This window comes from Paenibacillus sp. OAS669, from assembly GCF_014873645.1.
GTDB lineage: Bacteria > Bacillota > Bacilli > Paenibacillales > NBRC-103111 > Paenibacillus_S > Paenibacillus_S vulneris.
Genome location: NZ_JADBDR010000004.1, coordinates 230,686 through 288,356, shown reverse-complemented (window position 1 = coordinate 288,356; position 57,671 = coordinate 230,686). Strand labels below are relative to the sequence as shown.

The following is a 57,671-nucleotide window of genomic DNA, read 5'->3' as shown; positions in this document are numbered from 1 at the left end:
AGGGATGCCATCACCAAAATCGACGCCAACGATCCATGAGGTAGGAGTGCCATAAGTATGGTCATCCAGCCCTGTCATAAAGCAGCCGATGCGTCCAATCGCCATTCCCAATATAATCGGCAGTGCCATATCATCCCCCGTTGACCGAGTAATACCGACACGCTTCTTGACCCACTCCACACCAATCAATCCGCCTAACAGTCCTCCGACAATCGTCTTTCCTTCCATTAAATAGGTGTAGCTGTTCCAATTTTCTATAGTTTTAATAGGATCCTCCAGCCAATACAGTATCTTGGAGCCGATAGCTGCTCCTAAGATCGCTCCTACGATGACCCATATGCCCTGTTCAGCCGGAATTTTGTCCTTGCTGCGAGTAAATAGGTACACTCGAAAGCCAATAAAATAAGCCAATGCTTCAAAGACGATATGGGGATGAAGCTTTATAAATCCAAGGTTGATCCAAATAGGGAAAGTCATAGCGTTCTCCAATCATGTTGCTATTTATTGATGGGGGGATTCCAAATAAACTATATTTTGGATATAGGTTCTCTATACATTCTCTTAATCTTTGCAATTATCCTTGTACCTTGGGGAAAAATCTGCTTAAACTTCAGAAATTCTTAAGAAACTCCTTCGCTTGTTCTGCAGATTTATCCGTTACTCTTAGGATAAATTCGAAGGGAGTGGCGATTATAACATGATGAAATCCGTTCAAGAAAAGCTGTTATTTTTATATAAATTCACCCGGTACCCGGGGCAAATCGGGAGTGTAACTCCGAGCTCCGTCTACTTGGCCCAAACGATGCTTCAACACGTTCCTTGGGATGAGGTTAAGCATTTGGCTGAACTGGGGTCGGGGACAGGCGCCATAACAAAACATCTGAGCTCGAAAATACACGAAGATGCGAAAATACTTTTATTCGAAAAAGACCCGCAGCTGCATTCCGGTTTACGGCGGCAATATCCCGATTATCCTTGCTACAGCGATGCGAGCAGGCTTCAATCCGCTATGAAGAACGAAGGGATAGATGAACTGGATTGTATTCTTAGCGGCCTTCCTTTTTTCAACTTTCCACAGCAGGTTCGGGACCAGCTCATGGATCAGATCATCGCCTCGCTTAGAACGGGCGGGCTGTTCATCGCCTTTCAATATTCCCAGCAGATGAAACGGCAATTAAGCGAACGGCTGGAGATCGAGCATATTCAATTTGTACCGATGAATCTGCCTCCCGCATTCGTCTATGTATGCCGAAAAAAATAAGTTTCTAAACTGTGAGAACACCTATATTTTGAGCATGGGGTGTAAGAATATGGTAATGTAAACATAATACCATACCGGGGAGAGGCATATTGCAAGGAGGCGGATGAATTGGTCAAAACGATTCTGGTCACGGACGATGATTTGGAAATAAGAGATATTATTCGTATCTATTTGCGCAATGAGGGCTACAGAATATTGGAAGCGGAGGACGGGGCTCAAGCTTTGAAAATCATGCTTAAGGAGCCTGTTGATTTGATCATTTTGGATGTCATGATGCCTACCATGGATGGGATTCAGGCGTGCATGAAAATGCGGGAGAAGACCAATGCCCCTATCATCATGCTTTCTGCAAAAGGGGAGGATATGGACAAAATTACCGGGCTTACAACAGGAGCGGATGATTATATCAGCAAGCCGTTCAATCCCTTGGAGCTGATCGCCAGGGTGAAGGCGCAATTCCGGCGGCAGACATTGGCCAAGGCAGGAGGAAGCGGACGACTCGATACGGATGAGCAGATCACGGAAATTGACGAGCTCGTAATAAATCGAAAACGCCACGTAGTCACCGTTAACGGAAAGGAAGTGTCCTTGACGCCTATCGAGTTCTCGATCCTGGAGCTGATGGCAAGTCATCGCGGCCATGTGTTCAGTATAGAGAAAATCTACCAGAACGTGTGGAAGGAGGATAAATTTTTATCCGATAATACGGTCATGGTGCATATCCGGAATATCCGCGAGAAGATCGAAGATAATCCTCGGGAGCCCCGATATATCAAAACCGTGTGGGGGGTAGGATATAAAGTTGATTAAATACTTCTTTTCCCTGCTGAACTGGAATAAGAGCATTCGCGTACGTATCGTGGGCGGGTCGTTCCTCAGCTTCTTTCTCACAACCGTGATCTCGTTTGTCTACGGGAATTATATTTCATTCGAGCCGGGCTATCTGGACCAAGTGATCTCGCTGCTGCTGTTCTTTGGGCTCTTCATGTTCCTTTTCTTTTTGGTTATGCGCCGTGACGTTCGATATTTGAGATCCATGGGCGAATGCTTAATGTCTATCGCACAAGGCAATCTGAGCCATCGGGTGCCTATAAGAAAACAGGATGAACTGGGCATTGTGGCAAGCAATATTAATTATATGGCGGATCAGCTGCAGTCCATGATGGAGAATGAACGGCGGATCGAGAAGTCGAAGATGGAGCTGATCACGAATGTTTCCCATGATTTGCGAACACCGTTAACAAGCATCGCAGGCTATCTAAACCTGCTGAAGCATGATGATTATCAAAATATCGAAGAGCATAAACGATATATTACGAATGCCTTCAATAAAACCCAGCAGCTGAAAAAGCTTATCGATGATTTGTTCGAGTATACCCGCTTGACCAGCGGAAGTGTTCAATTAATCAAGTCGACGGTAGACTTGAGCAGCTTGCTCGAGCAAATGCTGAATGAATTTGAACCGATCGCCCAGGAGCAGGGGTTGTCCATCAACGTTGTTCGTGAGCCTATGCCGATCTATGGTGACGTAGATGCTGAAATGCTAGTAAGAGCAATCGATAATCTGCTGATCAACGCACTCAAATTCTCATATAAGCCCGGGGAAATTACAGTAAGGCTCTCGGTCTGGGAGGATCAAATCTATCTCGCGGTCGAAAACGTAGGGCAGCCGCTAACTGAGGAGCAGGAGCGCAGGTTATTTGAACGGTTTTATAAAGTAGAGTCATCCCGTCACGATAACGATACAGCCCAGGGGGCGGGTCTCGGTCTATCGATCGCCCAAAATATTATTGAGCTGCATGACGGCCGGTTAGGTCTTGGTCATCAAAACGGACATTTTACTTTCTATATTGAGCTGCCGCGGAACTAGACATCCTTACAGGATGGAAGCATACTACAGGCAATCGATTAAGTCTTCGGTTGCCTCTTCAGCCTGTACAAATAGGGCGTAAGAACAACAGGGATAAGATTCCGTCTTGCCAAAAAAGAACGGTTGTGATATTTTATATGTGTAACCGGTTCCACATTAAGGAGAGAAGCTGAGATGGCAACCATTAAAGAAGTGGCTAAGCATGCGGGCGTTTCGGTGGCAACCGTATCGCGGGTGCTTAACGAGATTGGCTACGTGCATGAAGATACCCGCAAAAAGGTAGAAGCTGCTATCCGTGAGCTGAATTACACGCCTAATGAGGTCGCTCGTTCTTTATATAAACGCAAATCCAGGCTAATCGGCCTGCTGCTGCCGGATATTACCAACCCTTTCTTTCCCGAGCTTGCCCGCGGAGTGGAGGATGAGATGCACAAGCATGATTTTCGCATTATCATTGGCAACAGCGACGAGAACACGAACAAGGAAAAAGAATATATCCAAACGTTTATCCAAAATAACGTAGTCGGGGTTATCGCCTCTACCAACTATCCGGACACTGATACATACCGGAAGCTTGATATTCCCGTCGTGTTTCTCGACCGGACGGCAGATAACCGGCCTTCCGTATATTCGGATGGACGAGAGGGCGGAAGAATGGCAGCCCATGAGATCGTGACCCGCGGCAGCCGTCAGATCACGATTATTCAAGGACCTAAGCATATCCGACCGGCACAGGATCGTTATCAAGGCGCCATTGACGTGCTACGTGATCAAGGGATTGCCTATAACGTAGTTCAAACCTCTTCCTATTCTTTTACCGAAGCGGGCAGCTGGGCTCAAGAGCTGTTCGAGCAATTCCCCGATACCGATGGGGTCATCGCAAGTAATGATATTGTCGCTACAGCGGTTCTGCACGAAGCTCTCCGGTTGGGCAAGAAGGTTCCGGACGACGTACAGATCATAGGATTTGACGATATTCCGCTCAGCAGTCTGCTGACGCCGTCGCTTACGACGATTCGCCAGCCGGCTTATGATATGGGAAGTACAGCTGCCGGGTTACTTATTCGATTGATCGACAATCAAAATCCAGACCAAAAAACGATACAGATGCCCGTTACATTCACAGAGCGGGATACGACAAGAAAGGTGTGAAGCTGCATGGTTAAAATTATCGTGGTAGGAAGCGCATCCATGGATCTTGTTGTAACATCGGCGAAGCGCCCGGGAGCCGGAGAGACGGTTCTTGGGGACAGTTTCAGCACCGTTCCCGGTGGGAAAGGCGCCAATCAGGCAGTGGCCGCAGCGCGTCTTGGTGCCGATGTTACTATGATTGGAAGAGTGGGGGACGACCCATTCGGCGTAGAGATTGTAAACAATTTGAAACGAAATCATGTTTCTGTCGACTATGTGGAACCGGTTACACATTGTGGGAGCGGTACCGCTCATATCATTCTGGCGGAAGGCGATAATAGTATTGTTGTCATAAAAGCTGCGAATAATGAGGTTACACCACACTACATTGATCGTTCCCTGGATGCTTTTAATAAGGCGGATATGGTGATGATTCAGCAGGAGATGCCGGAGGAAACCGTCACTCATGTCAGCAGAATTTGCCGAAAGCTGGGCATTCCGCTTTTGCTGAATCCGGCTCCCGCTCGGCCTTTGGAGAAAGAAGTGATCGAGAACGCGGCTTATCTAACGCCTAATGAGCATGAAGCGAAAATGATCTTCGCAGATATGACCGTTTCCGAAGCGCTCCGCAAATATCCGAACAAGCTGTTTATAACTGAGGGCAGCCGAGGAGTCCGTTATTTTGACGGTACTCAGGAAGTGCTGGTTCCTTCTTATAAGGTGGAAGCGGTGGACACAACGGGTGCGGGGGATACGTTTAATGCAGCATTTGCGGTTGCATTGGCGGAAGGGAAACCCGTCTATGAGAGCGTTCGGTTCGCCAATCGTGCCGCTTCCTTATCCGTGACCAAGTTCGGGGCACAAGGCGGCATGCCGAGCCGTCAGGAAGTGGAGGTGCAGATCTGAGATGAAAAAGCATGGGATATTGAATAGTCATATCTCCAAGGTTCTGGCCGATCTGGGTCATACCGATACGATAGTGATAGCGGATGTCGGGCTTCCTATACCCGAAGGGGTCAAGAAAATCGATTTGGCCTTAACTCACGGCTCTCCAGGCTTTGAGGAAACCGTTAACGCCATAGCCGCCGACATGGAAGTGGAGAAGGCGGTCATTGCGGAGGAGATGGGCTCGGACAACCCGGCAGCCTTTCATTATATACAAAATAAATTCAACGGGATTTCGATTCAGCAATGCTCTCATGAAGAGTTCAAGCAGCTGACGAAGAAGGCTAAAGCGGTCATTCGTACAGGCGAAGCCAAGCCGTATGCGAACATCATTTTACAAGCAGGCGTCTATTTTGGTTCATAAGGAGGAGCCTTTATGCACATTCGAATGAATGGGATCCACAAAGCCTTTGGAAGCAATCAGGTGCTGTCCGGTGTCGATTTTGAACTGCGCGAGGGCGAGGTTCATGCGCTAATGGGCGAGAACGGTGCCGGTAAGTCCACATTGATGAACATTCTTACCGGGGTCCACGCCAGAGATGAAGGAACGATTGTCATCGACGGCAAGGAAACCTATTATGCCAATCCTAAAGAAGCGGAACGCAATGGTATTGCATTTATTCATCAGGAGCTTAACGTATGGCCGGATATGACGGTTCTCGAGAACCTGTTCATCGGCCGTGAAGTATCGTCCCGCTGGGGCTTTCTTAAGGGGAACGAGATGAAGGCGCTCGCAAACGAGCAGTTCCGCAAGCTCTCCGTAGACATTCCGTTGAATATTGAAGCCGGACAATGCTCTGTCGGACAGCAGCAAATGATCGAAATTGCCAAAGCGCTGCTTACAGACACCAAAGTCATCATTATGGATGAACCGACCTCAGCCTTGACGGAAAGAGAGATTCAGAAGCTGTTCGAGGTGATTGAGTCGTTGAAGAAAGACGGCGTCTCCATCGTGTATATTTCGCATCGAATGGAAGAAATATTCGCCATCTGCGACCGGATTACCGTCATGAGGGACGGACGAACCGTAGACACGAAGAGCATTCCGGATACGAATTTTGACGAAGTCGTTAAGAAAATGGTTGGCCGTGAATTGACCGAGCGTTATCCTGCAAGAACACCAAATCCGGGCGAGGTTGTCCTTGAAGTGAAGCATGCCACCCGGAAGGGATGGTTTGAGGATGTAAACTTCCAGATCCGTGCCGGTGAAATTGTAGGCTTCTCCGGGCTTATGGGCTCCGGACGCACCGAGATTATGAGGGCAATATTTGGTCTGGATCGTCTCGACAGCGGAGAGCTTTACTTGTTCGGCAAAAAAGCGGTTATCCGTAAGCCGGTTGACGCCGTTAATCTGGGGATTGGGTTCATTACCGAGGACCGTAAGGATGAAGGGCTGATTCTGGATTTCTCGGTACGGGACAATATGGTGCTGCCAAGTCTGAGCAGCTATACTTCCAAAGGGCTGATCTCGGCGCAGAAGGAAAAAACGTTCGTGGATGCCCTGATCAAGCGTCTGCAAATCAAGACCCATTCGTCCGAAACGTCGGCAGGCAATCTGTCCGGCGGTAACCAGCAGAAGGTGGTCATCGCCAAGTGGATCGGGATCGGACCTAAGCTCCTGATTCTGGACGAGCCGACCCGAGGCGTGGACGTTGGCGCCAAGCGCGAAATTTATCAGCTGATGAACGAGCTGACAGGGCATGGTGTTGCGATCATTATGGTCTCCTCCGAGCTCCCGGAAGTGCTGGGCATGAGTGACCGCATTGTTGTTGTCCACGAAGGGCGCATCACAGGGGAATTGAGTAAAGAAGAAGCAACACAGGAAAAAATAATGATGTTCGCGACAGGGGGACAGTAATATGACAACGAAGAATGAAGCATCGTCCAAAGGCTTGCAAGTATCGCAAATTACACAAAAATTAGGTCCTCTGCTCGGCTTAATCATCTTGATTATCATTGTATCCGTGCTTAATCCAAGCTTTTTGGAACCGCTCAACATATTAAATTTGCTGCGGCAGGTGTCCATTAATGCTCTGATCGCGTTCGGCATGACGTTTGTTATCTTGACCGGGGGCATCGACTTGTCCGTCGGTTCTATATTGGCGCTATCGAGCGCATTTGTCGCTAACATGATGGTTGCCGGCTTTGATCCGGTTCTGGCCATTATTATCGGCTGTTTGCTAGGCGGCGTGATGGGTATGGTTAACGGATTTATGATTACCAAGGGGAAGATGGCTCCGTTTATCGCTACTCTGGCAACGATGACGATATTTAGAGGCTTGACGCTGGTATACACGAACGGGAATCCGATTACCGGATTAGGCGACAGCTTAACGTTCCAGATGTTTGGCCGTGGGTATATGCTGGGCATCCCGGTACCGGCCGTTACGATGATCATTGCTTTTGTTATTCTGTGGGTTGTTCTGAACAAAACCTCTTTCGGGCGGAAAACTTATGCTATCGGCGGTAATGAAAAAGCATCTATCGTCTCCGGTATTAAAGTGCCCCGCGTGAAAATTATGATTTATTCTTTAGCTGGAATGCTGTCCGCATTGGCGGGGGCTATCCTGACATCCCGTCTGAACTCGGCGCAGCCAACGGCAGGTACCTCTTATGAGCTGGATGCAATCGCAGCGGTCGTCCTCGGGGGGACTAGTCTTTCCGGCGGTCGCGGTCGTATCGTAGGTACGCTGATTGGTGCCCTGATTATCGGTACGCTGAACAATGGTCTTAACCTGCTCGGCGTATCCTCCTTCTACCAGATGGTTGTCAAAGGGATTGTTATTCTTATCGCCGTCCTCATCGACCGCAAGAAATCCGCATAAGGGGAGATTGATTTATGAAAAAGCTAACGATTGTCATCACCATGCTTCTGCTTATTTTAACCACGGGCTGCTCCTTGGAACCACCGAGCTGGGCTAAGCCGCAAACGGGCGGGGATTTGAAGCATATCAAGATCGGTCTTTCCATATCGACCTTGAATAACCCGTTCTTCGTATCCCTAAAGGACGGCGTCGTGGCTGAAGCCAACAAGCACGGCATCGAAACGATTGTCGTCGACGCGCAAAACGATTCGGCCAAGCAAAGCAACGACGTGGACGATTTGATGCAAAAGGGTGTTAATGTCCTGTTGATTAACCCGACAGACTCGGCTGCCATCTCGACCGTCGTTCAATCTGCGAACAGTCTGGGCATCCCAGTCATCACACTGGACCGTTCCTCGGATAAAGGCGATGTAAAGGCTTTGGTTGCTTCGGATAACGTTAAAGGCGGTAAAATGGCGGCGGAATATATCGAAAAGCTGCTAGGTAAAGGAGCTAAGGTGATTGAGCTGGAAGGTGTTGCCGGTGCTTCGGCTACCCGTGAGCGCGGTAAGGGATTCCACGAGATCGCGGATCAGGACTTGAAGGTTATCGCTAAGCAAACGGCGGATTTTGACCGTACTAAAGGCCTGAATGTAATGGAAAACCTGCTCCAAGCGAATCCGGATGTGCAAGCCGTATTTGCCCACAATGACGAAATGGCGTTAGGGGCCATTGAAGCGATTCAAAGCTCCGGCAAATCCATTCCGGTCATCGGGTTCGACGGCAATGAGGATGCTTTGAAGTCGATCCAGGCAGGCAAGCTTACTGCTACCGTTGCTCAACAGCCCGAATTGATCGGTCAAATGTCGGTACAAGCCGCATTCGATGTGCTGCAAGGCAAAACGGTAGAGAAGACGATTCCAGCACCGCTGAAGCTGGTCACTAAGGAATAAGCGGCTGGTTTTGATGCAGAATAGTAAAGAATTGAATCCGGTTGAATACGAAGTCGCGCCATTGGCGCGGCTTTTTTTTGCCTAAAGTGCCTGAATTAAGGGAAAAGTATCGGGAAATGCTACACTTTGACCATATTATTTACAGGGAGGCCGATTCCGCTTGGATCAACCCGTATTAGCTCCTCATGAAGCATTGGAGCTGCACGAAGCGCTTAATTTTAAAACGCTATGTCTGGCCAAATCGAAACTGATGCAGGGGCTGGTTTTTGATCAGGAATTAAAAGCACTCATGCAGAAGGACGTTGAACAAACGAAGCTTGCCATCGCCGAGCTCATGGCGGTATATGAAAGAGCGCCTTTTCAGGCACCCGTCCCCGAGAATAGACCTACTCCAATCCTGAATTGAGGGTGAACCCAATGAATCATGATTATCTTGACCCGATCAACTCGCTTCATATGCCGGAAATGGCGGATATGACATTTGCAATGGATTTTCTTATGCGTGCCAAAGAAGGAGTCCGGAATACGGCCATCGCCTTGACGGAAACGGTATCTCCGGATGTCAGAGCCCTTTTGCGGAAGCAGCTGAGGCAGGGGATATCCCTTCATCAGGAAATCACGGAGCTTATGCTTCGTAAGAAATGGTTCCATCCGTATGAGCTGAAGGAGCAATATCAATTGGATCAGCTGGCCGCCAAAAACACGGAAATGATTTCTCAAATGAACTTATTCCCGGAGGATACGTCCCGCAAGGGGATGTTCGACCGTACTCCGGATGAGCATATGGGAGGTGGTCACGCATGAAGGCGGTAACGTATCAAGGTATCAAAAACGTCGCCGTTAAAGAGGTCCCGGATCCGAAGATTGAAAAGCCGGACGATATGATCGTCAGATTGACCACTACCGCGATATGCGGCTCCGACCTGCATCTTCTTCATGGAATGATTCCCAATTTACAGGAAAATTATATCATTGGTCATGAGCCTATGGGCATTGTGGAAGAAGTCGGTCCTGAGGTTACGAAGCTGAAGAAGGGCGACAGAGTCATCATCCCGTTTACGATTGCATGCGGCGAGTGTTTTTATTGTAAAAACCAGCTGGAAAGCCAATGCGATAATGCCAATGAACACGGGGACATGGGGGCATACTTCGGGTATTCTGGAACTACAGGCGGTTATCCGGGCGGTCAAGCGGAATATTTAAGGGTTCCTTTTGCCAATTTCACACATTTTAAAATTCCGGACAATAATGAACAGCCGGATGAGAACTTGTGCCTGGTTGCCGATGCCATGTCAACAGCGTATTGGAGCGTTGACAATGCCGGAGTCAAGGACGGGGATACCGTCATTGTGCTGGGCTGCGGACCGATAGGGCTGCTGGCTCAAAAGTTTTGCTGGTTTAAAGGGGCCAAGCGGGTCATTGCGGTCGATTATGTCGATTACCGCTTGCAGCATGCAAAACGTACGAATCATGTGGAAACCGTCAACTTCGAGCAGCAGCAAAACGTGGGCAGCTATCTCAAGGAGATCACCAAAGGCGGTGCGGATGTCGTTATTGACGCCGTAGGGATGGACGGAAAAATGAGCGACCTCGAATTTTTGGCCAGCGGCCTTAAGCTTCAGGGCGGTACGATGAGTGCGCTCGTGATTGCTTCCCAGGCGGTACGCAAAGGAGGTACCATCCAAATCACCGGCGTCTATGGCGGGAGATACAATGGCTTTCCTCTCGGAGATATTATGCAGCGTAACGTGAACATCCGCTCCGGGCAAGCACCGGTCATTCACTACATGCCCTATATGTATGAGCTGATTACGACAGGCAAAATCAATGCGGGCGACATTATTACCCATGTAATTCCGTTAAGTGACGCCAAGCGAGGATATGAGCTGTTCGATACCAAAACCGACAACTGCATTAAGGTCATATTGAAGCCATGAGATCCTGAAATTGGGAGTGAATCAAGCATGAAGCCCTATGCATTACATGAAACCTTGGAGGTTCACGAAATAGCTGCATTCAAAGCCGTCTGCCTGACCAAATCGAAAACGATGCAAGCCCTGGTCTCAGACCCGCAGCTGGGTGCCATTCTGCAGCAAGATGTCGCCACGACCACGAGGCATCTTCAGGAGCTTGAAGCTATATTAAACAGCAGCAAGGAGGCGCTGCAATGAATCCTGTGCTGGAATATTTAACAGGCATGACTCATTTGACGGATGAAGTGGTCGCCATGGACTTTCTGAATACCGCCAAAAGCGGTGTCCGTAACTATGCGATGGCCGTAACCGAATGTGTCTCGCCCGAAATCAAGACAATCTTAACCCGGCAATTAGAGGACGCTATCGACACCCATGAGAAAATTTCGGATTATTTGATCGGGAAAGGGCTGTATCACCCTCATCTCCTTAATGAACAAGTTCGTCTAGATCTGCAAAACATTCAGACAGCCTTGAAGGTTCCATCATTGGGATAAGACGAATGGAATATAGATCTACAAAAGCCGATGCGGCCTTCGGGTGCACGGCTTTTTTGTAATAGTGTGATCGTATTTCCCTATGAAAATGAAAGACTCAGCCTACTATGGAATGAAAGTTTTGGATTATGATCATCATGAAACGGCTGTTTTTTTAGGAGCTAATGAAAGGAGGCCTTGTTTATCCCTATTATGTAATCGTTTACATAAAAGAAGTATTTTAAGATTTTGGAGGTGTACCCATTTTGCGGGCATGGATATCAAAGCTGTTATGCTGCGCTTTACTTCTTCAGCCGTTAGCGGCAGGAGTGTTTGCGCCGGAGCAGACTGCCGCAGCCGCAGTCAATGATGGAGAGGTTACTCTCCTGGAAGAAGATTTCTCGACCGCTTTGGAAGGGCTCCCTGCCAACCAGCTGGGATTCGATTATTCTGCGCTTCCTGCAGGCGCATCGAGCGATGCCGTGATTGAAGAGGAGCCTACGACGAAGCAAAAAGCGCTTCATCTGTCCGTCAATCATGCCGGAGAAAGCCCCTTTCTGATCAGCAAGACGTTCGGTGAGAGCAAGACCGGAACTATCAGGGCTGAAATCACCTTTATGCAGCCTGGTACTTCCAAGAAGCAGGATCAGCTGCTGCAGCTGTATAACTCCGGAGTCGGTACAAGCAGCAAGTATTTGGTCATCGGGGGACTGGACCCGGGGAAGGGAGCCGTCTATTGGACGGATACCGCTCCGGCTGATTTGAAAGCCTCGTACCAGCTGAACCAATGGCATACGATGAAACTGGAGGTCAATACTCAGAACAAACGGTTTAGTCTGTGGCTGGACGGCGTACCGATTCGAGCGAGGGAAAAGGCAAACCTATTTTCGGCGAACGATGAGAAAAATGCGAACGCATTTAATTTTAAAAAGCTGGTGATCGGAACTCCTGCTGGCGATGGCGAGGTCTATATTCGAAGCGTCATGGTCACTCATACTCCGATCAAAGCGCCGGACGCCCCGCAAATCGCTTATTGGGTAGGACGCAACAATCAATCCATTGCCATGTGGATCTATCCTGACACGGCCGCAACCAAATATTCCATCAAAATTAAAGCCAGAGAAGAAGATCCGTGGTATACAACCTCCACGTATACCGGCACTCCGACGAGCTATCCGTTCCTGGCATCGCCTTCCGCATCGAACGAATGGGATTATACTTTGAACAAAGCCGTCAAGATCACGCTTGGCAAACCCTATATTATCGGTGTCTCAGCCATAACGAGGGATGAGGTTGCCAAGGTGGATATTGAAGGAGAGATCACGCAATTTGAGGCGATAGCCTATGAGGTCACTCCCGTAGCAACTCCTGAAGACAGCATTTTTGACAAGGTTCTTGCTTATGAAAATTATAATGCTCACCGATGGTCTGTCCAATCAGGCTTACATCCGGGAGATGAACCGTTTGCCGACAGGGCCTCCCCACTCAAAATCGTCTCGATACCCGATAAATACCGTGAAGCGGATTGGATCAAAACCCACGTCGACACGATGAAATACAGCGGCCCCTATCCGCAAATAGCGACGTTTTCCGTTCGGGACCAAACGGCCGTTTATGTAGCTATGGATCAGCGGGAAACATTGCCTAATTGGTTGAAGGCAGGCGAGGGATGGACCGATACGGGGGAGGTTATCCAGTTAGCAGATCCGGCTCTTTCGTACACGTTTAAAGTCTATAAAAAGCTATACGGGGTCAAAGATGAGGTTAAAATGCCGTGGAACAATTATACCGAATACAACAGCGGCAAAAACGCGGGCTACTTTGTGTTCGCAGAACGGGTACCGACGGATCTGAAGCTGGACCCGGTAAAGGCCTATACGAATGTTCCAAGCTATACCATCTCCGGAACCGTTGCATCCAACGTGTATTCCGGAACGGTAGCTTCCTCTGTTTATAACAGCGTCTACAGCGGTTCCGTCACTTTATCGGTATATCAGAACAAATTGCCTGTATACAGCAGCCTTTTGACCCAAGATCAGTACAAGGTTGATTTAAAGCTGGTGCCAGGCGCGAATCTGATCGAGGTGTATGCGCAGCGGCCGAATGCCACGTTATTCGATAGGGTTTCTGCGGTTGTCCATTATGACCAGGTTTCACCGGAATTCCGAATCGATGCACCGCCGCCATGGGTTAGAGATGCAGAGTATGCGCTGCGCGGATCTATAAATAAAGATGCACTTGTGACTATAAAATTAAACGGTGCCGTTGTGGCGGACTCCACTGCCAAGGCAGGGAATGTGCCGTTTACATACCCGCTTAAGCTAATTGAAGGCGCTAACACCATTGAAGTGTCCGCAGCAGATATTGCAGGCAACCTAAGCACGGTTAACTTTGTCATTAACTACGAGTATTGGATCGGGGAGCCGGAAACGGTCACTTTCGACGGCAAATTCATCGATACCGTTAATCCGGCCGAGGATGTGCTGGCTTGGAAGCAGATCTCGAACCCTACCGCGACCCTGAAGCATGTCACGTTATGGTTTGTGCTTTACGATAGCCATAATGCGATGGTCGATTACTCCAGCGTAGATGCCGACATTGAACCGGGACAAACGAAAACATTGCAGGCCGGCTTCCGACTGCCTTCCCAAACGAGCGGCTATAAGGTCAAAGCATTCGTATGGGATAGCCTGACGGGTATGAAGCCTTATTCGGGCGTTATGGAGCTGGATTAACAGCATGGGTGAAGTGATGTTCTTCTATGTAAAATTCAGGGAGGTTACGATATGAAGCATGCCCTGCGAGTAGGGCTGTGCCTTTTGCTCAGCTTGAATCTTATGCCGATAAGCTTTTTTACCGGTCCTTCGGAAGCGCTGGCTGCCGTACAAGCTGTTCCGCCCTTGGAACAGCCGAAGGCGCTTCAAGCAATACCCGGCAATAACCAGGTTGCATTATCATGGGATGCCGTTACGGATGCCGCAGCTTATCAAATCAAGCGCAGTACGGTGAACGGGGGGCCCTATGACATCATCCAAAGCAACCACACAGCAACAAGCTTCACGGATCTGACCGTAAAGAACGGCCTTGTCTATTTTTATGTGGTCACGGCAACTAACGGTTCCGCGGAAAGTATGAATTCCAATCAGGTGAAGGCATCGCCTTATGCGCCGATTGCCGGTGCTCCGGAGCCGCCAGGGGATTTTGCAGCAACGGCATATAACGGCAGTGTAGAATTGTCTTGGTCCAAAGTGACCGGAGCGGTCGGCTACAGCCTCAAAAGAAGCAGCACCAGCGGTGGACCTTATACGACGATAGCTGCCAACCTGACTTCTCCAACCTTTAAGGATAAGGTTATTGATGGAGAGGCCTCCTCCATTCGCAATGGAGCAATCTACTATTATATTGTAACGGCCTCCAATGATAAGGGGGAAAGCCAGCCGGCGAAAGAGATTGCTGTGTCTCCGGCCAAAGTGATTTCGGTAGCGCAGGATGGCAGCGGCGATTTTACCAATGTTAAGGATGCGATTGCTTCTATCGACCCTAAGAACACGAAGCGTACCGTCGTCTTTATTAAGAAGGGAACATACACCGAAAATGTCGTCATTACACCGCCTTATGTCAGCCTGGTAGGGGAAGGAACCGGACAATCCAAGATTACAAGCAACAAATCGAATGCGACGAACCCGAATCAGGCAATCTCCGCAGCGACCGTCATAGTCCAAGGGGATCATTTCTCGGCCACGAATCTGACGATTGAAAATAGCGCCAAGCCTTCCGACGGTCAAGCCGTTGCGCTGGCTGTCCAAGCTGATCAAGCAGTGCTGGAAAATGTTCAGCTCCTTGGTTACCAGGATACGCTGTATGCGGGCATTCGGGCTGAAAGCCCCCGGATCGGCAGACAATATTACCGCAACAGCACGATTGTCGGACGCACTGACTTTATTTATGGCCCGGCAAGCGCTGCCGTATTCGATCATGTAGACGCTGTCAGTATTAACAAGTCGGACAGCGGCGGAGTCATGACGGCAGCGGCGACTAAGAATGAAACCGATCCGGGGCTTGTGTTTATAAACTCCCGGTTGTTGAAGGACAGCAGCACACAAGGGAAGCATTTTCTGGGCAGACCATGGCAGGATAAGCCGATTGTGCGGTTTATCAATACCTATATGGATGATCATATTGATCCAGCCGGCTGGACCACGATGCAAGTCGATCCGTATTCGTTCACGGAATACAACAGCAGCGGTCCGGGAGCAAGTCCTGCCACCAGGGTCATGGGAACCCAAATGTCGGCGCAGGAAGCGAGTGAGCTGACGATTCCCCGGATGTTTGATGGCTGGGACCCGACCCAATCCGTTATTATTCCGGGCATGTTTCCTGATATAAAGGCATTTGCAGCCCCTGCCATGCCGGACGGGCAGAACGGAGCCTATACCAAGCCTGTGCTCATCTATTTGGAGCAAAATGGGGAGCTCCCGGAAGAAGGCAGGGTCCAATACCGGGTGAATGAAGGAGAATGGAAAGCATATGCCGCTGAATTTGAAGTCGGTGGGCAAGGCGATAACGTCATTCAGTACCGCTATATCGATAAAGCGGGCAATGCGAGCGCCGTCCAGTCCATTCGTGTAACTGTAGATCCGAATGCCGTAGCTCGGGTTCCGGCCTTCCCTGGTGCCGAAGGGGCAGCGATGTATGCCAAAGGCGGCCGGGGCGGACAAGTATACGAAGTTACGACTCTGGAGGATTATGACACCAAAGCGGGAGAAGCTCCGATTCCCGGTTCTCTTCGCGATGCGGTTAGCGCAGGCAATAGAACGGTTGTATTCCGCGTCTCGGGAACCATTCATCTGAAGCGGGAGCTGGATATTACCGTAGGCAATATCACAATAGCAGGGCAGACAGCTCCTGGAGACGGCATCGCGGTTAGCGGGTACATGGTCAAATTTGGCAACAATAATGTGGGGACCGATCAGATTATCCGCTATATCCGATTCCGCAACGGAATTAACGTGCTGAGCGATACCGCAGATATTACGGGCAACAATATTATCATTGATCATTGCTCATTCAGCTGGAGCTCCGATGAAACGTTCTCGGTCAAAAACCGCAAAAATTTCACGGTGCAGTGGAGTATTATCAGCGACAGCTTGAACCTTTCCATTCATGGCAAAGGCGCGCACGGATATGGTGGGATTTGGGGCGGAACGAACGCCACATACCATCATAATCTTCTGGCCAGTCACAACAGCAGAAATCCGCGGTTTGACCGGCAAACCGATCCGGATAATTATCCGACCAAGATTGATTACCGGAACAATGTCGTCTATAACTGGGGCAACAATTCTGCTTATGGCGGAGAGCAGGCCGTAGGCATCAATATGATCAACAATTATTATAAGCCGGGTCCCAGCACCTTTGACGGGGTAAAAAGCCGAATAGTCGCTCCTTCCGGCGAAGCGAACAGCGGTACCTGGTACATTGACGGCAATGTTGTGGAAGGGGCGCCGGATGTCTCCGCCAATAACTGGGTGACCAATTCGCAAGGCCAATGGAAGGCCATCAATCCACAAGGGCCTATCGTTCGCAAGTTTAAGCCTATCCTGATTCCGGATGCGACCGATCCCATAGGAGGTCCTGTCACTACGGATACGGCTGAAGCGGCGTATGAGAAAGTACTGCAAAGCGCAGGGGCGTCTCTGCCGAAACGGGATTCGTTGGATGCGAGGATTGTGGCCGATGTGAGAAACGGCACAGGCCGGATCATTAATACGATCCAGAGCGATGGAGGATTGCCTGAGCTTCTGCCGGCGGCACCTCCGTTGGACAGTGACCATGACGGGATACCGGATGATTGGGAGGTTGCCCATGGGCTTAACCCCGCTAATGGTTCGGATGGGGCGGGACTAGATGCGAACGGATATACTTACTTGGAGAACTATATCAATTCCCTGGTCGTTCCTGTTACGCCGAATCCGATTGTTCAAACGACAGGGATTCGTATGCACCAAGCCTTCAAAGAGGGGGACATCATCACCCTTGGTGCGGAAGCATCAGCTGAGAGCGGCATTGCCCAGGTTATCTTCTATTCCGGCAGTCAGGAAATCGGCCGGGTTCAGAACGCTCCGTTCACGCTGGAGTGGAAGCAAGCCCCCAAGGGAGAGCACTATATTTATTCCAAGGCAATTGATAATACGGGAAGAATGACCCTTTCGTCCGTTACCATTATTTACGTCAATGGTGCGGGAGATATCACACCTTGGGTTTCCAGCGACATAGGCTCCGTCACTATTGAGGGGAGCGCCAGTCAGGTAGGGAATGATTTCTCGGTCAAAGGGGCAGGAGTCATCGGCGGCAGCACGGATTCCTTCCATTATACTTATCAGCCGGTTGAAGGCAATTTCGAGATGATCGCTTATGTTGACTTTGACTCGGAAATCGATGATTTGACCAAAGCGGGACTCATGGTAAGAGCCAGTCTTGCCGATAATGCGCCGGCTGCGGCGATTTTCCTGACCCCGGATACGGATGAAAACGCACCGACCGGAAGGAAAGCTCTCTTTATGAACCGATTGGCCGCAGGGGCGAAATACAGCTCGAAAGCGGCAGCCTCCAGCAGCCTGAAGGCACCTTTCTGGTTGAAGCTTGTCAGAACGGACAATACCATTACCGGTTATGTGTCTACCGATCGGGTCAACTGGGGGATCGTTAATTCTGCCGTCCTGGAGCTTGAGGACCAAGCCTACATCGGAATGGCGGTGGATGCGCCGAAATCTACGAGCAACTCCGATTACTTGGCCGCAGCCAAATTCAAAGACGTACAGCTGTATCGTTCCGCAAAGTTCCTCCTTAATAACCCGAGTACGGCTGCCGTTGAGATTCCTTCCTATACCGTCGAGGGAACTATGGTAGACGGAGCCAATTTGGAGATCAGCCTTAACGGTACAACGGTCATCCAATCGGTATACCACGAAGCAGGAAGCCTGTTCTCGCATGACCTGCAGCTGACGGAAGGCTTGAATACCATTACCATCTCGGTGCATAGCGAAGCCTCCGGCGACGTGATCAACTCAAAAACGATTTCCGTCACCTATAACAAATCGGCCATTGTATTCCAGCCGACTTCAACCGTTCCGGCAGTCGTCCATGTCCCAGCCTATGAGCTGTCCGTTACGTCGAATCGGGGAGCTGCAGCTGTTGTGTCTCTGAACGGCTCGGTGCTAATGGAGAATGTAACCGTAACGCCGGGCATTCCTCTGCACATTCCTTTGACGCTGCAAGAAGGAGCCAATGAGATTGTGATTACCGGCAAAGACGAGTATGGGAACACGGGCATTAGCACTTTCCGGATGACTTATAACCCTAATTGGGGGTCCGGGATGTTCACCATACAAAAGACAGAGCTGCATGATCTAGGAGGTAATTTGATTTACAGTCTTAATGGCGTCAGGGATGTTATGGTCAAAGCTACGCTGGCCAGCAACTCCAAGGTCAGCCAGAATGGAGTGGTAGTCATTGCGCTGTTCGATTCACAGGATCGGATGACCCGATATGCATTGACCGAACAAACCATTTCCGGAGGCGCAACAACTCAAGCAAGTGCGCTGCTCAGGCTGCCAGAGAATGTATCGGAAGGCTACAAGCTGAAGGTATTCGTGTGGGATCAAACATCGAGCAGGAATGTGATCTCCAATGTAGTCTCGATTCCATAGTCGAACATGGGGATAGGGGAATAAGCGGGCTTAAGCTGCAGCATTCCCCTGCATCCCAAAGGAGGAGTAAGTTTGAAACAATCCACGGTGCTATTGCTCGTGCTGTTATTATGCTTTAGTATGGTGTCTCCAGCTGCAGCGGCACCTTCCTCTGCGGTCAACGCTTCATATGATAGCTCTAGCGGCCAGGTCCAAATAACAGGAAGCATGGGGACGGCTCCGGGCAGCCTGGTAACGGTACAAGTTCGGAATCCGAACGACGTACTCGATTATTTGGATCAAGGAACGGTTGGCCCGGACGGCCGTTATTCATTTGTCTATACACTGAAACAAAGAGTCAACGGAAACTATCTTGTCAAGGTAAGCGGCGAGAACGTGACGAGCATTGCAACGGAAGCGTTTTATGTAAGTCCGCTGGAAGCTCCAAGTGTATCAGCTGTGTTTGACTACGGAACACGCAGTGTCATCATTTCTGGTACGTCGGGGACTATAGAGGGCAATCCTGTACATGTCGAGCTTCGAAACCCGAACCAGGTCGTGGAATATTCCGATCAAAGCGCGACCGGAGCTAAAGGTGCTTATTACTTCAAGTACACCTTGAGCCAATTGTTGAATGGCATCTATACCGTCAAGGTATGGGGACAGGACAGCAGCCTGTCTCAATCCGCTACGTTTGCCGTTCAGCTGGGAGACAGCTCCAGACGGCCATCGTCATCCGGCCCGGCTTCCGCTCCGGTGATTCCGCAGCTGCCTCCGAATCCGGAAATCTCTACGGAGAAGGGGCTGACCTTGCCGCTGAAGGTCCAATTGGATCCACTCTCCGGCGCGGCACTGGCGCAGTTAACGGATGAATTGTATAACGATGCTCTAAAGAAAGCCCAGTCTGGTGAGCAGCGCAGTATCACCCTTGAGCTGGAAAAAGCGGAAGGAGCCCAGAGCTATGAGCTGTCTATTCCGGTTGCCTATTTTATAAGCAAGCCGAATATGGACTTCATTATCGTTACCGAGCTGGGTACGATCCGAATTCCTTCTCATATGCTGTCGAATAGGTCTTTAAATGAAGCACAGAAGATTGGTCTAAGGATTGGGAAAGGCACTGCGAATACTCTGCCTGAATCTGTACAGAAAGAGGTTGGAGATCGGCCGATAGTTCAACTGGATATCCGGGTTGACGGTCAAATCGTCCCCTTCGATAATCCGGATGCGGCCGTATTGGTTGCCATTCCATATCGTGCTGCAGGTGAGGAGCTTACCCAAGCTGAGCATCTCACTGTGTGGCATATCGATCCGCAGGGTAGCATAGAGCCGGTTCCGACGGCCCAATATGTGGCCTCTAAGGAGCAGATCATGTTTAAAACGACTCGTTTCAGTTCCTTCGCGGCGGCTTACGTATTCAAAAGCTTCGAGGATCTTGAAACCGTACCTTGGGCTAAGGAAGCCATTGAAGTGATGGCGTCCAAGGGAGTGATAACCGGGATATCGGAGAAGGAATTTGATCCGGGCACCAGAGTTACCAGAGCGGATTTTATGCTTTTATTAACGAGGGCTATGGGATTCAATGCCTCGGCTTCCGCCCAATTTCACGATGTGAATCAGGATGATTATTATCATCATGCGGTAGGGGTGGCCAAAGCTCTTGGATTAGCGGAAGGGCGAGAGGATGGGAAATTTTATCCGAGGGAGCCTATCTCACGGCAAGATATGATGGTGCTTATCAGCCGCGCTTTGCATAAAGCTGGGAAAACACTGCCCCAAAGTTCAGAGGAGGACTTGGCTGCTTTTGCGGACCGTACACAAGTATCGTCTTATGCTATTAGTGACCTTGCGGCAATGGTCAAGGCCGGTGTAGTCGAAGGTGACGGAAGCAGGCTGAATCCGTTGGCTAATGCAACGAGGGCGGAAGCAGCCGTATTATTGTACCGAATTTATCATCAATAAGTTGAGTGTTCAAGCGTTCTCTCCGTTCGGGGAGAGCGCTGTTTCACTTTGTCGGATATTTTGATGGCAAGGAGGATGGGAATGCAGCGTCGAATAAAGAAGAAACCATAAACGTGAAAAAGAGGTATTTTACTTTGAATAGAGCCAAACATCAATTTAACAAAGTTGCGGTAGAGTATGATTTTGTGAATACGTTATTAAATGATTATTCCTTTTTTATGTCCAATCTCCCCGAGCAAAAGGACGTGCATTAGATGTTGGCTGCGGCTCGGGTATTTTAGTTCAAGAATTGTCATCTCATTTTGAATAGGTCATTGGTATTGATATTTCAGACGAAATGCTTGAGATAGCTAAAGCGAAGCGTCAGCGTTCCAATACAAGCTACTTGAATATGGATGCAGAACATCTTACCTTCGATAGAGGATTTGATTTCATTGTGAGCAGAACCACCTTCCATCACCTAAATCATATACCGAGTGTCTTAAACAATATGAAAGGTTTGCTGAACGATGGTGGAAAGCTTGTCATTCTTGACAATGTATCTGAGAGAGAAACCCCGCCAGCTTACGTGTATGTTATTGGAGCGATGCTTGAGTTTATTCCCCATCTTCGCAAATTCGGGTTAAGAAACGCCATCAGAATTTTCAAGCATAACACTTCCAAGTCCTGGCTTGAACATTTAGCATCGGACAAGTATCTATCCGAAAAACAATATTACGACTTATACGGGAAGCTATTGCCGAATTGCCGTTTTCAAAAAATGGGTTGGGCAATGGGCGTTGTCTGGGAAAAATAAAAATTCACCTACTCATTACGGTAGGGTCGTGGGGAGGTAATGCTTTTTTATGAGCCTGGAAACAGCGGCCAAACAGATCGATGAGCTTGCTATACGAGATCAAGCCGATTCTATTAATCTACGGATTCTATCCTTATCAAGCTCTGATCAGCTATCCATTCATGGGCTGCTGGACCCTGGAACGCTGGAGTATATAACTATGAACAGGGTTCGCTTTACTTTTGATGATGCGGTGAAAGAGCATATCGTATGGGCATGTTACCGGAATCAGGAATGGTCGGATGCGTTATTGCTCAAACTGATCAAAGAGTATAAACAGGATCCGTATGTTGCTTTGGAAAGTATAATCATAAATGCAGTTACCAGAGATCAAGTGACCAAGGAACAAATCGATTTGATTCTACAGCATGGTCCGGATAACGACGGACTGCGCCGGCAAATCTATTTTTGGTCTGTAAGAAACCAATTAGAGACACGGCATGTATTGAGTACCGCAGGGATTCAGACACTCCAAAGAGTAAGAGGTTATGATTTGTTAATTCGAGCATTAGATGAACGTTTGATTAATGAGGCAGATTTGGAGCTCTTTCAAAAACCCGAAGCCGGGGAAAGGGATAGGAAACAGAAAGAAAAGCTTTATGCGAAAGCGATTGGATATAAGGGTTCATAGGAGCTACAGGAGAGTGATAAGATGGGAAATTACGTATCATTACCTGATCAGCATAGTTCATTGGAAGATTTGCATATGTCCAATGGTCTCACCTCGGTATTTCTTGAAATGCTTGTATTAAGCGGTTCACTGATGGCTGTATCTAACCGGGAAAAGGAATTCATCATTTGGTTAGCTCAACGGGATCAGTCCATTGTAGGTATTGGAACTGTTGGGTTTAGTTTGGAGGAGATGCCATGGTTAATTCATGATTTCAATCGGATGAAACTATTTATGTTAAAAACCATCGAAGGAGCAATAAACAAAACTAAGTGGGAGGTTCTCGACTATGAACCTAATGAAGAAATGGTGGTGAGATGCTTACATCATTTCAAAGAACTGATAAAAGCATTCAGCGTAGATCATGTTCTCGAAAGTCATTATTGGGAATGGAGTGAGCTCGATGATAACGACCCAATTCCTGCCATACCTGAAGGTCATCCTATGTGCCCAACCCACTCCATATATTTGTCTTGCCATGGATGCCTTATTTGTAATTCGATGTAGAGGGGTGAATCATGAAATTCCGTAAGAAGCCGGCAAACAATAGAATTGAATTCACCCGGCAAAATTTTATTCTTAAATCTAACCCTCGGAGACCGACGTTACCTGTATTCGTACCTCTTCCGTCAGTGCATCAATTATCACATGACGTCATAACCAACGCCTGGGTAAATCAAAGCGACCTCGGGCTCTTTGTGCTGTGCTATACCTGTAGTAGAATGCGAGGCGACGTCATCCCAAACGAGTCGGACAGATTCTTCAGACACCCCCCCATAATTGCGTAAATACGCGAGGAGAATGGTTCCACAATAGGTTATTTCCCATGATCTCGAAGCAATTCTGCGGCTCGGTTAGCCAGGCCTGAAAATAGACTATGCCTTAGAACAGGGATAATCACGCACCTTACAACATAATCATGAAATGATTTTTTTAATGATAAAGGCATTCAGCCTTAAGCAGTTCCTATGTATGAAGGAGGCTGTTTCCGATAAAAAGCTGCCGATTGTACTTGCACATTTTCCCAGAACTTGTGCGTGCGCCATGACATTTCATACCTCTGATGCATGGAGTGCAGGCCATACCTTAATATCGGTTAGCCGATGTTAAAAACGGATTATTGCCAATGTTAAGGTTGGATTATCATTGGTTAAATTGAATGGTTTCCATGTGACGCAATCTTTGCAAAAATATGAATAAGCGAAATCGTCGGTACGCAGCGATCTGCATTCTTGGTCTGACGCTATCCTCGATATCATTTACACCATCGCGTGAAGCCGGCTGCTTTCGCCAAACTTTTGCTTTTATTTGAAGGAGGTAAAAGGGGTATATGAAAAAGACCAGCGGTAAAAAATGGGCTGCTGCAGGGGCATCGGCTCTATTGACCCTATCGGTCGTTGCAGGATGCAGCGGCTCGAGCCCGGCAAAACAAGGCACAGATAAGAAAGAAGGACAAGAGCCACCTAAATTGCAAGCGCTTACCTATTGGGTAGGTCTTGCAAGCAACGTTGCTGCAACATTAAAGAGCTTTGGCGATATGACGGTGTACCAGGAGCTGCAGAAGCGTACCGGGGTGAATGTGACATTCCAGCATCCCCCTGTAGGGCAGGAGAAGGATCAATTCAATTTAATGATTACCGGTAAAGACCTGCCTGATGTCATCGAATATGGCTGGACGGGATATCCCGGCGGTCCGGAAAAAGCGATCAAGGACAAAAAAATTATTAAGCTGAACGATATTATTGCTAACCATGCTCCGAATCTAAAGAAAATTCTGGATGCCAACCCGGATTGGAAAAAGCAGGTTATGACGGATGAAGGCAGCATTTATGGCTTTCCGTTCTTACGTGGCGATGATTATTTGCTGGTCAGTAACGGCATAGCACTCCGCAAAGACTGGCTGGATAAGCTGAACCTGAAAATGCCGGAAACTATTGACGAGTGGTATACCACCTTGACCGCGATCAAGAAGAGCGATTTGAACGGCAATGGAAAAGCGGATGAAATCCCGTTATTGATAAGCAAAAACGATATGGGAGGTTCTGTTGCTTTTCTCGGTTCGTTCGGCGTCAATTACGATTTCTACCATGTGGATGGCAAGGTGAGCTACGGGCCTATCCAGCCTGAATATAAGCAGTTCCTGACCGTGATGAACAAATGGTACAAGGAAGGGCTGCTTGATCCGGATTTTGCCGTGACGGACAGCAAGCTGAAGGATGCGAAGGTGACAGGAAATCAGCTGTTCGCGACGGTCATGAGCACCGGCTCCGGTATCGGTAACTATACATCGCTTGTCAAGAACAAAATTCCTGATTTCAAGCTGGTAGCCGCGCCTTTCCCTGTTGTAAACAAAGGGGATAAGAAGCTATGGAGCGCAAGAACCTACAACTTCTCCGGAGGGGTAGCCGCTGCGATCTCAACCTCGAACAAGAACCCGGAGGCTACGGCCAAATGGCTTGACTATGCTTACAGCGACGAAGGCAAGATGCTGTTTAACTTTGGAGTCGATGGCGTTTCTTATAAAATGGTCAACGGTTACCCGACTTACCTGGACGACATCATGAACCCGAAGGATATGTCCATGGCTCAGGCTATGGCCCGTCATGTCCGCGCCAACTTCAACGGTCCGTTCGTACAAGACAAACGATATATGGAGCAATACGCCGCTTTGCCTGAGCAGAAGGATTCGATCAAGATCTGGTCGGAGCCGACCGATGAAAGAAAGCTGCCTCCGGTTACACCGACTTCGGATGAGAGCAGCAAGTTTGCTTCCATCATGAACGATGTCAATACGTTCAAGGACGAGATGTTCAACAAGTTCATTATGGGAGCGGAGCCTTTGGATAATTTCGATAAGTACGTAAAAACCATCGAAGGCATGGGCATCCAGGAAGCTATCAAAATCGAACAGGCAGCTTTGGAAAGATACAAGAAGAGATAATGCTACTTCATGGTTCGTTGAATGGAAGACAGGGGGAGATGACCCGTTCATCTCCCTATCCTATAGAAAGAGGAGGAGGGATGCCGTATGGAAACGATAAAAGCCGCCGAGGGTGCCATTAGCAAGTCCGCCCGTTCCAGGCAGAGCCTGTGGATCACGATTGGACGCGATCTTAAGCGCAACAAGCTTCTGTATTTAATGGTTTTGCCCGTCATTGCATATTACGTTATCTTTGATTACGGCCCGATGTACGGACTGCAAATCGCATTTAAAGACTATAGTCCCGGAGACGGCATCTGGGGCAGCTCGTGGGTCGGGTTTCAGCATTTCATTGATTTCTTCAATAGCTATTATTTCTGGAGGCTGATTCGTAATACGTTGCTGATCAACGTGTATGAGCTGATCTTCGGTTTTCCTGCACCGATCATCCTGGCGCTTTTGCTTAACGAATTGCGCAGGCAATATTTTAAGCGGATCGTTCAGACCATTACCTATTTGCCGCATTTTATATCCGTTGTCGTCGTTGTCGGCATGCTGGTGGATTTTTTGGCGAGAGACGGGATTGTGAACCAATTGGCTGCCTTCTTCGGGGTGGCTTCCAAGTCTTATTTGTCCGAGCCGGAGTGGTTTCGCTTTATTTATGTGTCGTCCGGCATTTGGCAGCAGGTCGGATGGGGCTCCATCATTTATTTGGCGGCGTTGTCTAATATCGATCCCACCTTGTATGAAGCTGCCAAGGTCGACGGAGCGGGCCGCTGGAAGCAAATGATTCACATCACCATTCCAGGCATTATGCCTACCATCATCATTTTGTTAATACTGAAGATGGGGTCGATGATGTCCGTCGGCAGCGAGAAAATTTTGTTGATGTACAATCCGCTGACCTACGATACGGCCGATGTCATTTCCACCTTCGTCTACCGCAAAGGTATACTGGAAGCAAGCTACAGCTACACGACAGCCGTAGGTCTGTTTAACGCCGTTATAGCTTTTTCCCTGCTTATCCTCTCCAACAGCATAAGCAAGCGGGTAAGCGAGACTAAACTATGGTAATGGGGGGAACAGCAGAATGGACAAACCGACTCTCGGCGAAAAAACGTTTGACGTTTTGAACGCATGTTTTATGATTGTTCTATGTTTTTTGACGCTGTATCCGTTTTTGTTCGTCGCATTTTCTTCCCTGAGTGATCCCGGCCTGCTGGCACAGCATCGCGGCTTGCTATGGAAACCATACGGCTTTAGTCTGGATGCCTACAAAGCCGTGTTTGCGAACCCGAACATTTTGAGCGGTTACCGCAATACCCTGTTTTATGTCATTGTCGGAACCATTTTCAATCTGATCATGACGGCGCTCGGAGCGTATTTTCTTTCGAGAAGAAATGTTTTTTTTAAGAACGCGGTCATGTTTATGATTGTGGTCACGATGTTTTTTCAGGGAGGACTTATTCCCACGTACCTTCTGGTCAGCAATCTGGGTCTAGTAGACACCCCATGGGCGATGATTATTCCCGGGGCCATCAATACATGGAATTTAATCATCATGCGGACCTCATTCCAGGCGGTGCCGGTGAGTCTCGAAGAATCGGCGAAGATCGACGGGGCAAGCGAATGGACCGTGTTGTGGCGAATTATTCTGCCGCTGTCGATTCCCGTCATGGCCGTCATGGTTTTGTTTTATGCTGTTGCTCACTGGAACGCATGGTTCAATGCGATGATTTATTTGCGGGACCGCGATCTGTATCCGCTGCAGCTGATCCTGCGGGAAATTCTAATCACGAACAGCACGGACAACATGATGGTGGATGCGTCGGGCGTGGATAAAATGCCGATCGGAGAAGCGATCAAATATGCAACGATCATGGTTGCAACCATTCCTATCCTGGTACTGTATCCTTTCTTGCAAAAATATTTCGTCAAGGGGGTAATGATCGGTGCGCTGAAGGAATAAAAGCCGGGAAGCAGGAAAACGGGACCCACTTCCAGAATAAGATAGTTACGGAGAACGAATTGGGAGAGGTGGGGTATGGTGCGCATCAAAAGCATATCTCGTGGGAGTGCCTTCACAACTCTTTTGTTGTCTTATCTGGCCGTTTTTCTGCTTCCTATTGCATTAGGATCGATTCTGTACACGAAAACCAATACGATTATGACCGATAATGCGAATCGGGCGAATTATGCCATGCTGGAGCAGCTCCGTCAAGTCATGGACAGCAAGCTCAGGGATGTCCAGCTCATGTCCCAGCAAATCGCGCTGAACCCCCGCTTGCAATGGCTTATGAACAATGCGGAGACGGCGGACTCGGCCGACGCCTATAAATTCGTGGAATTCGTCTCGGAGCATATGTCGCGCTACCAAAATGTAAGCGATCTCATTCAAGGCTACTACGTTTATCTAGGCGTGAATGATACGGTCTTGATGCCGACAGCCAAAACTTCGGCGGACGTGCTCTATGAACGTTTGTACCGGCCGGTGGGAACCAGCTTTGAAGCCTGGCGCAACGGGCTGATCAGCAGTCCGCATTACCAGGACTTTATCCCGGTCACCTATGATACGCCCACCGGCACGCTGGATACCATTACGTATATCCAGACATTGCCGCTTGGCGAGCCGAGCGATATCCGCGGCGCGCTTGTTATTTTGCTGGATGTGAATCAAATTCGCAGCATGCTGTCCAAAGTCGAATCGGCTTACCAAAGCTCGGTATTCATCCTGGACCGGAAAGAGCATCTGATGATCGGAAACGATCGTCAAGCCCTGCCCTGGGACCAAATCCGTGACGTCGTCCAGTACAAAGGCGTACCTTACGAGTATAAGGACCATGGCAAGGAGATGATGCTGTCTTATACCGCCTCGGAACAAAATGGGTGGAAATACGTCCACATCATGCCCAAGAATGTGTATCTGGAGCGGGTCTATACGCTGAGAAATTGGATGATCACATTGCTCTTGATCTGTCTGGCCGGCGGCGGAGCGGCGATCTGGTTCTGGCTGCACCGCAATTACACACCGCTGCGTAACGTAGTACGCGTGCTGCAGAACGGGAAGCCGCTGCGAACGAAGCAGCCGTCCAATGAGTATGAGTTTATTCGGGAAACCATTCAAATGACCATGGATGAAGAGCGTGAGCTTCGGAAGACATTGTCCCGCCAAACTCCGGTCATTCAGGCAAGCTTTCTGTCTCGTTTTATTCGCGGGCATGTTGACGTAAGCCGAATGACCGATGAATCGCTTGCGTTTATGAATATCCGGTTTAATTCCGATTTATTTGCCGTGATTTTAATCGACATCGCCGATACCAGCCGGTTTAGTGCGGATTCGTCGGAACGGCAGTGGGCTTTGATTCGTTTTATTATTTCCAACATAGGCAACGATTTGATTCGCGAGAGAGAATGGGGGTATTCGGTGGAGCTGGACCAGCACCGTGTAGCCCTGCTTGTCAACTTCTCGGAAGCGCGCAGAGCAGAAGCGGACCAGGCGCTCGACGATATCGCAGCCAGGCTCAAGCAGATGATGGAGGAACGTTTTCATACGTATATCACCCTCGCCATAGGGAATATGCATGAAGGGACGGAGCACGCATGCGAATCCTACTTCGAAGCGCTCAGTGCGCTGGATTATAAAATGTACAGGGGCCACAGTTCCATTATCCGCTACAGGGAAATTTCGGACACGGACGGTCACTATTATTACCCAATCGAAACGGAGATTCAGCTTATCAACTTCACCAAAAGCGGCGACAAAGAGAATGTCAGCAGGCTTATCGACAATCTGTTTCATGCGCACTTCAGCCAGCGGCGGATCTCTCCTGAACTGGGAAGGAATTTCTTTATTAATATGGTCAGTACCTTATGGAAAATCATGAATCCGATGGAGCCGCTGTATCACGAGGTATTCGGCGAAGGATTCGATCCGCTGAAAGAATTATCCTCGTGCACGACCGTGGAGGAGATGAAGCTCAAGATCAGAGAGTGGTATCTCGCTCTGTGCCAGCATTTGAATGCGGGACGCAGTCATCACGGCCGACAGCTCTCAGAACGAATCACCCGCTATATCGAAGAGCACTATGGGGACGATATGCTCAGCTTGACGACCATTGCGGATCACTTTAGTTTAACGCCGCAATATTTATCCGCTTTTTTCAAGAAACAAACGGGTATGAACCTGACGGACTATTTAACGAGAGTCCGTATTGAGGAGGCCAAGAAGCTGATGAAGGATAAAAAGCTGACCTTTACGCAAATTGCGAACAAAGTCGGCTATGCCAGCGATATTGGGTTCATACGGGTATTTAAAAAGTATGAAGGAACGACTCCGGGCAAATACCGGGAGTCCTTATAAGGCGAACGTTATGAAACATGCGATAAGTCGAGATAGAAAAGCTTGAGAAATCAGGCTTTTATTTTTTTGCGGTTAATAATGGATATTTCTAATCCATGAAATATGCTATATACTAAAATTAGATAATATTCTAATTAGATTTGGAGAGAATGACGAATGACCAAGCGGCGATTTCGCGATTATGGCTTCTCTGTCGGCAAGCTGCCGGCGGGAAGGCTTAACAGTATAACCGATGTGCCCGGCGTTGCCGTCGGACATGTGACTTTGAACAAGAACCTGGAGGGCAATTGCGTTAGGACGGGAGTGACAGCGATTTTACCGCATCCGGGGAATCTGTTTCGGGAAAAGGCAGTTGGCGCGGCCTATGTCATCAATGGCTTCGGCAAAACGACGGGACTGGTGCAGGTAAATGAGCTGGGTACGCTGGAGTCCCCGATTATGCTGACCAATACGTTCAGTGTCCCCGCAGCGACGGAAGGCGCGCTGAAATTCATGATGGAGCTGGACGAGGGGATTGGCGGCCAGGATGGTTCGCTGAATGTCGTTACCGGCGAATGCAATGACAAGCTGTTAAATGATATGAGAGGCCTGCATATGCGGCCCGAGCATGCTATGGAAGCTATTCGGCAAGCGAAAGCAGGGCAGCCTGTTGCGGAAGGAGTGGTCGGAGCCGGTACCGGCATGGTGTGCTTTGGGTATAAAGGCGGTATCGGCACCTCTTCCAGACAAATAACGGTAGACGGTAATGTTTATCATATCGGGGTGCTGGTTCTTACTAATTATGGAAAGGGCACGGACCTTACAATACTTGGAAAGCCGGTCGGGGCATTCCTTAATCAACCAATGATAGAACGCGGGAATAATGACGGTTCGATCATTATCGTGGTAGGGACTGACCTGCCGTTAGACTCCCGCCAGTTGCAAAGAATTGCTAAAAGGGCGGGCATCGGTCTGGCGCGAACAGGCTCCATCGCTCATCATGGCAGCGGGGACATCGTGATCGCATTCAGCAACGGCAGCCTTATACCGCATTCGCCGGATACGGGGTTCATCACATTGAAATGTATTCGTGAAGACGGGCCGCTGATGTCTGAATGTTTTCGCGCAGCTGCAGACGCAACGGAGGAAGCGATCTATAACTCCTTATTCATGGCGGAAACAACAACAGGCCAAGGAGGGTACATCGTTCACTCGCTGCCTGTTGAAGATGTGCTGACCTATCTCCGCTCAAGGTGAACACCTTAAGCGTGAATTCATTCATCATACAAAAGTCAAAAAGTCCTCCTTGATGCCGAAATGCGCATGAAGGGGGACTTTTCTTTTGAAATTGCAAATATCTGTCAGTAAAGGGTAGGAATCGGGGGGCATGCGACAGCATCGATCAACCTTGGATCTATCCCGTAAAACATCCAAAAGGCGCCGTTCCATCTATAGCCGGAAATTTCGCCGTATTCCACGCGGGTAGGATAGAACCAAAATTGGTCCCCATTAAGCAGCCAAACATAGGTGTACTCATGAATACAGTCGATTACATACGAAACAGAAGGCTTTGGGGGAATGTACGCGGGCGGAGGTGATTGCGGCTGCCTCATCAATCCCTGGGTGCTCCACAGCGGTGTATACATCATGGTAATCCTCTCCCTTTAATCGAATAACAGAATCCATTCACTTCTTTAAAGTACGTAGGTGAATGACTATATGTTTGTGCGGATGCCCATATCATCTTTTTGAATCGTACAGCATGGCACATCACGATTAAGATTTAAGACAAGCTTCGGTTGACAGCCGCTTGCAAGTAACGATGCAGCAAGGAAAAGTCCATCTCGTTGCTTCGGACGGCCTTGCGGAATTTGGCCGGTGTAATGTTCATCAGGTCGGAGAACACCCTGCTGAAATAATGCACCGTTTCGAAACCGACCTCCGCAGAGATATCCTCCATGTTGATGTCGGTATACACTAGCAGATAGGCGGCTCTTTTGATGCGCTCATTGCGAATCCACGAAGGAAACGTAAGCCCGAGCTGCTCGGACAGAAGACGGGATAGCTGCCTCTCCGATAAGTGAATTTCCTGAGCCAATTCCTTAAGCGTCAATTTCCGGGAAAGATGGCTGAGCATATAATCTTTCGCTTCCTTTAGTGCACCCGAATAAACAGGCTCGGCTTCCTGCTCTGCCGTAACCGTGCCGCCGTGCCGGGAGAACATGGACAGAGCTGTCAGAAGCAGAGAATGGGCTAGCTTTTCAGCAGCTAATGGATAATCGACGGTTTCTCCTGAGCAATACGCAATGAGCGCTTTCCAGGTCAGTACAGGGGCGGATTGCTCTGCATCGGCTATAAACAAATGATGAAACTGGTTCAGCTTATCGAAACTGCTTATTACATCAGGATCGGAAGCTTCCTCTAAAACATCAAAGGCGACGAACAGCAGCACCATGCCGGACTCACTTACGATATGATGGGAGCTGTTGGGCTTGGAGCAGTACAGAGTTCCTTTATGAAGGGGATAGGTAATGCCATTATGAACATAAGATCCGGAGCCATCCGCTACATAGCAAATTTCAAAAAAAGAATGGGCATGAGGCGTATTGCCGCGATGACTTGGTTTGCCTCCCCAATAGTGTATAAAGAAGGAGGCGGGGGGACCCTGAAGTCTCGTAACATGCTCGTTTAAATATAAACTACTTTTTTGGCATGAGGCTGTGCTAGGGACCATGCGCTTCCTCCTTTTATATTGTTTCCTTGGAATTCTATATGAAAGGGTTTTCCCAACGGCCTCATTATATCACGAAAAGTGCAAAAATAAGGCGTGATTTTGAAAAGACTTCCGCCCTCCCAGCCCCTATACTGAAAAAGAATAAACGAGGAAAAAGGAAGGGCGGATAGACAATGAACATGAACCATAGCTCCAAAAAAGTACCTACCGGTATACTAGGCTTTCCAGTTGCACCGATGGATCAAAGCGGAAGACTGGATGCGAATGCCTTTGAACAAAATGTAGAATTTCTGCTTCAAGAGGGACTCTCTGCTATTTTCGTAGCTTGCGGCTCCGGAGAATTTCATGCCCTGTCCCATCAGGACTACCGTCTCATGGTTGAGACAGCGCTTTCGGCTGCCCGAGGGAAGGTCCCTGTATATACCGGCGTTGGCGGCAACATCACTCATGCGATAGAGCTGGCCAGGCTGTCTGAGGAGCTAGGCGCGGACGGCTATCTGATCCTTCCTCCTTATTTGATTGATGCGGAGCAGGAGGGGCTGTACCGGTATTTAAGCGCCATTATCGGGAGCACGGAGCTGAACGCTATTGTATATCAGCGTGATAACTGTATCCTGACGTTAAGTACGCTGGAACGGCTGCTCGAGCACCCTCAGCTGGTCGGGTTAAAGGATGGACACGGGAATATGGACCTGAATATTGAACTGACACAGACCATAGGCAGCCGGTTGGCTTGGCTGAACGGAATGCCCATGGCCGAGGTGACGATGCCGGCTTATGTGAATTTGGGCTTCAGTGCCTATTCGTCAGCCATATCGAACTATATTCCGCATATTTCACGCCTGTTTTATAACGCGCTGCTAAATGGCAATCAGCCCATGCTGAATGATCTGTACCGTCATGTTATATTGCCGATCAGTGCGATCCGCCGTCAAAGAAAAGGCTATGCGGTAGCCCTGATCAAAGCCGGCATGCAAATCGTCGGACTGCCGGTTGGGACTGATGTTCGTCCGCCGATTATCTCTGTGGAAGAAGAACATTACCGGAAGCTGGAGGAAATCATTAAGGTGGCTTTCGACCGGTTTCCTGAGCCTAGGAAGGAGGTTAACCCCCAAGCATGAGCACATCACAGGCTAGTCCGACTTATTTGAATTTTATTGGCGGGAAGTGGATTCCCTCCCATACTGGGGAAACAGAAGCCAGCCTAAACCCGGCCCGTAAACACGAAGTGGTTGGGTATGTACAGCAATCCTCGCTGGAGGATCTGAATCAGGCTGTACAGGCTGCGGCTGATGCTCAAAAGGCGTGGAGGCGATTGGCTGGAAGCGTAAGAGGAGATTATCTGTACAAAGCAGCATCTCTTTTGGAGCTAAGGCTGGATGAGGTAGCGACGGCGATGACCAAGGAAATGGGCAAGACGTTCGCCGAAGCCAAGGGCGAAACGGCCCGCGGGGCTGCTATTCTTCGCTATTATGCGGGCGAGGGGATGCGCCCTGTTGGAGATGTGATTCCATCCACGGATAGTGAAGCCCTCATGTTCACGACCCGAGTGCCGTTAGGCGTAGTAGGTATTATTACACCTTGGAATTTCCCGGTAGCGATTCCGCTATGGAAGATGGCGCCCGCCCTAGTCTACGGCAATACAGTAGTCATCAAGCCTGCGTCGGAGACGGGGGTGACCTGCGCCCTGCTGATGGAATGCTTCGAGGAAGCAGGTTTGCCTCCCGGTGTCGTCAATATGGTAACAGGCTCCGGCAGCGTTATCGGCCGAGGCATCGCGGAGCATTCTGGAATCCAGGGAATATCATTCACCGGCTCCAATTCGGTTGGCAAATCGATAGGTCAGGCTGCACTTGCCCGCGGAGCGAAATATCAGCTTGAAATGGGCGGCAAAAATCCGGTGATCGTAGCTTCGGACGCTAACCTTGAGCTGGCAGTGGAGGCTACGGTGAGCGGCGGCCTTCGCTCCACAGGACAAAAATGTACGGCTACGAGCCGGGTCATCGTACATGAGGAGATCTATGAACCGTTCAAGCGGCTGCTTTTGAATCGGATCAAGGAGATCCGGGTCGGGGACGGCATGCTTGATGGGGTGTGGATGGGACCTTGCGCAAATGAACGGCAGCATCGAACGGTTCTTGCTTATATCCGTAAGGGAATTGAAGAGGGAGCGAAGCTGCTGTGCGGCGGGGGACAGACCCAAGCCGATGATTTCGCCGGCGGTTACTTTATTGAACCCACAGTATTCGAGAATGTCACTGCTAACATGACGATTGCCCGGGAGGAGATCTTTGGCCCTGTGCTTGCCCTGATGAAGGTTGAGAGCATCGAAGAAGCGCTGCAGCTGGCTAATGACGCCGAATTCGGGCTTAGCGCATCCATATTTACGTCGAATATCGGGTCCATGCTTCAGTTTATTCAAGAGATGGACGCCGGCCTTGTACGAATCAACGCGGAAAGTGCCGGGGTGGAACTTCAGGCTCCGTTCGGCGGCATGAAGCAGTCGAGCTCTCATTCCCGCGAGCAGGGACGTGCGGCGATCGAGTTTTTTACGGCAGTCAAAACCGTGTTCGTCAAATCATGACGAGGAGGCTAAGTTATGAAGCTTGAATCCTTGCATTCATCGCCCCATTCTTCACCCGTCATTACGGACATGCTGGTAATCCCCGTTGCCGGACGGGACAGCATGCTGCTGAACCTGAGCGGGGCTCATGGGCCGTTTTTTACCCGCAATATCGTCATCCTTAAAGACAGTGCCGGGCATACAGGGGTAGGTGAGGTGCCTGGAGGGGAACGTATCCGTCAGACCTTGGAAGACGCCAAGCCGCTTGTAGTCGGGCAGTCCATCGGAGGCTACAATAATGTCTTGAGAGAGGTAAAGCGCAGGTTTGCCGATCGCGATGCCGGAGGCAGAGGGCTTCAAACCTTTGATCTGCGCATAGCCATCCATGCCGTAACAGCGCTGGAGGCCGCGCTTCTGGATCTTCTGGGGCAGTTCCTGAATGTCCCGGTCGCTGCGCTTCTCGGTGACGGTCAGCAGAGGGAAGACGTAGAGATGCTCGGTTATTTGTTCTATATCGGGGATCGCCGTAAAACTGATCTGCCATATACTGACGATCCCGATGCCAAGGACGGCTGGTTCCGGCTTCGTCATGAGGAAGCGCTCACAGGTGAAGCGATAGTGCAGCTTGCCGAGGCGGCACATGCCCGATACGGCTTCAACGATTTCAAGCTGAAGGGTGGTGTCCTCTCCGGGGAAGAGGAGATGGAAGCCGTTGAGCTGCTTGCCCGGAGATTTCCGAATGCGCGTATAACTCTGGACCCTAACGGAGCCTGGTCATTAGAAGAAGCAATCCGGTTATGTAAAGGCAAGAGAGAGATTTTAGCTTATGCCGAGGATCCCTGCGGCGCTGAGAAGGGATATAGCGGCCGCGAGGTGCTGTCAGAATTTCGTCGTGCGACAGGGCTTCCGACGGCTACGAATATGATAGCCTGCGACTGGCGGGAGATGGGTCATGCCGTACAGCTCCGCTCGGTTGATATTCCTCTGGCGGACCCGCATTTCTGGACGATGCAGGGCTCTGTCCGTGTTGCACAAATGTGCAATGATTGGGGCCTCACCTGGGGCTCGCATTCCAATAATCACTTTGACATTTCACTTGCGATGTTTACTCATGTAGCTGCTGCCGCTCCGGGTGAGATAACAGCGATCGATACGCATTGGATATGGCAGGACGGACAGCATGTAATAAAGGACCCGCTCCAAATAGTCGGGGGACGCGTTCAAGTTCCGGATAAGCCCGGACTTGGTATTGAGCCCGATATGGAGCAAATCGAAGAGGCTCACAGGCTGTACACCCGAATGAGTCTTGGAGCGCGCGATGATGCAGCCGCCATGCAGTACTTAATACCAGGATGGACTTTCGATCCTAAGCGTCCTTGCCTGCTGCGTTAAGAGGATACGGTAGGTTACTGCTTACCCCACTAAGGCCCACTTAGTGGGGTTCATTTCATGGATTCATGAAATCTTATCTGCCAAAATAGACTCTCGCACAAAGAAATATGGACGCCAGTCCATTCTTAATCCCGGCGAATGAATACCATAGGTAGATCAAGAGTGAAAATATGGTATTTTATGGAGATTGGGAGGTAACGGTAGTGAGGCGCAATCCAGCCCGTAAGCAAAAACATCAACCTCTTTTAAAAAAACGAATGAAGCTGAAGGCATCTAAGAAAAAAATAAAGCTGTGTTTTCGAAGACCTAAACGAAAAGTAGAGAAGAAGGATCCAAAAATAAAACGTTCGCGAACCTGCCGCTGGATATACCGTTTACCGGGGGGAAGGGGATCACGCGGACCGCAAGGTGAGCAAGGGCCGCAAGGGATACCGGGGCTTCCCGGACCGCAAGGCGAACAAGGGCCGCAAGGGATACCGGGGCCTCACGGACCGCAAGGCGAACGAGGGCCGCAAGGGATACCGGGAGCTCCTGGACCGCAAGGCGAACGAGGGCCACAAGGGATACCGGGAGCTCCGGGCCCTCAAGGGCCGCAGGGAATACCAGGACCTCCCGGTCCGCAGGGCGAACAAGGGCTGCAGGGCATACCGGGCCCTCAAGGCCTACAAGGGATTCAGGGAGAACCTGGGCCGGCAGGACCTCCGGGGCCGCTCCCGGAAATAACCATCATCCCGGCAGCATCCAGGTACTACTATCTGGTTGAGTCCGACTTGTCTTCGACAGAGCCAATAGAGATCCCGGCTGAACTGTTTACGAACGACGCTGGCGAGCCCGCCGCTCTTTTTCAAGGGATAGGCCCTAGCAGCTATAACAGTTTATTTATCAACGGCATTTTGCAAACGAGCGACGTATACAGCCTCAGTCCTACTACATTGACTCTTAATACCAGCGACACAACGATCTACCGCGGAACTCCCATTATACTGGAAATTATTCTGTTATCAGCCGTAGTTACTTATAAGGAGATAACAACAAATCGTTAAGGATTACATCCCGGCAGCGTCGGTATCCCACCTATTCCCTTGCGCATTTTTCAATATGGGTTTCGCAGCTATCGCTGCTTTTTCGTATTATTAGGTTAGCCGGAACTATCTGGCTGGCCTTTTTTGTTTGTGAACAACAGCATCCATTGAGACATCATGTCAGAAATGGAGAAGCCGGGAGAGGGTTTTCTCTTTTTGACACTACAAGGTCACATTCCTCGCGCTTAGTTAGTTATACATAGAGAAGACTTCACTAAATGAACCCGATGGAAAGGAGGTCTGTAACCATGGAGATTAAGAAACACATCGACCAGGTTCTTCAAGGTCATCCGGATGCGTTCGAGTGGGTCGTTCGGAGGTATCAGAGGAATATAGCGGCATACTGTTACTTTATGCTTGGAAATCGGCAGGAGGCGGAGGACGCTGCGCAAGAGGTTTTCTTCAAAGCATACAGGAATTTGGCGAGCTATCGTCACGCCAATGATGACTTGTTCCTGGCATGGCTGTATAAGATTGCCGGGAATCATTGCAGAACCCTGATCCAAAGAAAAAAGAAATGGAAGCTCCTCATGCCGCTATTTGGAATTGCTCGTAACGAGAAGAGCGCTGAGCAAATAGTTTCCGACCGGGGCGATATGGACTTGCAGTGGCTCGAGGGTTTAAACGCGGCAGAAAAGGAGATTTTGGCTCTGCGGGTCATTGAAGATCGGTCGTTTCAAGAAATTTCAGAGCTGCTGGGAATCAGTTCAGCTACGGTACGTAAGAGATTCGAGCGCCTAAAGAAAAAATTGAAAAGAAACAGAGAGCAATGGGAGGATACGGGATATGAACAACGATTCGAATGTTAACCATCTGATTCGCAGAATGAGAGAGACAGCATGGCCTGAGGCCGATCTCACCGATAGAGTCATGCAGCAAGTGTATGCCTTTCATAAAGCTCAAGGTCTGCAAAAGCGCAATCGGCTTAAAGTAATGCCAATGTGGGTTGCCTGCGTTTTGTTGTTTGCTGCCGCCGCTTCCGTCAGCGCTGCCACTATATTTCACGCTTCCTGGAACGGAGTACAAATCAATATCCTTCACAATGGGGGGCATGAGGCTTCACATACTGAGAAGAATGCAGTCTCCTATAGGTACAAGCTCGAAGCGGCTTTATCCCGATCGACAGCAATCTGGAAGACAGTATCCACGGAAGAGGCAGAGAACCAATGGGCCTACTCCCTGTTAAGACCGCAAGCGAGTCCGTTCACTCTTGTCCAATCATTTGGAGTGGTTCCATTAGATAATAACTATCGTGTCAAGTCAGCAGATGAATGGTGGCTGGGCGGATTTTATGATCTATACCAATGGGAGCAACAGGATATTGTCGTAAGACAACAGTTGGACGGCGATATGACGAAAGCTTTGAAGGATGGAGAGCTGACGATGTCCATAACCTATCAGGATGCACCATGGGAGAATGTTGAAGCTGACAATGATACACTAGCCATGTTTACGGCAAATGAGTATGAGAACTTGCTAGTTATAAAGTACAAAACGGCGGATCGAAAAGTCATTTCATTGGAAATTACAGGTGACCTTTCGAAAGAAGATTTGCTAAAGCTTGCGAAGACCTACATGGTGAAATAATCCATTAAGATCCGGATCCTCCATAGCAGGAGGAACATACGGTGGAGAATCAAGCGAATTCATTTGTACCAAGGAAAAGTTATATCCATTTACATCCAATGGCGCTTGAGATATTATAATACGTAAATCGATAAAACCGTAATATACATTGAGTTCGTTAATTCATGTATTACTAAAAGGAGCATCATCTCGTGAATAGAGACTATGACGCTGAATTGGATGAATTGAAGCAGCAGATGTCCGAGCTTAAAAGCTTGCTTAGGAAGATGAACGGCTTTGAGGAAAAGTTACCCGTAATAGAAGGGGCCGACAGCGCTTCATCCTGCTCCATTTATTACTCCGGATTCTATCGTAGTGGAGAACAGATCGTGCGATGCGAGCCCCAGGAAAAAAAAGCCGAAGAGCTGTTCGGACTTCAGTCAGGCAAGGCAGCCAAGATATTGTCTGCGCTCGGACACAAGCAAAGACTGGACCTGCTGCTTGAAGTATGGAACGAGCCCTTGACCGGTGCGGAGCTGGTCGAACGGCTGAACATGGGAACAACGGGACAGCTGTACCACCATTTGAAAGCTTTGACCGGCGCTGATTTGTTGAAGCAGGAGGAGCGCGGCGGGCGTTATACGATTCCGGCTCACCGCCGGATGCCGATTCTCCTTCTGTTATCAGCCGTTTCGGAATTAATAGATACCGGCGATTATATCGAAATGACGGAAGCGCGAAATGAAGCGCATAATTATTTGGGCCGTTCTTCAATGGAAGGCTATGACCTTCATCAGCTTCTATGGGCCGTCCTCAGTAATTCAATCCAGGAGCATCAGGCGGGTTATTGCTCCGAGGTAGGCATTTACTTACATGATGACGGAAGAGTCACCGTTGCGGATAACGGACGGGGGATTCCCATCCGGCTGCTTCCGCAAACCGGACAGCCGGCGGTCCAATCCATGATGACCAAGCTGGACATGTTCAGCGATCCCAAGCTATCGTTTGTCGCCTCTGGTGCGGAGAAAGGAATCAGCATAGCGGTTGTCAATGCATTATCACGCACGCTAAGCGTGGAAATCCGAAGAGACGGGGAAATTAACCGTCAGGAATACCGTCACGGCATTCCGCAATCCGGGCTCATGACGGTGGGGAGAACGAACGAGACCGGTATAACCGTTACATTCTTGCCCGATCCGGAGCTGTTTGCAGGCCGGTTTGACAAAGAAATCATCGAAGCTAGGATTCAAGAATGGGGCGAACAATTCCCAGAGCTGAAATTCGACATTCGGGCTGCTTATGAAACCCAATAGAACGCAGATCAAAAATTGCCCAGCCAATGAAAGCATATTGTGCTTGGGAAAACAGAAAAAGACGGGAAAAGATGAATCCTTCCCCGTCTTTTTTAACTGTCTATGCTCTCCACAAAGTAACCGGGATTATTTTAGAGGATTAACTGCATCGAATAGATGCGGTTATTTGGTGTAAACCTCAAACTCATTGACATTGGCTTCGCCGGTTCCCGATAGGATGAGCAGCCGGATGTATCTGGCCGTGACCGGGTTGAAGGTGATCGTCTTGGATGAACCGATAGTCGTGCCGCTTATTATATCTGTAAAGCTGTTCCCGTCATTCGATGACTGCAGCTTGAAAGAAGCGATTCCTGCATGCGTGGTTTCGCTAATAATGATCTTGCTGTAGGGCTGGCTGGCGCCCAGATCGACCCGCAGCCACTCTCCTGCGATCAACCCTTTAGCGGATGCCCAGCGCGTGCTTGTCGTCCCGTCAACCGCCTTGCCTGCGGAATACGTACTGCTCCACTCCGAGGAAGCGAGAGCGGATTTTCCAGCTGCCAGATTCACTCCTACGCTTGCAGAAGGACCCACATCGGAAGCGGTTAATGGCTGGATGACGATAGCCGAGGTCGTATATTGATCAGCGCCTGTATCGATAAGAGAGGATCTTGTTTGACCGTCCATATCATGGGTTAAAAAAGAAGTATAGCTCGTATTGGCGTATTGAATCGCGGGGCTGCTCGCAGAAAGCTTCTGCAGTCCGTTTACCGTTGTAAACAACGGGTCCGTCATCCAAAATTCGCTTTGCGGTGCTGTTGTTCCGAGAGTTCCTTGAGCTATGTTTTTCGAAAATACTGTATTGGATGCAAGCCGCTTATTGAGCAGGGAGGATGCGGAGCCTTTGATGATATTGTTGGCGAACACGCTGTCCACAGGCGGCAGATTGCTTCCATGTCCGACAATGACCGGTCGATTGTTGGCGTTAACTATGGTATTGTTCACTACCATGGCGCGGAATACTTGAGCATGGGCAAAGCCTGAGTCCGTATATGCATCACCGCCGCCGATCAGGATTGGATACTCGGAGGCTCCGTCGATATAGTTGTTGTAGACCTTATGGTCTTTTTCATATATTTTGATGCCGCCGGCTCCGGACTTGCCGCCCTGAAGCATAAAATTGCCGTAAATCGAGTTTTTGTTGCCCGCACGGGAGGAGAGCATTCCGGAGGAGGTCTTGATCGTATTGAAGCGAACTGTATTATTGGAGGACTTGATGGTCACAATTTCAGCGTCACCGTCGCAGTTTTCAAAGAGATTGTACTCGACGGTCATGTAAGTATCCTGATAATCTCCGGCCATTCCGGCGCAGCCCAGGCAGATGGTTTCCAGACCGTTGCTGTTGTCGTGAAAGTAATTATGATCGATTTGCGTATATCGGGGCATATTGGGATTATAGGGAGATTGGTAATTCGCCCAGTTGGTACGGTCCGTTGGATTCGTTACGCCGGCTATAGTCTGGTATCCGACCGCCATGATGTAGTGTCCGCCTACGGCTGCAGGGCCAAAATCACTGTAATCTACGCGATTATTGCTGCTATTGCCGGCTATTAATACCCATTCGGTTGTCCCTGTAACATTGAGCTGGAACGTGGAGCGGGTAATCCGGTTGTTACTTCCTTCGATTAAGACCCCGACGTTGCGGTTTTTGCCGTCAACCGTTTTGGTACCGCCGCTTGTTGTTACTTTGATGCCGTTTAGCGTCGTATAATTGGCCCCCTGAAGGTGGATAACACCGGAGTTGAACACCGCTTTCCCTTGATTGGCCGCCTTGATTTCAATAGGAGAGGCAGCCGTTCCTTCTGTAGTAATCGTGAGGCCTGAATAGCTTCCATCAGCCAAAACGATAATATCCCCCGGATTTGCGGCCGTTAAGGCCGATGCAAGCTGGGAATCATTGCTTACATTTATCGTTGCGGCATGCGCCTTTGGAGAGAAGACCAGCCATATAGCAAATAATAACGGCACCATCCCTGCGATTAGTAAGCTTGATGTTCTCAAATGACTAGTGTGAATCGTTGTTCTCATTACCATTCTCCTTTTTGTGTTTAGATGAAATTATTGTTTGCTGTAAGCGAATACAAAGGTTGGTTTCCTCCTTTCCAATGAAGCTAAACTCATCATAAAACAAGGAGAATAACGGATAAATGTTCCACAATAACAATTTTTTGGTTGAAAATCATGTTTTACAATAGGAGAAGGGTTCAGAGTTTTTTTATCAAAACAAGCAGGTCAAACATCTTGCAAAAATTGGAAAAGACATCTACCATTGGATTAGGTGAACGAGATCATAGAGGAGGCATGCGGAATGAAAGAAAATAAGATTAGAGAAATTAGAGCAGCCGATTATCGTGATATTTACTTGCTGAATCAGGATTTTAACCCCAACTTGAGAGCGTTTTCCGAAGACAAAGTAAAAGAAAAAATCCACATTATTATGGAGAAAACCAAAGATGTCGTTTTGGTTTACGAGGAAAATAACCAGGTGATAGGATACATTCATGGAAGTCCCTATGAATTGCTTTTCTCGGAATCCTTGGTCAATGTCTTGGGCTTTGTGGTGAAAGAAGAGTATAGGAAACAGGGGATTGGCAGCATGCTGATAGAGCAGCTTGAACAGTGGGCAGAGAAGAACGGATTTTCCGGGATTAAGCTGTTATCTCATCCAAGCAGAGTACAAGCCCATAGAATATATGAACGACGCGGCTATGTATTTACCAAGGATCAAAAAAATTTCATTAAAAAGTTCCATCAAACCTAATGCCCCGCACTATAGAAAAAAAAACGGCTTCCACAGGCGCTCTGTGCCTTGAAGGAAGCCGATTCTTGCATAGCCTATAACGAAACGAGCTCTCTGCTTAAGCTGTTCAATCGTTCGCAGCCCTTGTCTGTCACAAGCACCATATCCTCAATCATGATGGAGCCAAGACCGTGGCCGTAATAAGGCGTTTCCAGACAAATCACCATCCCGGGCTGAAACACGGTAGTTTCAGAAGGACCCAGAAAGGGGCCTTCCTCAGCGGCGAGACTGAGTCCGGCACTGTGGCCGAGATGCCCCCGGTTGTAATTGTCCAGGCCGTAGGACCGGATCAGCTCCATGGCCTCGTGGAACGCCGTCTGCATCGGCAAGCCCGGCTCGATCATTTGCAGGAGATGGTCGTGGCCGCGTTTTAATGCTCCATAGATGCGTTTCATTACATCTGACGGAGGTCCGAGTACAAAGGTACGGGCGATATCCGAGCCATAACCGGCGACTTCCACGCCGACATCCAATTTGATCAGATCACCGGGTTTGCTTGGAGTTGTATCAAATACCTGTACCGGGGCAAATCTTTCTCCAACGGATACCATATGAAAGCGGGCGTTCGAGCCATCCGGGAAGTTCATGATGCCTCTACGGAAGGCAGCAACGAGATCGGCGGAGGACATACCCAGCTTGAATTCGTTAATAGCGGCAACGATGCCCTCCTCGGCATAACCGCAAGCCTTGCGAAGCTGTTCGATTTCCCAAGGGGTTTTGATCGTCCGTAATTTTGTAAATGTCGGCCCGGCTTCTACCAGTTCTGCGATACCGGGGCAGGCTTGGCGGAGAGCGGCAACGGAAGGATATCTCATCGCATTTAGCTCGAAGGCGATTTTCCCTTTAGATATCCCATAGTTTTCCAGAACCTGCTGCAGCACTTTAAACATTTCGTCTACTTGCGGTGAGACAGGCCGCTTGCCTTCGAATTTTCCTCCATTAAGGCCAAGAGGGTCATCTACATCCACCCAGGTGGGATACGTCCAAATTTCCAATTGAGAATCGCGTGCAACTCCGGCGGCTTCAAAATCGTTCATAATCAGGACCGTTTTGCGACTGGGTTCCCGAAACCAAACTGCCAATGCCACATCCGACATGCGAAGCGTATACATAAAAGCACTTTGGTGGCCGGATACATAATAAAAGTTCTCAGGGCTCGAGGCAACAATAGCGTCGATTCCCTCTTCTTCCATATAGGAGCGGGCCCGTTCTGTGATGATTCTTGTATGGTTAGGATCTATGGTAACCACAGTTTCAACTCCTTCGGATTAGGCTAACCTTTCTCCGTTACTCATCTTCCGATTCCAGCGCCATCTGCCGCAAAAATTTGCGTGCGCGTTCCGTTTGGGGATGGGCAAAAAAGGATTCAGGAGTCCCTTCCTCCTGAATGACTCCCTCACTCATAAAAATAACCCGATTGGCCACCTCTTGAGCGAATTTCATCTCATGCGTGACGACAATCATGGTCATTCCTTCTTGGGCAAGCTGCCTCATCACCAGCAGCACCTCACCGGTCAGCTCCGGGTCCAGCGCCGAGGTCGGTTCATCAAACAGCATAATCTCCGGCTGCATCGCCAAAGCGCGGGCGATCGCCACCCGCTGCTGCTGGCCGCCAGACAGCCGGGAAGGGTATTCGTGCTTCTTCTCTGCCAAGCCTACCTTACCGAGCAGCGATTCGGCCAGCTCTACGGCCTGCGGCTTAGGCATATTTTTCACCGTCATGGGCGCGGTTATTACATTTTCCAATACGGTAAGGTGGGGGAAGAGGTTGAAGGACTGAAACACCATCCCCGTTAAGCCGCGGATCTCGCGGATAGCATTCTTCTTCTCCGAGCTGTTCATGGAGGCATCCAGCAGGACGCTGCCGACCTGAATCGTTCCGGAATTGGCTTCCTCCAGCCCGTTCAAGCAGCGGAGCAGGGTGCTTTTGCCGGAACCGCTTGGACCCAGGAGCACGACAATTTCCTTGGATTTTACGTTTAAATGAATATCCTTCAGTACAGTCAAGCTATCGAAACGTTTACTAAGATTTGCAACTTCTATCAAGCTCACTCACACCCTTAATAAGCCTTGGATAATTTTTTCTCGATCCGGTCCAGAATATTGGAGAAGAACATGCTCATAATCCAATACATGAGGGCGATGGCAATGTAAAAAGGCATAGCGACATAGTATTGGGCTATAAGCAGCTGAGCCGAGCGCAGAAGCTCGGTAACTGTCACTATGGATACAAGCGAAGTTTCCTTCAGCATGCCAATGAACGTATTCCCCATAGGAGGTATGGCCACCCTCGCAGCCTGTGGGAGAATGATTTTGCGCATCGTCTGCCATGGGGACAGACCTAACGATAATGCGGCTTCCGTTTGTCCCTTGGGTACGGACAGGATAGCCCCTCTGAATGTTTCGGATAAATAGGCGCCGATATTGATGCTAAGTGAAACATAGGCCGCTGTAAGCGGCCCAAGGGTAATCCCGTAATCGGGTAAACCAAAGTAGATGATAAAGATCTGCACAATAATCGGTGTCCCGCGAATAAGAGATACATAAGCTCTCGCTATATTGCTAATCAGCCAATTTCCCTTTAGACGCGCAACAGCGACAAGCAGTGCAATGAAAAAACCGAAGAACATCGAGACGGCCGTGATTAAAAGGGTATAATATGCGCCTTTGAGAAGATAGCCTATGTTTTCTATAACAAGTTCCATGGATTACGGCCTCCCAAGGCAAATGACTTAAAAGCTAGGATCTACACCAAACCATTTTTGATGAATTTGTTTGAGAGTTCCGTCGTTCTTCATATCGTTCAGAGCTTTGTTGACCGCGTCAAGCAGCTCCGGATTGTTTTTACGCATAGCCACACCGGCGAAGTCTTCCTTGATCGGCTCACCGACTGCTTTTATGTTCAGCTTGTTTTTATCGATAATCGGCTTTAAGGCAAACATGTTATTGATCGTTGCGTCAATTCTGCCCGTATTCAAATCTGTGAGGGAAGTAATAACATCGTTATAGGTTGCGATCTCAAAGTTACCGACCTTCGGCATCACCGTATCGCGCAAATACTTCTCGTCATTCGTACCAAGACCTACACCGATCTTTTTGCCTTTAAAGTCTTCGATCGCTTTGATCGTATTATTATCGCCCTTAACGACGACATTCACCGAGTTCTTAATGTAAGGAATCGAGAAATCCATCGTTTTTTTACGATCATCCGTGATGGTAACCTGGCTGATCAATACATCATATTTGTCTCTTTGCAGCCCTTCGATCAGACCGGAAAATTCCCCGGTGATGAATTCAGCTTGAACGCCCAGCTTTTGCGCAATATTTTTCGCGATATCGGCGTCATAGCCGTCCACTTCTTTTTTATCGTTCAAGAAGTTGTAAGGAGCGTAAGTCCCCATCAAGCCCACTTTGATTTTGCCGTTTTTCTTGATTTGCTCAAGCTGGTTGCCGGCAGGCGCCACAGCAGCATTGTTGTTGCCCGGGGCCGGACTTGAAGCAGGCTGCTTGTCCGCCGTTTTTCCGCAGCCGACCAGTGCCAGACCGACGATAGCAACAAGTGAAACGGTTTTTAATAATGGTTTAACCTGAAATTTCATTTTGATGCACTCCTAAGTATTTTTTTATGGTTAGCCAAGTAATCCCCTGAATTCGAACCTAGCTGTTTCCTCGGCAATTTGCGATGGGGAATACGGGGAATGATAATCCACGTCCTGCATAGGTCCGAATAACCACTTGGTCAAAACTCCAGTGATCAAGGAAACAAGAATGTTGACGCGAAGCGTAACATCGGTGAACCGCGGAATCATTTCCAGCTCAATAGCCCGGTTCACATTTTTCTTGAACGCTTCCTCGAAGGCGACCCAGGTTTGCGATACCGCTTCCCGCACAGATGGATCGGCTCCTTGACCCTTGATAAGTAAAAACGCCATTAAAGCTCTATTCTCATGACCGAATTCGAATAAGTCCGTCAGCAGCCTTGCAGAGGAATGAATCATATCGTCCACCGATCCTGCGTGCTTACGGTAGCCCTGTTCGATCACCTTCGTGAGCTTCGTTGTGCCGTCCTCGATCAGCCGGATCGCCACCTGCTCTTTACTCTCGAAGTACCAATAGAATGTTCCCTGGGATACTCCCGAAGCCTTTACAATGTCGGAAATCTTCGTATTATGGTATCCCTTGCGGGCGAATAATTCCATAGCGGCTCTCATTAATATCTGCTCCCGCTGCTGTTCTTCATTCAAGGATGAGGCCAGAATAATAAACTCCTTTCTTCTTAACTGACGAGTCAGTTAAGTTAATTCCGATGGGCTTACTATAGTATTAAAATGTCTCATCGTCAAGCTTTAATTTATTTTGCACAAGATAGTGACGGATTATGATGATAGTGGGAATGTGGAATGTCGCAGAGGAAGTAGATAGGCAACACGGAGAAATTTTTAACCTTGCCCAATAGGGCTCCAGAGATTCGAAGCCTGTTAGGTAGATGTTCACGACTGAAATTAGACGGCCTTAATGAAGCCACCTTTTTCGCAGTAAAGCAATAGATAATAAAATAATGGGGAGGGCTAACAAGACAGTGTATTTAAAAAAGATCTCTGTTGTTGAAATAAGTGTTATCAATGTACTCAAGTTAGGTGCAACCCAGACAGCATTCATGGCAATTAGCATTCCCATGGGAAACACAATCGGACGATAATCGCTAAGTCCCAGCCATTGGGCGCAGCCGAGCACAAGGGAGTAGTACCAGACGGAGGTTTGTACAAATCCGGCCATGATCCAGAACATCATCACCAATGATTCAAGGTGGCTAAGGAAGCCTGCAGGATTGCTGAAGCGAATCGCTGTATAAACGGGATAGGTGAGGCGGCTTGTTAATTTATCATCAAAAAGGAACAGACATGTGAGGTTCGTTACGACGAAAATCAACATCAATGCAGTTACAGTAACGTTACCCCACAGCAATCCTTTGCCGTTTCCTTTTCTCAGAAAGGGCAGCAGGAAGGAGATTAAAAAAAATTGGACGAACCAGGAGTGAGGTATTATTGAACCTTCCAGAGAAGGGGTCAACCCAAATTCCAGAATCGGCAATATATGATAGGGTTTGAGATCAGGAATTAGCGAGACTATTACGACCAAGAATATAACAACACATATGGGAAAAAATACCTGCGAGCATCTGGCCAAAACTTCGAGGCCGCCCCGCACTCCAAAGCTGCAGGTGATTACCAAGCTCCATATGACAACAGTAAGAGGAGTTCGTTGAAGGAAGGCGCCTATAATAAACTCCCCATATTCCCTTACAACACCTCCGCAACCATGCAGTAAAAAGAACAAAACAAAAAGTCCTGAAATCTTTCCTAACCACCGGCCCAGGATGGCTTCGCTATACTCAATGATGCTCTTGTTAGGATAAAGCTTTTCTAGCTGAAACGCTATGTAGATGGTTAAAAAACCGCTGATAGAGCTCCAGATAGGGGACATCCACATATCACGTTCCGCATGCTTCGCAGTGATAGAAGGTACGGTAAGAATGCCGGTTGCCCCTACGAGTAATAAAGTCAATATCCCCAGCTGACCAGCTGAAATTTTCCCTTTTTCAATCATTCGGTTATTATCTCCATGCGTTTTGTTACTATTATTTCCAAAACAACGTAAAATACAACAGGACACACACAAGGTTCGGGCAAATCCAAAAATGAATACACTATGAAAAATGAAGGATGATGGATGTGAAAGCACAAGAGTTCATAAACCTGCTGGCACCGATTGCTGTTTCAGAACAACGCCGAACCGGTGTCCTGGCTTCTATCACATTAGCCCAAGGGGCCTTAGAGAGTGCTTGGGGATCTTCAGCTCCCGGCAATAATTTATTTGGCATCAAAGGAACGGGGCAGGAGTTAAGCACCAAGGAGTATGTGAACGGAACATTTATAGATACTATCGCCGGATTCAGAAGCTATACGGATTGGGAAGGAAGTGTGACCGACCATAGCAATTTCCTGATCGAGAATCCCCGATATGCAGAGGCCGGGTTCTTCATTTGCTGCGCGGCCTTGGATTATGCCGGGGCTGCCCGAAGCTTGCAGATTGCAGGATATGCAACAGATCCCGGATACGCGGAGAAGTTGATTCAAATCATCAAGAGCTATGGTTTGGACCGGTACGACAGGTTAGAGGAGGATGAGGACAATATGCCGATGAAATTGGAACAATGGCAGTGGGACATGCTCTATGAGGTTTTAGGTAAGGCCTATAACGATGGGCAGCTCAATTGGAGCTGGATGCAAAAAATTGTAGACAAAACTATGACAGCTGCCGAGCTCGCTTTTCTGAACACAATACTTGATGGACGGATTGATCGGAAGATGGATGTGTAAAAATAATGCCCTTATCTCCTTGTTGGGATAAAGGGCTTTTTTCCGAAAAAGTAAATTAAATCTCTTCGACAAGGTCTCTATTTGCAAGCAATAAATATATTTTTTGATCGGTGGCAGTAATCAGGACTCGGCCCTCGGAATCATAATCCATGTCTAGTATATCGGAAGCCGTAAGAGTCTTTAGTTCGCGGGTTTGCAGATGTATAACCTGGTATTGCACGGGGTATCACACCTTTTCATGTTGTATTGTTAGCAGATTCCTGACATCGTTAAACCATGTTCAACAGTCTTCTAGAAGACTTATGTAAGCACTTCAAAGGTAATTATAACGGATGAACGATCATTACGGCGGCGGGAAGTTTTGGGATTTATTTATATAACACTTGTTGACATATATGAAGTCTATACAGGCTACCGTGAATAAGACCATCTAGACAAAAATGTTAAAGAATCGGGAGGAATGAACAATTTTTTGACAAGAATTTCATCTCATTATCCTATACAATGAATAGGCGGTCTATCAAAAGGGATCGGAAAGCGAACCGCTTTTCGATCTCTCTATCGCATTACCAATCTCATGAATTAGGAGGATCAAAGTGATGGTATCGATATCCAAATCGAAACGAGTCTTGCTTACAACGATGTGTTCATTGGGAATGCTGATGCTTTCGTTTCAACCGGCAGGCACCGGATCCGCTGCATTAGCTGCCGAAGCGCCGAAGATCGTCAAGGCCGAAGCGATCGCCCCGACAAAGGTGAAAGTGACACTAAGCGGCAAGCTGAGCAGCTTTAACGCAGCCGATCTTGAACTTCAGGGAGCTATGGGAGACTGGTATTCTCTAAATCCGAATTTTTCGAAAGCGTTTACAATCATGAACGCCTCGGAAGCCACGGATTCGGAAGGCCGAACGACAGTCGTGCTTGAGACCAAGGAAGCCATGAACCCGGATGCTACCATAACCCGGCCGGCGAAAGAGAACCCGAAGAGTGTTCCTTTTCAAAAAGCGGCATATTATACAGGGGATGCGGAAAAAGATATTCGTCAGGCGGACAACCTGTTGACATGGCAGACAGCGGAAGGCGGCTGGTATAAATACAGTATCAGTGATAAATACGGGCGTGCCTGGGACGGCCAGGAAGGCAAATCGGATTGGCGGACCAAGGACGGCAAGGATATCGGCACTATCGACAATAATGCCACTACGAATGAAATTTTATTCCTCTCCGTTATGTACAAGCAGACCGGAGACGTCCGCTACAAGGAAGCGGTGGATAGAGGGCTGAAGTTTCTGCTGACGATGCAGTATCCGAATGGAGGATGGCCGCAGGTATATCCGGCGCGGGGGAATTATTCCGATTATGTCACCTTTAACGATAATGCGATGATGCGTGTCATGAACGTTCTTACGATGGCCAAGAAGAGGGAGTACCCGTTTAATACCGACATTGTATCCGATGACACCACAACGAAGCTGCAGGAAAGTCTGGATCGCGGATTGGATTACATTCTCAAATCGCAAATTGAGGTGAATGGTATTCTCACAGCATGGTGTGCTCAGCATGACCCAGTGACTTATGAGCCGCGTGAGGCCCGCGCCTACGAGCATCCATCCATCTCCGGGTCTGAATCTGTCGAGATAGTCAAGTATTTGATGGCGCTGCCTAATCAAACGCCGGAAGTGAAAAAGTCTATCGAAAGCGCTTTAGCCTGGTTTGACGCAAATAAGCTTAGCGGTATCAAATATGTTTCGGGAGATAAAAACAATGTGTATTTCGTACCAGATCCGGCCAGTACTTCCTGGTACCGATTCTATGAAATAGGAACGAACCTGCCTATCTTCTCAGGGCGTGACGGCGTTATCAAACATAATATATTGGAAATCGAAGCCGAGCGGCGCAATGGGTACAGCTGGGGAGGCAGCTGGCCTCTAAACCTGCTCAAAATAGCTAATTCGGTTGGTTATTTCGAAAACCGCGTTTACGTCAAAGTCATTGGCAGCAGCTCCAAAACCGCTGATGGCCAGTCTCTGAATATCGGTGATATGAAGAGAGTAGAAGATGCAATTGCACCAGTGATTTCGCTGCAGCCTGTTGGCAAAAAAACGGGCAATCACTATAATATCGGGACAAAGCCTTGGATACTAACCGGTACGATAAACGAGAGGGCTGACGTTCAGGTGAATGGTGTTCGTGCGCAGGTAGGCGACAATCTGGGCTTTACCTCTGCGCCGGTGGAGCTTCGCCCGGGGATGAACGATATTACGATTACAGCTGTCGACGCCGCAGGGAACTCGGCCGTACCCGTTATACTCCAAGCAGTACCGACCAATGGACGGTGAAGCCCTAAACAGGTCAAGAGCCTTGGGCTAAGATCAAATACAATAAGCTTAACTTATTTCAAGCCGCCTTCTGTGCGGCTTTTTTTGCGTTTGAGATAGAGCTGCAGCATAATAAACGATAAGCAACGGCTGCAGGAATGACAGGGGGCCTTGCTTCATGGCGGGGAAGAAAAGAGGGGGTTCGAAGCCAGGGCTTGACCCGGTACAATATTTTATTTAACAATAGTTTACAACGATAAGTTCAAAATCGGGTTGAATGGCTATACTGCATTGGGAACCATAGAGGCGGGAAGAAGCCGGCAAAGCCATCTAGCATTTTTAACATTCGCCTGGAAGAGGGGGATCTGAATGGATATGAGGATTTTCATTGTTGAGGACGATTCCTCCATATTAGATTCGCTTAAGGATCGCTTAGAGAAATGGTCGCTGCGTGTCACAGGACCCCAACAATTTGACGATGTCCTTGGCGAATTTCTGAAAGAACAGCCGCATCTCGTCATATTGGATATTCAGCTTCCGTTGTATGACGGATTTCATTGGTGCCGGGAAATCCGCGCCGTATCGAAGGTTCCTATTCTCTTCTTGTCATCACGAGATCACCCGATGGATATGGTTATGGCCATGAATATGGGAGCGGATGACTACATTCAGAAGCCATTCCACATGGACGTGCTGCTTGCCAAGATCCAGGCGATCCTCCGACGCACGTATGCCTATGGAGAAGAAGTGTCCGATCTAGTTGAATGGAACGGTGCGGTTATCGATATGAGGCGGTGTGTGATCCGCAGGGAGGGTAAGGAGGTCGAATTGACGAAGAATGAATTTTTCATTCTGGCTGTTCTCTTAAAGGCAAAGAACGAAATTGTTCAGCGTCATGAGCTCATGCGGAAGCTATGGGAGGATGAGCAATTCGTCAATGATAATACTTTGACCGCGAATATAACCCGTTTACGTCAAAAGCTGGCTACCCTTCAGCTTGAAGATGCCATCGTCACCAAGAAGGGATTGGGCTACATGGCGATCACGTTATAAGGGGGAAGAACAGCCGTGTTTATGCGCTTTGTGAGCAGCAGGAAAAGCTGGATTTTGATGTTCATCCTGATGCTTGGCTTTGTGGACCTCCTTATCGCACTGGATAGAGGAATCTCTGTACATGCCGGCTCCATTATTTATTTGAATAGTTTGTTTGTTCTCTTTTTTGCTATCTTCTTGATCTGGCGTTATTTCAAGGAAATGAAATACATACAAGCTCTCGAGGCTCTCACTCAGGAGATTCATGACGATTGGCTGGAAGCATTGCCGAGACCAGGAGATGCGCGGGACGAGATAATAAATGAAGCATTGCGTGCAGCAGACCGCTTTTATAGACGAAAATGGACCGATCTCAAAAAAGATCACCTCATGGAGCAAGACTTTATCACCTCATGGGTACATGAAATCAAAGCTCCTCTTACCGCTATGAAGCTCGTCATCGACTCGAACCAAAGCGTACCGGCTATGCGCAAGCTGGAAGCAGAGTGGCTTCGTATCCATTTGCTGGTGGATCGTCAGCTTTACATGACACGTCTGCCGACGCTGGAATCGGATTATGTCCTGGGGACAACGGTGATTCAGCGGCTTGCAGCCCAGGAAGTCCGGGAGCTGGCCTCGTGGTGCATGGAGAAAAATATTGCGGTTGAGTTCGAAGGGGAAGAAGCGGAAGTCATAACGGATTCCAAATGGTGCCGGTTCATTATCCGGCAAATCCTTATGAATGCTGTGAAATATAGCCCGGATGGAGGGACAATCTCGGTCTGGACTACCACGATGCCGGAAACCGGCAAGGTCGTGCTGAGCATTGTAGACGAGGGCCCCGGTATTCCTGCACATGATTTACCGCGCATCTTTGATAAAGGGTTCACCGGAGGAAACGGAAGAATTCAGAATGCCGCCACAGGCCTCGGCTTGTATCTTGCCAAGAGTGTCGCTGACAAAATAGGGATTACGCTCGAAGCCCAATCCCGGCCGAACATGGGGGCCGTCATGAAAATGACGTTTTCTGCAAGGAATGAGTTTGAATCTATCCGAAGAGCGGCCATTCAGACCAATGAAGCGTAGCCAAGAAATCCAAGCAGCAGGATGCCCCTGACTGCTTTTTTTCTGTTAATAGCAGGAGCGGTTGCTTCCGACGAAAGTGACAATAATGTAACATTAGACCGTTCAAATATCACCTAAAACGTACGACAAGGCCCGACGGACATACTACAATAAGGCTACAGCACATTTGGAGGTTAGATATGAATCAGAACCAATCACATAAAACGATGCTGCATGCCCAGAATGTACGCAAATCTTACGGAACGAAAGGTAGTGTCCAGCAGGTTCTAAAAGGGATTGATCTTCGCGTCGGCGAAGGGGAGTTCGTAGGCATTATGGGACCGTCCGGATCGGGGAAGACCACTCTGCTGAACGTGCTTGCAACCATTGACCGTCCAACGGAAGGTACGATTCTTATTGAGAATACGGATATATCCGCTATGAAGGATACCGAGTTATCGTCCTTCCGCCGCAGCAAGCTGGGCTTCATCTTTCAGGATTATAATTTGCTGGATACGCTGACCGTGAAAGAGAACATTCTCCTTCCCATCTCACTTGGTAAAATGAACCGGGCCGAGGCAGAGAAGGAGTTCAATACGATCGCCGATGTTCTAGGGATCAAGGAGCTGGCACACAAATACCCCCACGAAATATCCGGCGGACAAAAGCAGAGAACTTCCGCAGGCCGCGCTCTCATCCATCCCCCTTCCATGGTATTTGCCGATGAACCCACAGGGGCACTGGACTCCAAAACCGCTTCCGCGTTACTTGGGACCATTGCAGAGCTCAACAAGGAAAGGAATGTAACCATTGTTATGGTCACTCACGATCCTGTTGCTTCAAGCTACTGCAGCCGTGTGGTCTTTTTAAAGGATGGGGTGATTTACTCGGAATTGTACCGCGGCGATAAGTCAAGGCAAGCTTTTTTCAAAGAAATTATGGATGTTCAGGCTATTCTTGGGGGTGACACGGTTGACGTTATATGAACTGGTTATCCGCAGTATGCGAAAAAATATTAAGCATTACTACCTTTACTTTTTCGCGCTGATTTTCAGTACAAGTCTTTACTTTGTGTTCGCCACATTGCAGTATGACTCGTCCATCATTCGTTTGGCAAGCACAGATGTCAATTTCTCCGCTTCCTTCCAGGCAGCAGGAATTTTACTATTAGTTATTGTTGCGGTATTTATCATTTATGCGAATTCCATTTTCCTAAACCGTCGAAGTAAGGAAATTGGACTGTATCAGCTGATCGGTCTGACGAAGAGAGGTGTCGCGCGGTTTTTAATCATTGAGAATATCGTGCTCGGTGTAGGGGCGCTGCTGATCGGACTAGGTGCAGGTGCATTGGTGACTCGGCTGTTCCTGCTCATTCTCATGAAGCTCCTGGGAATTGAAGAAGTGATTTCAGTCAATTTCTCCGGCCAAGCTCTCGTTCAAACCGCTATCGTATACGGCGCTCTTATCGTGCTTACCTCGATACAGATGCTGCGGATCGTTTATCGAAGCACACTGCTGCAGCTCTTTCATGCAGAGAAGCAGGGCGAGCATCCCCACAAACCCAAAACGGTCACAGCCGCGATTCTCGCTGTTCTTGGTATTGCTCTTATTGCGTTCGGTTATTATCTTTCGGGGCACATGCTGAACGATATGCTCTTCTTGAACATGCTTGGTGTCCTGTTCTCGACCATCATGGGTACGTATCTGTTATTCCGCGTCACCATCAGCTGGCTGTTCTATCAATTCAGGAGGAGCGCCAACGGTCATCTCGGACTAAAGAACAGTTTGTCGCTGGCTCCTCTTATGCACAGAATGAAAGCCAACGCCAATTCGTTAACCTTGATTACTGTGCTGTCTGCCATGACACTTACGATGGTAGCAATGGCTTATTCTTTATATTTCTCCGCTGAAACAGATACCCGTTTGTCACTCCCGTACGATTATGTATTTGAGAACAGCGGGATGGATGCGAAATCTTTTGGGGAGGAGTTGAAAAGGGAGGGAATCCCGTTCGTTCATAGGCCGGTTGATGCCGTACGGGTTCTGGGAACGGTTCGCGACAGCGTGAATGGCCCGGATGGAGACTCTCAAAAAAGAATGCTGTTTCTTCCCGCAGAGCAGCTACTGGAAGCTGGGGCTGCTATACAATCGCCTGGTCAAGGCGAAGCCGTTCTTTATGATGGCCGGGCCCGCCTCAATTGGAATCAGCGGGTTAGCAACAGGAACTATCCGTTGGATATTGAATTGGGTACCGGTGGAGGCAAATCAACAATTCGGCTAACCGGGCTTGTCGATAAGTTTGCCATGAATTATAACGTGTACGGCGACCAGCTCGTCGTAACCGAATCTATCCTAAAGAAGCTAAGGGAGGAACTGCAGGGCTTGCCGGAGGTTGAAGCGGTTCGTTTTGATACTTTTCAAGTCCCTGACCGGGGAGAACGGGCCAAGGCTTCCGCACTTTTTGCAAAATATATTCCGAAGGATAAATTCATGCCTGATTTCTATACGCAATTTAAGGCTGCACTTCAGTCGTTCGGTTTGTTTATCTTTATCTCGGGCTTCCTTGGGCTTGTCTTTCTGATTGCGACCGGCAGCATTCTATATTTCAAGCAAATGACGGAAGCGGAGCAGGAGAAGCGAAGCTTTGTCACCCTGCGGCAGCTTGGCTTTGACGTACAGGACATAATGCAAGGCGTTGTGCGCAAGCAGCTTTTCGTCTTTGCGATCCCCCTTTTAATCGGGCTGCTGCATTCCGTCTTCGCGGTTAAGGCAGCCTCTATCCTCGTGCTGTCTAATATTGTCGTGCCGTCTACGATAGCTATGGGAGTGTACGCTTTGATTTACTTTGTCTTTGCAGCATTAACCATCGGGTATTACAAGAGAATGGTGAAGCTTGCGATGTAGGGGCTAAATAAGCTCATCGGTGAAGGAATAGGAGGAAAATTCGATGAAAAAAGCAGGTGCGGTTCTGGCATTGATTATTGTGATTGTTGCCATTGTATTTATTACTTCCAAAGACGTTATTGATCGTTTCAACCCTTTAATAAATAAAGAATACGTATATGTTCGAATTAATCAACCGGCACAGGACGAGGATGGAAGGTTCAGATACAACCTTACCGGATACAACGCAGAGGGGCTTAAGAAAAAGGTGAGCTTTACAGCAAGCACGAAGCTGCCGGAAGGAGCTTATGTGAAGGTATTAGCCAAAGGCGCGTATGCTCAAGAATGGGAGCAGATCAAGGAAGAGGAAGCGCCTAAGGAGATCAAGCAGGAACGCTGAATCCTGGGCAGATGTTATATGAACCACACAGGAACGCTCATTGGTCAATGGGCGTTCTTTTTGAATTGACGGAATGAACAACTTCGGAGCGCCCCCACCAAGTACCATGATCCGCTTCAAAAGCCTGGCTGGAGGGGCATACCCCTACAGAGTTATTGGCGTTAGTTCAAGGTCTTCTTAACAGTCTCTCACCACTGTGCGGGACGTAAATAGGCCTGCTGGGCAATCGTATGTCCCAAGACCTGTTAATTAGGTATTAAGACCGCTGACCTTTTTGGCT

The 57,671-nt window shown here is 48.7% G+C and carries 49 protein-coding genes and 1 pseudogene (1 of these 50 running past the window's edge); 40 read left to right on the top strand and 10 right to left on the bottom strand.

Annotated features, from left to right (window positions below; all coding sequences use genetic code 11):
* A protein-coding gene (locus GGC63_RS11750) for a prolipoprotein diacylglyceryl transferase (protein WP_192702486.1) crosses the window boundary here: on the bottom strand, nucleotides 1-477 show its 5' portion. The gene continues 339 nt to the left of window position 1, outside the view; the window shows 477 of its 816 coding nt (coding positions 1-477); it begins with the start codon at nucleotides 475-477; its stop codon lies off the left edge, out of view.
* 223 nt (nucleotides 478-700) lie between these two features.
* Here GGC63_RS11750 and GGC63_RS11745 point away from each other — a divergent pair, with 223 nt between their 5' ends.
* From GGC63_RS11745 to GGC63_RS11625, 25 genes and pseudogenes are all read left to right on the top strand, one after another.
* Nucleotides 701-1,261 carry a class I SAM-dependent methyltransferase gene (locus tag GGC63_RS11745; protein WP_192702624.1) on the top strand — a complete coding sequence of 187 codons (561 nt, stop codon included), beginning with the start codon at nucleotides 701-703 and terminating at the stop codon, nucleotides 1,259-1,261.
* Between the two features lie 108 nt (nucleotides 1,262-1,369).
* Entirely contained in the window at nucleotides 1,370-2,071 is a 702-nt protein-coding gene (locus GGC63_RS11740) for a response regulator transcription factor (protein WP_192702485.1), read from the top strand.
* Entirely contained in the window at nucleotides 2,064-3,131 is a 1,068-nt protein-coding gene (locus GGC63_RS11735) for a sensor histidine kinase (protein WP_192702484.1), read from the top strand. Before GGC63_RS11740 ends, GGC63_RS11735 begins: the two co-directional genes overlap by 8 nt.
* A gap of 174 nt (nucleotides 3,132-3,305) precedes the next feature.
* Nucleotides 3,306-4,283, top strand: a complete 978-nt coding sequence (locus tag GGC63_RS11730) for a LacI family DNA-binding transcriptional regulator (protein WP_192702483.1) — start codon at nucleotides 3,306-3,308, stop codon at nucleotides 4,281-4,283.
* Between the two features lie 6 nt (nucleotides 4,284-4,289).
* On the top strand, nucleotides 4,290-5,168 hold the full coding sequence (gene rbsK, locus GGC63_RS11725; protein WP_192702482.1) for a ribokinase: 879 nt from the start codon (nucleotides 4,290-4,292) through the stop codon (nucleotides 5,166-5,168).
* Nucleotide 5,169: 1 nt separating this feature from the next.
* On the top strand, nucleotides 5,170-5,571 hold the full coding sequence (gene rbsD / locus GGC63_RS11720; protein ID WP_079911733.1) for a D-ribose pyranase: 402 nt from the start codon (nucleotides 5,170-5,172) through the stop codon (nucleotides 5,569-5,571).
* Nucleotides 5,572-5,583: 12 nt separating this feature from the next.
* On the top strand, nucleotides 5,584-7,065 hold the full coding sequence (locus GGC63_RS11715; protein WP_192702481.1) for a sugar ABC transporter ATP-binding protein: 1,482 nt from the start codon (nucleotides 5,584-5,586) through the stop codon (nucleotides 7,063-7,065).
* Between the two features lies 1 nt (nucleotide 7,066).
* Nucleotides 7,067-8,032, top strand: coding sequence for a ribose ABC transporter permease RbsC (rbsC, locus tag GGC63_RS11710; protein ID WP_079911730.1), 966 nt, complete (start codon nucleotides 7,067-7,069; stop codon nucleotides 8,030-8,032).
* Between the two features lie 14 nt (nucleotides 8,033-8,046).
* Nucleotides 8,047-8,964: a ribose ABC transporter substrate-binding protein RbsB gene (rbsB, locus tag GGC63_RS11705; RefSeq protein ID WP_192702480.1), complete on the top strand. Its 918-nt coding sequence runs from the start codon at nucleotides 8,047-8,049 to the stop codon at nucleotides 8,962-8,964.
* A gap of 160 nt (nucleotides 8,965-9,124) precedes the next feature.
* Entirely contained in the window at nucleotides 9,125-9,370 is a 246-nt protein-coding gene (locus tag GGC63_RS11700; protein WP_192702479.1) for a spore gernimation protein GerQ, read from the top strand.
* An 11-nt stretch (nucleotides 9,371-9,381) separates the two neighbouring features.
* Nucleotides 9,382-9,768 (top strand): spore coat protein, encoded by a 387-nt coding sequence (locus GGC63_RS11695; RefSeq protein ID WP_192702478.1) that lies wholly within the window; start codon nucleotides 9,382-9,384, stop codon nucleotides 9,766-9,768.
* Nucleotides 9,765-10,901, top strand: a complete 1,137-nt coding sequence (locus tag GGC63_RS11690; RefSeq protein WP_192702477.1) for a zinc-dependent alcohol dehydrogenase — start codon at nucleotides 9,765-9,767, stop codon at nucleotides 10,899-10,901. Before GGC63_RS11695 ends, GGC63_RS11690 begins: the two co-directional genes overlap by 4 nt.
* Nucleotides 10,902-10,928: 27 nt before the next feature.
* Entirely contained in the window at nucleotides 10,929-11,135 is a 207-nt protein-coding gene (locus GGC63_RS11685; RefSeq protein ID WP_192702476.1) for a hypothetical protein, read from the top strand.
* Nucleotides 11,132-11,434 (top strand): spore coat protein, encoded by a 303-nt coding sequence (locus tag GGC63_RS11680; protein ID WP_079911721.1) that lies wholly within the window; start codon nucleotides 11,132-11,134, stop codon nucleotides 11,432-11,434. Before GGC63_RS11685 ends, GGC63_RS11680 begins: the two co-directional genes overlap by 4 nt.
* A gap of 245 nt (nucleotides 11,435-11,679) precedes the next feature.
* Nucleotides 11,680-14,148: a hypothetical protein gene (locus GGC63_RS11675; protein ID WP_192702475.1), complete on the top strand. Its 2,469-nt coding sequence runs from the start codon at nucleotides 11,680-11,682 to the stop codon at nucleotides 14,146-14,148.
* Between the two features lie 51 nt (nucleotides 14,149-14,199).
* Nucleotides 14,200-19,122, top strand: a complete 4,923-nt coding sequence (locus GGC63_RS11670) for a pectinesterase family protein (protein ID WP_192702474.1) — start codon at nucleotides 14,200-14,202, stop codon at nucleotides 19,120-19,122.
* Nucleotides 19,123-19,194: 72 nt separating this feature from the next.
* Nucleotides 19,195-21,060: an S-layer homology domain-containing protein gene (locus tag GGC63_RS11665; protein ID WP_192702473.1), complete on the top strand. Its 1,866-nt coding sequence runs from the start codon at nucleotides 19,195-19,197 to the stop codon at nucleotides 21,058-21,060.
* 134 nt (nucleotides 21,061-21,194) lie between these two features.
* A pseudogene (locus GGC63_RS11660) lies at nucleotides 21,195-21,856 on the top strand (class I SAM-dependent methyltransferase).
* 49 nt (nucleotides 21,857-21,905) lie between these two features.
* Nucleotides 21,906-22,526, top strand: a complete 621-nt coding sequence (locus tag GGC63_RS11655; protein WP_192702472.1) for a hypothetical protein — start codon at nucleotides 21,906-21,908, stop codon at nucleotides 22,524-22,526.
* A 21-nt stretch (nucleotides 22,527-22,547) separates the two neighbouring features.
* Nucleotides 22,548-23,072: a hypothetical protein gene (locus GGC63_RS11650; protein WP_192702471.1), complete on the top strand. Its 525-nt coding sequence runs from the start codon at nucleotides 22,548-22,550 to the stop codon at nucleotides 23,070-23,072.
* 823 nt (nucleotides 23,073-23,895) lie between these two features.
* Entirely contained in the window at nucleotides 23,896-25,506 is a 1,611-nt protein-coding gene (locus tag GGC63_RS11645; protein ID WP_192702470.1) for an extracellular solute-binding protein, read from the top strand.
* An 87-nt stretch (nucleotides 25,507-25,593) separates the two neighbouring features.
* Complete coding sequence (locus tag GGC63_RS11640) at nucleotides 25,594-26,559, top strand: ABC transporter permease (protein ID WP_192702469.1); 966 nt, start codon at nucleotides 25,594-25,596, stop codon at nucleotides 26,557-26,559.
* 16 nt (nucleotides 26,560-26,575) lie between these two features.
* Entirely contained in the window at nucleotides 26,576-27,454 is an 879-nt protein-coding gene (locus GGC63_RS11635; RefSeq protein WP_192702468.1) for a carbohydrate ABC transporter permease, read from the top strand.
* 75 nt (nucleotides 27,455-27,529) lie between these two features.
* Nucleotides 27,530-29,845, top strand: coding sequence for a helix-turn-helix domain-containing protein (locus tag GGC63_RS11630; RefSeq protein ID WP_192702467.1), 2,316 nt, complete (start codon nucleotides 27,530-27,532; stop codon nucleotides 29,843-29,845).
* A gap of 156 nt (nucleotides 29,846-30,001) precedes the next feature.
* On the top strand, nucleotides 30,002-31,081 hold the full coding sequence (locus GGC63_RS11625) for a P1 family peptidase (protein ID WP_192702466.1): 1,080 nt from the start codon (nucleotides 30,002-30,004) through the stop codon (nucleotides 31,079-31,081).
* Nucleotides 31,082-31,185: 104 nt separating this feature from the next.
* Here GGC63_RS11625 and GGC63_RS11620 read toward each other — a convergent pair whose 3' ends face one another.
* Nucleotides 31,186-31,473 carry a transporter gene (locus GGC63_RS11620; protein WP_225948132.1) on the bottom strand — a complete coding sequence of 96 codons (288 nt, stop codon included), beginning with the start codon at nucleotides 31,471-31,473 and terminating at the stop codon, nucleotides 31,186-31,188.
* A 134-nt stretch (nucleotides 31,474-31,607) separates the two neighbouring features.
* Nucleotides 31,608-32,558, bottom strand: a complete 951-nt coding sequence (locus GGC63_RS11615) for an AraC family transcriptional regulator (RefSeq protein WP_192702465.1) — start codon at nucleotides 32,556-32,558, stop codon at nucleotides 31,608-31,610.
* Nucleotides 32,559-32,737: 179 nt separating this feature from the next.
* Here GGC63_RS11615 and kdgD point away from each other — a divergent pair, with 179 nt between their 5' ends.
* The 7 genes from kdgD (at nucleotide 32,738) to GGC63_RS11580 (ending at nucleotide 40,474) form a co-directional block, all read left to right on the top strand.
* On the top strand, nucleotides 32,738-33,679 hold the full coding sequence (kdgD, locus tag GGC63_RS11610) for a 5-dehydro-4-deoxyglucarate dehydratase (RefSeq protein WP_412973860.1): 942 nt from the start codon (nucleotides 32,738-32,740) through the stop codon (nucleotides 33,677-33,679).
* A complete protein-coding gene (gene gucD, locus GGC63_RS11605) occupies nucleotides 33,676-35,142 on the top strand; it encodes an alpha-ketoglutaric semialdehyde dehydrogenase GucD (RefSeq protein ID WP_192702463.1) in 1,467 nt (488 codons plus the stop codon). Before kdgD ends, gucD begins: the two co-directional genes overlap by 4 nt.
* Before the next feature lie 15 nt (nucleotides 35,143-35,157).
* On the top strand, nucleotides 35,158-36,513 hold the full coding sequence (gudD, locus tag GGC63_RS11600) for a glucarate dehydratase (protein WP_192702462.1): 1,356 nt from the start codon (nucleotides 35,158-35,160) through the stop codon (nucleotides 36,511-36,513).
* A 203-nt stretch (nucleotides 36,514-36,716) separates the two neighbouring features.
* Nucleotides 36,717-37,556, top strand: coding sequence for a DUF4183 domain-containing protein (locus GGC63_RS11595; RefSeq protein ID WP_318781032.1), 840 nt, complete (start codon nucleotides 36,717-36,719; stop codon nucleotides 37,554-37,556).
* A gap of 287 nt (nucleotides 37,557-37,843) precedes the next feature.
* A complete protein-coding gene (locus GGC63_RS11590; RefSeq protein ID WP_192702461.1) occupies nucleotides 37,844-38,404 on the top strand; it encodes an RNA polymerase sigma factor in 561 nt (186 codons plus the stop codon).
* Nucleotides 38,382-39,182, top strand: a complete 801-nt coding sequence (locus tag GGC63_RS11585; RefSeq protein ID WP_192702460.1) for a hypothetical protein — start codon at nucleotides 38,382-38,384, stop codon at nucleotides 39,180-39,182. The genes GGC63_RS11590 and GGC63_RS11585 overlap by 23 nt, the downstream gene beginning before the upstream one ends.
* Before the next feature lie 191 nt (nucleotides 39,183-39,373).
* On the top strand, nucleotides 39,374-40,474 hold the full coding sequence (locus tag GGC63_RS11580) for an ATP-binding protein (RefSeq protein WP_192702459.1): 1,101 nt from the start codon (nucleotides 39,374-39,376) through the stop codon (nucleotides 40,472-40,474).
* Between the two features lie 162 nt (nucleotides 40,475-40,636).
* On the opposite strand, the gene GGC63_RS11575 is transcribed toward GGC63_RS11580, so the two are convergent.
* Nucleotides 40,637-42,541, bottom strand: a complete 1,905-nt coding sequence (locus GGC63_RS11575; RefSeq protein ID WP_192702458.1) for a chondroitinase-B domain-containing protein — start codon at nucleotides 42,539-42,541, stop codon at nucleotides 40,637-40,639.
* Nucleotides 42,542-42,821: 280 nt separating this feature from the next.
* On the opposite strand from GGC63_RS11575, the gene GGC63_RS11570 reads away from it, so the two are divergent.
* Nucleotides 42,822-43,274, top strand: coding sequence for a GNAT family N-acetyltransferase (locus tag GGC63_RS11570; RefSeq protein WP_192702457.1), 453 nt, complete (start codon nucleotides 42,822-42,824; stop codon nucleotides 43,272-43,274).
* Between the two features lie 74 nt (nucleotides 43,275-43,348).
* Here the strand turns inward: GGC63_RS11570 and GGC63_RS11565 are convergent, their stop codons facing one another.
* From GGC63_RS11565 to GGC63_RS11540, 6 genes are all read right to left on the bottom strand, one after another.
* Nucleotides 43,349-44,563: a M24 family metallopeptidase gene (locus GGC63_RS11565; RefSeq protein ID WP_192702456.1), complete on the bottom strand. Its 1,215-nt coding sequence runs from the start codon at nucleotides 44,561-44,563 to the stop codon at nucleotides 43,349-43,351.
* Between the two features lie 37 nt (nucleotides 44,564-44,600).
* Entirely contained in the window at nucleotides 44,601-45,359 is a 759-nt protein-coding gene (locus GGC63_RS11560) for an amino acid ABC transporter ATP-binding protein (RefSeq protein ID WP_192702455.1), read from the bottom strand.
* 14 nt (nucleotides 45,360-45,373) lie between these two features.
* A complete protein-coding gene (locus tag GGC63_RS11555) occupies nucleotides 45,374-46,018 on the bottom strand; it encodes an amino acid ABC transporter permease (protein WP_079911691.1) in 645 nt (214 codons plus the stop codon).
* A 27-nt stretch (nucleotides 46,019-46,045) separates the two neighbouring features.
* Nucleotides 46,046-46,912 carry a transporter substrate-binding domain-containing protein gene (locus GGC63_RS11550; RefSeq protein ID WP_192702454.1) on the bottom strand — a complete coding sequence of 289 codons (867 nt, stop codon included), beginning with the start codon at nucleotides 46,910-46,912 and terminating at the stop codon, nucleotides 46,046-46,048.
* Between the two features lie 30 nt (nucleotides 46,913-46,942).
* Complete coding sequence (locus GGC63_RS11545; RefSeq protein ID WP_079911689.1) at nucleotides 46,943-47,524, bottom strand: TetR/AcrR family transcriptional regulator; 582 nt, start codon at nucleotides 47,522-47,524, stop codon at nucleotides 46,943-46,945.
* A 301-nt stretch (nucleotides 47,525-47,825) separates the two neighbouring features.
* On the bottom strand, nucleotides 47,826-48,920 hold the full coding sequence (locus GGC63_RS11540; RefSeq protein ID WP_192702453.1) for a GerAB/ArcD/ProY family transporter: 1,095 nt from the start codon (nucleotides 48,918-48,920) through the stop codon (nucleotides 47,826-47,828).
* A 125-nt stretch (nucleotides 48,921-49,045) separates the two neighbouring features.
* Between GGC63_RS11540 and GGC63_RS11535 the strand changes: the two genes are divergently transcribed.
* From GGC63_RS11535 to GGC63_RS11505, 7 genes are all read left to right on the top strand, one after another.
* Nucleotides 49,046-49,693, top strand: coding sequence for a glycoside hydrolase family 73 protein (locus GGC63_RS11535; protein ID WP_192702452.1), 648 nt, complete (start codon nucleotides 49,046-49,048; stop codon nucleotides 49,691-49,693).
* A 599-nt stretch (nucleotides 49,694-50,292) separates the two neighbouring features.
* Nucleotides 50,293-52,032 (top strand): pectate lyase, encoded by a 1,740-nt coding sequence (gene pelA, locus GGC63_RS11530; RefSeq protein WP_192702451.1) that lies wholly within the window; start codon nucleotides 50,293-50,295, stop codon nucleotides 52,030-52,032.
* 348 nt (nucleotides 52,033-52,380) lie between these two features.
* Nucleotides 52,381-53,064 (top strand): response regulator transcription factor, encoded by a 684-nt coding sequence (locus tag GGC63_RS11525; protein ID WP_192702450.1) that lies wholly within the window; start codon nucleotides 52,381-52,383, stop codon nucleotides 53,062-53,064.
* A gap of 21 nt (nucleotides 53,065-53,085) precedes the next feature.
* Nucleotides 53,086-54,129: a sensor histidine kinase gene (locus tag GGC63_RS11520; protein ID WP_192702622.1), complete on the top strand. Its 1,044-nt coding sequence runs from the start codon at nucleotides 53,086-53,088 to the stop codon at nucleotides 54,127-54,129.
* A gap of 179 nt (nucleotides 54,130-54,308) precedes the next feature.
* Nucleotides 54,309-55,094 (top strand): ABC transporter ATP-binding protein, encoded by a 786-nt coding sequence (locus GGC63_RS11515; RefSeq protein WP_192702449.1) that lies wholly within the window; start codon nucleotides 54,309-54,311, stop codon nucleotides 55,092-55,094.
* Entirely contained in the window at nucleotides 55,072-57,012 is a 1,941-nt protein-coding gene (locus GGC63_RS11510; protein WP_318781031.1) for an ABC transporter permease, read from the top strand. Before GGC63_RS11515 ends, GGC63_RS11510 begins: the two co-directional genes overlap by 23 nt.
* Nucleotides 57,013-57,055: 43 nt before the next feature.
* Entirely contained in the window at nucleotides 57,056-57,391 is a 336-nt protein-coding gene (locus GGC63_RS11505; protein ID WP_192702447.1) for a YxeA family protein, read from the top strand.
* Nucleotides 57,392-57,671 lie beyond the last annotated feature (280 nt).

Bases quoted from the DNA above. Each gene is read 5' to 3' on its own strand.
- GGC63_RS11745 (WP_192702624.1), top strand. From the start codon at position 701: ATGAAATCCGTTCAAGAAAAGCTGTTATTTTTATATAAATTCACCCGG.
- GGC63_RS11730 (WP_192702483.1), top strand. From the start codon at position 3,306: ATGGCAACCATTAAAGAAGTGGCTAAGCATGCGGGCGTTTCGGTGGCA.
- rbsK (WP_192702482.1), top strand. From the start codon at position 4,290: ATGGTTAAAATTATCGTGGTAGGAAGCGCATCCATGGATCTTGTTGTA.
- rbsD (WP_079911733.1), top strand. From the start codon at position 5,170: ATGAAAAAGCATGGGATATTGAATAGTCATATCTCCAAGGTTCTGGCC.
- GGC63_RS11715 (WP_192702481.1), top strand. From the start codon at position 5,584: ATGCACATTCGAATGAATGGGATCCACAAAGCCTTTGGAAGCAATCAG.
- rbsC (WP_079911730.1), top strand. From the start codon at position 7,067: ATGACAACGAAGAATGAAGCATCGTCCAAAGGCTTGCAAGTATCGCAA.
- rbsB (WP_192702480.1), top strand. From the start codon at position 8,047: ATGAAAAAGCTAACGATTGTCATCACCATGCTTCTGCTTATTTTAACC.
- GGC63_RS11695 (WP_192702478.1), top strand. From the start codon at position 9,382: ATGAATCATGATTATCTTGACCCGATCAACTCGCTTCATATGCCGGAA.
- GGC63_RS11690 (WP_192702477.1), top strand. From the start codon at position 9,765: ATGAAGGCGGTAACGTATCAAGGTATCAAAAACGTCGCCGTTAAAGAG.
- GGC63_RS11685 (WP_192702476.1), top strand. From the start codon at position 10,929: ATGAAGCCCTATGCATTACATGAAACCTTGGAGGTTCACGAAATAGCT.
- GGC63_RS11680 (WP_079911721.1), top strand. From the start codon at position 11,132: ATGAATCCTGTGCTGGAATATTTAACAGGCATGACTCATTTGACGGAT.
- GGC63_RS11670 (WP_192702474.1), top strand. From the start codon at position 14,200: ATGAAGCATGCCCTGCGAGTAGGGCTGTGCCTTTTGCTCAGCTTGAAT.
- GGC63_RS11655 (WP_192702472.1), top strand. From the start codon at position 21,906: ATGAGCCTGGAAACAGCGGCCAAACAGATCGATGAGCTTGCTATACGA.
- GGC63_RS11650 (WP_192702471.1), top strand. From the start codon at position 22,548: ATGGGAAATTACGTATCATTACCTGATCAGCATAGTTCATTGGAAGAT.
- GGC63_RS11645 (WP_192702470.1), top strand. From the start codon at position 23,896: ATGAAAAAGACCAGCGGTAAAAAATGGGCTGCTGCAGGGGCATCGGCT.
- GGC63_RS11640 (WP_192702469.1), top strand. From the start codon at position 25,594: ATGGAAACGATAAAAGCCGCCGAGGGTGCCATTAGCAAGTCCGCCCGT.
- GGC63_RS11635 (WP_192702468.1), top strand. From the start codon at position 26,576: ATGGACAAACCGACTCTCGGCGAAAAAACGTTTGACGTTTTGAACGCA.
- GGC63_RS11630 (WP_192702467.1), top strand. From the start codon at position 27,530: ATGGTGCGCATCAAAAGCATATCTCGTGGGAGTGCCTTCACAACTCTT.
- GGC63_RS11625 (WP_192702466.1), top strand. From the start codon at position 30,002: ATGACCAAGCGGCGATTTCGCGATTATGGCTTCTCTGTCGGCAAGCTG.
- GGC63_RS11620 (WP_225948132.1), bottom strand. From the start codon at position 31,473: ATGATGTATACACCGCTGTGGAGCACCCAGGGATTGATGAGGCAGCCG.
- GGC63_RS11615 (WP_192702465.1), bottom strand. From the start codon at position 32,558: ATGGTCCCTAGCACAGCCTCATGCCAAAAAAGTAGTTTATATTTAAAC.
- kdgD (WP_412973860.1), top strand. From the start codon at position 32,738: ATGAACCATAGCTCCAAAAAAGTACCTACCGGTATACTAGGCTTTCCA.
- gucD (WP_192702463.1), top strand. From the start codon at position 33,676: ATGAGCACATCACAGGCTAGTCCGACTTATTTGAATTTTATTGGCGGG.
- gudD (WP_192702462.1), top strand. From the start codon at position 35,158: ATGAAGCTTGAATCCTTGCATTCATCGCCCCATTCTTCACCCGTCATT.
- GGC63_RS11590 (WP_192702461.1), top strand. From the start codon at position 37,844: ATGGAGATTAAGAAACACATCGACCAGGTTCTTCAAGGTCATCCGGAT.
- GGC63_RS11585 (WP_192702460.1), top strand. From the start codon at position 38,382: ATGAACAACGATTCGAATGTTAACCATCTGATTCGCAGAATGAGAGAG.
- GGC63_RS11575 (WP_192702458.1), bottom strand. From the start codon at position 42,541: ATGAGAACAACGATTCACACTAGTCATTTGAGAACATCAAGCTTACTA.
- GGC63_RS11570 (WP_192702457.1), top strand. From the start codon at position 42,822: ATGAAAGAAAATAAGATTAGAGAAATTAGAGCAGCCGATTATCGTGAT.
- GGC63_RS11555 (WP_079911691.1), bottom strand. From the start codon at position 46,018: ATGGAACTTGTTATAGAAAACATAGGCTATCTTCTCAAAGGCGCATAT.
- GGC63_RS11550 (WP_192702454.1), bottom strand. From the start codon at position 46,912: ATGAAATTTCAGGTTAAACCATTATTAAAAACCGTTTCACTTGTTGCT.
- GGC63_RS11545 (WP_079911689.1), bottom strand. From the start codon at position 47,524: ATGAGAGCCGCTATGGAATTATTCGCCCGCAAGGGATACCATAATACG.
- GGC63_RS11540 (WP_192702453.1), bottom strand. From the start codon at position 48,920: ATGATTGAAAAAGGGAAAATTTCAGCTGGTCAGCTGGGGATATTGACT.
- pelA (WP_192702451.1), top strand. From the start codon at position 50,293: ATGGTATCGATATCCAAATCGAAACGAGTCTTGCTTACAACGATGTGT.
- GGC63_RS11525 (WP_192702450.1), top strand. From the start codon at position 52,381: ATGGATATGAGGATTTTCATTGTTGAGGACGATTCCTCCATATTAGAT.
- GGC63_RS11520 (WP_192702622.1), top strand. From the start codon at position 53,086: ATGCGCTTTGTGAGCAGCAGGAAAAGCTGGATTTTGATGTTCATCCTG.
- GGC63_RS11515 (WP_192702449.1), top strand. From the start codon at position 54,309: ATGAATCAGAACCAATCACATAAAACGATGCTGCATGCCCAGAATGTA.
- GGC63_RS11505 (WP_192702447.1), top strand. From the start codon at position 57,056: ATGAAAAAAGCAGGTGCGGTTCTGGCATTGATTATTGTGATTGTTGCC.